At 71.6% G+C, this 57,671-nt stretch carries 38 protein-coding genes (1 of these 38 running past the window's edge); 23 read left to right on the top strand and 15 right to left on the bottom strand.

All coding sequences use genetic code 11. From position 1 onward, the window contains the following. Positions 1 to 2,356, top strand: the 3' portion of a protein-coding gene (locus AB0M28_RS06855; RefSeq protein ID WP_365399084.1) for an FtsX-like permease family protein. It extends 353 nt beyond the left edge of the window; 2,356 of the gene's 2,709 nt are visible here — the last part of the coding sequence; the start codon falls outside the window, past its left edge; the stop codon is at positions 2,354 to 2,356. Positions 2,357 to 2,454: 98 nt separating this feature from the next. Further along, positions 2,455 to 3,015, top strand: a complete 561-nt coding sequence (locus tag AB0M28_RS06850; RefSeq protein WP_365398911.1) for a bacterial proteasome activator family protein — start codon at positions 2,455 to 2,457, stop codon at positions 3,013 to 3,015. Between the two features lie 63 nt (positions 3,016 to 3,078). Here the strand turns inward: AB0M28_RS06850 and AB0M28_RS06845 are convergent, their stop codons facing one another. Next, a complete protein-coding gene (locus AB0M28_RS06845) occupies positions 3,079 to 4,716 on the bottom strand; it encodes a protein kinase (protein WP_365398908.1) in 1,638 nt (545 codons plus the stop codon). 825 nt (positions 4,717 to 5,541) lie between these two features. Between AB0M28_RS06845 and AB0M28_RS06840 the strand changes: the two genes are divergently transcribed. Beyond that, positions 5,542 to 7,098 (top strand): protein kinase, encoded by a 1,557-nt coding sequence (locus AB0M28_RS06840; RefSeq protein ID WP_365399081.1) that lies wholly within the window; start codon positions 5,542 to 5,544, stop codon positions 7,096 to 7,098. A 6-nt stretch (positions 7,099 to 7,104) separates the two neighbouring features. Here the strand turns inward: AB0M28_RS06840 and AB0M28_RS06835 are convergent, their stop codons facing one another. Further along, positions 7,105 to 7,767 (bottom strand): response regulator transcription factor, encoded by a 663-nt coding sequence (locus AB0M28_RS06835; RefSeq protein ID WP_365398905.1) that lies wholly within the window; start codon positions 7,765 to 7,767, stop codon positions 7,105 to 7,107. Positions 7,768 to 8,112: 345 nt separating this feature from the next. Here AB0M28_RS06835 and pdhA point away from each other — a divergent pair, with 345 nt between their 5' ends. The 7 genes from pdhA (at position 8,113) to AB0M28_RS06800 (ending at position 25,829) form a co-directional block, all read left to right on the top strand. Next, entirely contained in the window at positions 8,113 to 9,270 is a 1,158-nt protein-coding gene (gene pdhA / locus AB0M28_RS06830) for a pyruvate dehydrogenase (acetyl-transferring) E1 component subunit alpha (protein WP_365398903.1), read from the top strand. Positions 9,271 to 9,272: 2 nt separating this feature from the next. Beyond that, positions 9,273 to 10,253, top strand: a complete 981-nt coding sequence (locus AB0M28_RS06825; protein WP_365398901.1) for an alpha-ketoacid dehydrogenase subunit beta — start codon at positions 9,273 to 9,275, stop codon at positions 10,251 to 10,253. A gap of 19 nt (positions 10,254 to 10,272) precedes the next feature. Beyond that, positions 10,273 to 11,703, top strand: coding sequence for a dihydrolipoamide acetyltransferase family protein (locus AB0M28_RS06820; protein ID WP_365398898.1), 1,431 nt, complete (start codon positions 10,273 to 10,275; stop codon positions 11,701 to 11,703). Positions 11,704 to 12,060: 357 nt separating this feature from the next. After that, positions 12,061 to 17,427: a GEVED domain-containing protein gene (locus AB0M28_RS06815; RefSeq protein ID WP_365398896.1), complete on the top strand. Its 5,367-nt coding sequence runs from the start codon at positions 12,061 to 12,063 to the stop codon at positions 17,425 to 17,427. A 263-nt stretch (positions 17,428 to 17,690) separates the two neighbouring features. Continuing rightward, positions 17,691 to 23,744, top strand: coding sequence for a DUF5979 domain-containing protein (locus AB0M28_RS06810; RefSeq protein WP_365398893.1), 6,054 nt, complete (start codon positions 17,691 to 17,693; stop codon positions 23,742 to 23,744). Between the two features lie 133 nt (positions 23,745 to 23,877). After that, entirely contained in the window at positions 23,878 to 24,543 is a 666-nt protein-coding gene (locus AB0M28_RS06805; protein WP_365398890.1) for a GntR family transcriptional regulator, read from the top strand. Then, the gene (locus AB0M28_RS06800) at positions 24,540 to 25,829 is read left to right on the top strand and encodes an MFS transporter (protein WP_365398887.1); all 1,290 of its coding nucleotides are present in this window, start codon (positions 24,540 to 24,542) and stop codon (positions 25,827 to 25,829) included. The genes AB0M28_RS06805 and AB0M28_RS06800 overlap by 4 nt, the downstream gene beginning before the upstream one ends. Before the next feature lie 11 nt (positions 25,830 to 25,840). Here AB0M28_RS06800 and AB0M28_RS06795 read toward each other — a convergent pair whose 3' ends face one another. Together AB0M28_RS06795 and AB0M28_RS06790 are read right to left on the bottom strand one after the other, a co-directional pair. Further along, positions 25,841 to 26,923, bottom strand: coding sequence for a rod shape-determining protein (locus tag AB0M28_RS06795; RefSeq protein ID WP_365398884.1), 1,083 nt, complete (start codon positions 26,921 to 26,923; stop codon positions 25,841 to 25,843). 94 nt (positions 26,924 to 27,017) lie between these two features. Continuing rightward, the gene (locus AB0M28_RS06790) at positions 27,018 to 27,833 is read right to left on the bottom strand and encodes a maleylpyruvate isomerase family mycothiol-dependent enzyme (RefSeq protein ID WP_365398881.1); all 816 of its coding nucleotides are present in this window, start codon (positions 27,831 to 27,833) and stop codon (positions 27,018 to 27,020) included. Between the two features lie 141 nt (positions 27,834 to 27,974). On the opposite strand from AB0M28_RS06790, the gene AB0M28_RS06785 reads away from it, so the two are divergent. Genes AB0M28_RS06785 through AB0M28_RS06775 form a run of 3 tightly spaced genes read left to right on the top strand, consistent with a single transcriptional unit; the run spans position 27,975 to position 30,720 of the window. Next, entirely contained in the window at positions 27,975 to 28,772 is a 798-nt protein-coding gene (locus AB0M28_RS06785) for a carbon-nitrogen family hydrolase (RefSeq protein WP_365398878.1), read from the top strand. A 42-nt stretch (positions 28,773 to 28,814) separates the two neighbouring features. Then, on the top strand, positions 28,815 to 29,600 hold the full coding sequence (locus tag AB0M28_RS06780) for an RNA ligase family protein (protein ID WP_365398875.1): 786 nt from the start codon (positions 28,815 to 28,817) through the stop codon (positions 29,598 to 29,600). Then, a complete protein-coding gene (locus AB0M28_RS06775) occupies positions 29,587 to 30,720 on the top strand; it encodes an AAA family ATPase (RefSeq protein ID WP_365398872.1) in 1,134 nt (377 codons plus the stop codon). The genes AB0M28_RS06780 and AB0M28_RS06775 overlap by 14 nt, the downstream gene beginning before the upstream one ends. Positions 30,721 to 30,745: 25 nt before the next feature. On the opposite strand, the gene AB0M28_RS06770 is transcribed toward AB0M28_RS06775, so the two are convergent. Continuing rightward, positions 30,746 to 31,621 carry a hypothetical protein gene (locus AB0M28_RS06770; protein ID WP_365398869.1) on the bottom strand — a complete coding sequence of 292 codons (876 nt, stop codon included), beginning with the start codon at positions 31,619 to 31,621 and terminating at the stop codon, positions 30,746 to 30,748. A gap of 395 nt (positions 31,622 to 32,016) precedes the next feature. On the opposite strand from AB0M28_RS06770, the gene AB0M28_RS06765 reads away from it, so the two are divergent. The 4 genes from AB0M28_RS06765 (at position 32,017) to AB0M28_RS06750 (ending at position 38,004) form a co-directional block, all read left to right on the top strand. After that, on the top strand, positions 32,017 to 33,702 hold the full coding sequence (locus tag AB0M28_RS06765) for a glycosyltransferase family 39 protein (RefSeq protein ID WP_365398866.1): 1,686 nt from the start codon (positions 32,017 to 32,019) through the stop codon (positions 33,700 to 33,702). Positions 33,703 to 33,793: 91 nt separating this feature from the next. Next, a complete protein-coding gene (locus tag AB0M28_RS06760) occupies positions 33,794 to 35,599 on the top strand; it encodes a glycosyltransferase (protein WP_365398863.1) in 1,806 nt (601 codons plus the stop codon). 23 nt (positions 35,600 to 35,622) lie between these two features. Further along, entirely contained in the window at positions 35,623 to 36,645 is a 1,023-nt protein-coding gene (locus AB0M28_RS06755; RefSeq protein WP_365398860.1) for a glycosyl hydrolase, read from the top strand. A 48-nt stretch (positions 36,646 to 36,693) separates the two neighbouring features. Then, positions 36,694 to 38,004, top strand: coding sequence for a nucleotide sugar dehydrogenase (locus tag AB0M28_RS06750; RefSeq protein WP_365398857.1), 1,311 nt, complete (start codon positions 36,694 to 36,696; stop codon positions 38,002 to 38,004). A gap of 19 nt (positions 38,005 to 38,023) precedes the next feature. On the opposite strand, the gene AB0M28_RS06745 is transcribed toward AB0M28_RS06750, so the two are convergent. The 4 genes from AB0M28_RS06745 to AB0M28_RS06730 all read right to left on the bottom strand — a co-directional run bounded on the left by AB0M28_RS06745 (position 38,024) and on the right by AB0M28_RS06730 (position 40,828). Continuing rightward, the gene (locus AB0M28_RS06745) at positions 38,024 to 38,455 is read right to left on the bottom strand and encodes a VOC family protein (protein ID WP_365398854.1); all 432 of its coding nucleotides are present in this window, start codon (positions 38,453 to 38,455) and stop codon (positions 38,024 to 38,026) included. An 87-nt stretch (positions 38,456 to 38,542) separates the two neighbouring features. Further along, positions 38,543 to 39,574 (bottom strand): chitinase, encoded by a 1,032-nt coding sequence (locus tag AB0M28_RS06740; RefSeq protein ID WP_365398851.1) that lies wholly within the window; start codon positions 39,572 to 39,574, stop codon positions 38,543 to 38,545. A 193-nt stretch (positions 39,575 to 39,767) separates the two neighbouring features. Then, positions 39,768 to 40,271, bottom strand: a complete 504-nt coding sequence (locus AB0M28_RS06735; protein WP_365398849.1) for an LURP-one-related family protein — start codon at positions 40,269 to 40,271, stop codon at positions 39,768 to 39,770. Between the two features lie 47 nt (positions 40,272 to 40,318). Next, positions 40,319 to 40,828 (bottom strand): SseB family protein, encoded by a 510-nt coding sequence (locus tag AB0M28_RS06730; protein ID WP_365398846.1) that lies wholly within the window; start codon positions 40,826 to 40,828, stop codon positions 40,319 to 40,321. 227 nt (positions 40,829 to 41,055) lie between these two features. Between AB0M28_RS06730 and AB0M28_RS06725 the strand changes: the two genes are divergently transcribed. Then, the gene (locus AB0M28_RS06725) at positions 41,056 to 42,882 is read left to right on the top strand and encodes an acyl-CoA dehydrogenase (protein WP_365398844.1); all 1,827 of its coding nucleotides are present in this window, start codon (positions 41,056 to 41,058) and stop codon (positions 42,880 to 42,882) included. Positions 42,883 to 42,990: 108 nt separating this feature from the next. On the opposite strand, the gene AB0M28_RS06720 is transcribed toward AB0M28_RS06725, so the two are convergent. Further along, positions 42,991 to 45,180 (bottom strand): M12 family metallo-peptidase, encoded by a 2,190-nt coding sequence (locus AB0M28_RS06720; RefSeq protein ID WP_365398841.1) that lies wholly within the window; start codon positions 45,178 to 45,180, stop codon positions 42,991 to 42,993. Positions 45,181 to 45,397: 217 nt separating this feature from the next. On the opposite strand from AB0M28_RS06720, the gene AB0M28_RS06715 reads away from it, so the two are divergent. After that, entirely contained in the window at positions 45,398 to 46,702 is a 1,305-nt protein-coding gene (locus AB0M28_RS06715; RefSeq protein WP_365398838.1) for a M18 family aminopeptidase, read from the top strand. A gap of 81 nt (positions 46,703 to 46,783) precedes the next feature. Here AB0M28_RS06715 and AB0M28_RS06710 read toward each other — a convergent pair whose 3' ends face one another. Continuing rightward, complete coding sequence (locus tag AB0M28_RS06710) at positions 46,784 to 47,500, bottom strand: hypothetical protein (protein WP_365398835.1); 717 nt, start codon at positions 47,498 to 47,500, stop codon at positions 46,784 to 46,786. Positions 47,501 to 47,634: 134 nt separating this feature from the next. On the opposite strand from AB0M28_RS06710, the gene AB0M28_RS06705 reads away from it, so the two are divergent. Continuing rightward, on the top strand, positions 47,635 to 48,180 hold the full coding sequence (locus tag AB0M28_RS06705) for a helix-turn-helix domain-containing protein (RefSeq protein WP_365398832.1): 546 nt from the start codon (positions 47,635 to 47,637) through the stop codon (positions 48,178 to 48,180). A 70-nt stretch (positions 48,181 to 48,250) separates the two neighbouring features. Here the strand turns inward: AB0M28_RS06705 and AB0M28_RS06700 are convergent, their stop codons facing one another. Then, a complete protein-coding gene (locus AB0M28_RS06700; protein WP_365398829.1) occupies positions 48,251 to 50,095 on the bottom strand; it encodes an NHL domain-containing thioredoxin family protein in 1,845 nt (614 codons plus the stop codon). Between the two features lie 164 nt (positions 50,096 to 50,259). On the opposite strand from AB0M28_RS06700, the gene AB0M28_RS06695 reads away from it, so the two are divergent. Beyond that, positions 50,260 to 50,616, top strand: coding sequence for a cupin domain-containing protein (locus AB0M28_RS06695; RefSeq protein WP_365399078.1), 357 nt, complete (start codon positions 50,260 to 50,262; stop codon positions 50,614 to 50,616). Positions 50,617 to 50,712: 96 nt separating this feature from the next. Then, positions 50,713 to 51,690, top strand: a complete 978-nt coding sequence (locus tag AB0M28_RS06690; protein ID WP_365398826.1) for a pirin family protein — start codon at positions 50,713 to 50,715, stop codon at positions 51,688 to 51,690. Positions 51,691 to 51,719: 29 nt separating this feature from the next. Here the strand turns inward: AB0M28_RS06690 and AB0M28_RS06685 are convergent, their stop codons facing one another. The 3 genes from AB0M28_RS06685 to AB0M28_RS06675 form a co-directional block, all read right to left on the bottom strand. After that, positions 51,720 to 51,914: a hypothetical protein gene (locus AB0M28_RS06685; protein WP_365398823.1), complete on the bottom strand. Its 195-nt coding sequence runs from the start codon at positions 51,912 to 51,914 to the stop codon at positions 51,720 to 51,722. Between the two features lie 101 nt (positions 51,915 to 52,015). Then, positions 52,016 to 52,933, bottom strand: a complete 918-nt coding sequence (locus AB0M28_RS06680) for a LysR family transcriptional regulator (RefSeq protein ID WP_365398820.1) — start codon at positions 52,931 to 52,933, stop codon at positions 52,016 to 52,018. Between the two features lie 175 nt (positions 52,934 to 53,108). Then, positions 53,109 to 55,199, bottom strand: coding sequence for a SpoIIE family protein phosphatase (locus tag AB0M28_RS06675; RefSeq protein ID WP_365398818.1), 2,091 nt, complete (start codon positions 55,197 to 55,199; stop codon positions 53,109 to 53,111). Positions 55,200 to 55,824: 625 nt separating this feature from the next. Between AB0M28_RS06675 and aspS the strand changes: the two genes are divergently transcribed. Continuing rightward, entirely contained in the window at positions 55,825 to 57,588 is a 1,764-nt protein-coding gene (gene aspS, locus AB0M28_RS06670; RefSeq protein ID WP_365398815.1) for an aspartate--tRNA ligase, read from the top strand. Positions 57,589 to 57,671: the final 83 nt, after the last annotated feature.

Here is a 57,671-nt window from a genome sequence, read left to right as displayed (position 1 = left end):
CCTCACCAAGGGCATCGTGACCCGGCTGCGCGGCGAGTTCCCCGACGCACCCGACGAGGTCGCCGCCACCCAGCACTTCCTCGACGAGAGCGGGCTGTACGTCGGCTCCCGCGTCACCCTGCGCGGCGAGACGAACCGCACCTTCCGCATCACCGGCGCCTACGAGCTGCCGAGGGAGCTGAAGAACTCCGAACTCCTCGGCACCCCGGGCCATCTGCTCACCGACCCCGCGCAGTCCGAGGGCCCGGCGCCGGAGCGGGGCTACCTCGTCGCCCTGCCCAGCGGTGTCAGCTGGGACCAGGTCAAGCAGCTCAACACCAAGGGCCTGCAGGTGGTCTCCCGGTCCGTGCTGCTGAACCCGCCGCCGGACGACCAGGTGCCGTACTACACGACCGAGCAGGGCGGATGGAGCCGGCAGGGCGCGCAGGACGCCGACGCCGAGGTCCTGGTGGTCGCGGCCACCGTGGCGGGGCTCGCGATGCTGGAGATCTGCCTGCTGGCCGGGCCCGCCTTCGCCGTCGGCGCCCGCCGCTCGCGCCGCCAGCTGGGCCTGGTCGGCGCCAACGGCGGCAACCGCTCCCATATCAGGGCGATCGTGCTGGGCGGCGGACTGGTGCTGGGCGTGGCCGCCGCGGTGGCCGGGCTGGTGCTGGCCGTGGCCCTGACGCTGGCCTTCCGGCCGCTGCTGGAGGGCCTGGTGGGCCAGCGCTTCGGCGGGCTCCAGCTGCGGCCCGCCGAGCTGGGCGGGATCGCGCTGCTGGCCGTCGTCACCGGGCTGCTGGCGGCGATCGTGCCGGCCGTCACCGCCTCCCGGCAGACCGTGCTGGCCTCCCTCACCGGCCGCCGCGGGGTGCGGCGCACCGGACGCCTGCTGCCGACGCTCGGGCTGGCCGCCGTCGGCCTCGGGGCCGCGGTCGCGCTGTACGGGGCGACCCAGACGGACAGCTTCCTGCTGGTCGGGTTCGGCAGCGGCGTCGCCGAGCTGGGCGTGGTGGCGCTGACGCCGCTGCTGATCGGCGTGTTCGGGCGGATCGGCCGCTGGCTGCCGCTGTCGCCGCGGCTCGCGGTGCGCGACGCGGTGCGCAACCGGGGCCGTACGGCGCCCGCCGTCGCGGCGGTGCTGGCGGCGGTGGCCGGGACGGTGGCGGTGGCCACGTTCATGAGCAGCGACGAGCAGGGCCAGCGCGACCGTTACGAGGCGCGGCTGCCCGACGGGATGGTGTCGGTGACGGCGTACGCCGACCAGGGCGTCGACCGCGATCCGGTCGCCGCCGCGGTCGAACGGACCCTGCCGGTGGACCGGCGCGCCGACTTCGGCGTGGTCCTGGGGAAGGCCAGGGGGGCGGAGAGGGAGCAGACCGAGGTCCAGGTGATCGTGCCGGCGGCCAACCGGTGCCCGCTGGACGACAGGGAGGGCGAGGCGCTCCCGCCGCAGGAGAGGCTGCGGCTCGCCAAGGAGGACTGGCGCTGCGCCGGCTACGGCGGGGACGACTACTCCTACCGGCCCGCGGAGCTCATGGTCGGCGACGCCTCGCTGCTGGAGGTCTTCGGTCTGGACTCCCCCGAGGCCAAGGCGGCGCTCGCCGACGGCAAGGCGGTGGCGTTCGGCAGGAGGTACGTCGAGGACGGCCGGATCCGCATCGGCGCCTGGACCGAGGACGTCGAGGGCAAGGACGGCCCCGCCGAGGCCGGCTCCGTCCCGGCCGTGATCGTCGAGTCCGACGCGGGCGCCCGCTGGCTGGGCGCGGTGGTGCCGCCCGAGGTGGTGCGGGACGCGGGGCTGGCGGACCGGCCGCTCGGCGCGTACTTCACCACCGAGCGCCCGCCCACCAGCAAGGAGAAGCAGGCGTACGAGAAGGAGGAGGCCGATCTGGGCGCCGAGGCCGAGCTGTACGTCGAGCAGGGCTTCGTACCGGAGCGCGGCTTCGTCCAGCTCGGACTGCTCGGCTTCGCCGCCCTGGTGACGATCGGCGCCGCCGGCATCGCCACCGGCCTCGCGCAGGCCGACGCCGAGTCCGATCTGCGGACCCTCGCCGCGGTCGGCGCGGCGCCGCGGGTCCGGCGCACCCTGTCCGGCCTGCAGTGCGCCGCGGTCGCGGCGATGGGCGTGGTGCTGGGGTCGGCGGCGGGCGTGCTGCCGGCGGTCGGCCTGCGGCTCGCGGACGAGCGGATCGGGCTGAAGCACTACCGCGAGATGCTGGCGTCGGGGAACTGGACGTCCAAGCCGCACGTGCCGATCGTGCTCCCCTGGGACACGCTCGCGGTGCTGCTGGTCGCGGTCCCCCTCGGCGCGGGCCTGCTGGCGGCGCTGGTGACGCGCTCCAGGACCGCTCTGGCCCGCCGGGCCGAGGCGTAACGGGGGAACGGGGGGCGGTGCCCCCGTACCGGGCGGGTTCGGCCCGTCGGTACGGGGGCACAACCATGGCGGGCCGCCCGTACGGGACAATGGGACGTATGAATACTCCGAGCCACGAGCAGTCGCAGGACAACCAGCACATCCTGGTCGTCGGACCGGACGGGATGGCCATCGGCAACGCCCTCCCGGGCGGCGGGAACGGGGATGACGAGTCACGCGAGGTTCCGGTGACGGAGATGGTCGAACAGCCGGCGAAGGTCATGCGGATCGGCAGCATGATCAAGCAGCTGCTGGAGGAAGTGCGGGCGGCGCCTCTGGACGAGGCGAGCCGGGTGCGGCTGAAGGAGATCCACGCCAGCTCGGTGAAGGAGCTGGAGGACGGGCTCGCCCCCGACCTGATCGACGAACTGGAGCGCCTGTCGCTGCCGTTCACGGACGACGTGGTGCCGAGCGAGGCGGAGCTGCGGATCGCGCAGGCCCAGCTGGTGGGCTGGCTGGAGGGCCTCTTCCACGGCATCCAGACGACGCTGTTCGCCCAGCAGATGGCGGCCCGCGCCCAGCTGGAGCAGATGCGCCGCGCGCTGCCGCCCGGCTCGGGCGGCCTCGAGGAGGAGGCCGGGCCGCGGCAGGGCGGGGCGCGGTCGGGTCCGTACCTGTGAGGACTTCGGCGTGAGACGTGAGAGGGGCGGCCCGGGTGGCCGCCCCTTCGTCGTACGCGGTGCTCAGCCCTGCGGGTAGCCGGTGGCGATGACCAGCCTGAGGCGGTCCTTCTTCGGGTCGAAGCCGTCCAGCGAGCTGAAGTTCTGGTCGAGCACCGTGTCCTGCGGCCAGAGGCTGTCGTCCCGCTTGGTGACGTCGTAGGTCCAGCCCGCGGCCGTCAGGCAGTCGCGGACCGAGTGCCAGTCCTTGTACGTGAAGTCCGGCACGCTGAGCTTGGTCTTGTCGTCGTAGTCCGGCCGGGCCTCGGTGCAGCGGCTCGCGTCGATCGTGCGCGAGCGGTCAGGCTCCCGGAAGCCCTGCTTGGCGTCCGCGGTGCTCTGCGGGCTGGTGCCCTGGGTGGCCGTCGTGCTGCCGCCGGCGCCCGGGTCGCCGTTCTTGTCGTCACCCTGGAGCGCGATCACGAGGACCACCGCGGCGACCGCGGCGATCGCGGCCATCGCCGAGGCGACGATCAGCGCCGTGTTGCGCTTGCGGCCGGGCTGCCCGGCCGGCGGGTGCGGGGTGAGGGAGTACGGCGGGGGCGTGGCGTAACCGCCCGCCGGCGGGGTCGGCGGGGCCTGGCCGAAGCCGGCGATTGGGGTCTCCCCTGCTCGAGCGAAGCCGAGAGCTTGGGGAAGGCTGAGGGGTTGGTAGCCCTGCGGGGCGCCCGGGGGCGGTGAGTGGTACGGGCCGGCCGCCGGGTTCACGGGCGGGAACACCGCGGAGGCCACGCCGGCGCCCGACTGGTGGTGCGGGGCGGCGACGACCGCGGGCATCGCGCCGGGCGGGGTCATACCGCCCGCGCGGCGCGCCTCGGTGTTCATCTCCCGGGCGGTGGGGAAGCGTTCGTTCGGGTTCTTCGCCAGCGCGCGGCCCACGAGCGTGTCGACGACGGGCGGCACGGCGCGGTTGAAGGCGGAGGGTGCCGGGGGCGCCTCCTGGACGTGGGCGTACGCGATCGCCAGCGGGGAGTCCGCGTCGAACGGGATCCGCCCCGTCAGCAGCTCGAAGAGCAGGATGCCCACGGAGTAGACGTCGGAGCGGGCGTCGACGCCGCGCCCCAGCGCCTGCTCGGGGGAGAGGTACTGGGGCGTGCCCACGACCATGCCGGTCTGGGTCATGCTCGTGACACCGGACTGCATGGCGCGGGCGATGCCGAAGTCCATCACCTTGACCAGGCCGCGCTTGTCGATCATCACGTTCGCGGGCTTGATGTCGCGGTGCACGATGCCGTGCTCGTGGCTGGCCTCCAGGGCGGCGAGCACGTCCGCGGTGATCCGCAGCGCCTTGTCGGCGGGCATCGCGCCGTACGCGGCGATGTCGGCGTCCAGTACGTCGCGCAACGGGCTGCCCTCGACGTACTCCATCACGATGTACGGGGTGAGGGCGCCGTCGAGGTGGTCCTCGCCGGTGTCGAAGACGGACACGACGTTCGGGTGCGACAGCCTGGCCACGGCCTGTGCCTCGCGGCGGAAGCGCTGGCGGAAGGACTCCTCGCGGCCGAGCTCGCCGTGCAGCGTCTTGATCGCCACGGGGCGGTCGAGGAACGTGTCGTGTGCGAGGTGCACGGAGGCCATGCCTCCGGCACCGAGCAGCTGCTGCAGCTGATAGCGGCCGCCGGCCAGCGATCGCCCCCCACGGTCCCCGTGCGGCTCGCCCATGATCGGATGCCCCCCAGTGCGGTAATCGCCAACGCAAGGCAAGTCTGCCCGCCCGTGCAGGCACGTCAAGCCGCTTGTCCGTTCCGTAACGGTGCCGTGGCGCCGGCGCCGCCCCGCGCCTCCGGCGCGGGGATTGCCCCCACCCACACACCACCCGTCACCGTCCGCCTTACCTGACGCCGGCGCCTGGGGACACGGCGACACCCCAGCCCAGCCCGGCGCTACGGCGAAACGGGACCGGGGTGCGTCCTCAGCCCGGCCGGCGTTTGAGGCCGAGGCGCGTAGCGCCGATAGCTCCGGTGCCCCGGTGTGCGGGGCCGGACCGCGATCCCAGCCCGGCCGGCGTTTGAGGCCGAGGCGCGTAGCGCCGACAGTTCCGGTGCCCCGGTGTGCGGGGCCGGACCGCGATCCCAGCCCGGCCGGCGTTTGAGGCCGAGGCGCGTAGCGCCGATAGCTCCGGTGCCCCGGTGTGCGGGGCGGCACCGCGATCCCAGCCCGGCCGGCGTCTGAGGCCGAGGCGCGCAGCGCCGACCGCGCAGGGGCGTGAGCGCGGCGCGCGCGACGGACCGCGACGCACAAGCGCCACGTATCACACTTCCTTGACCTGCCCACGCAAATCCGCCTGCGGATTTGCCACGCACGGCAGAGACCCGGTTGCATGGTCCGTTCACGACAGTGGCAGCCGGACGGGAAGAAACGCGCTGATCGCGCGGTACCGTGCAGCCAGAGGCGATGGACCACGGGCGAGGACTGATGGCGCAGACGGACAATCCGCACGAGCCGTCCGGAGCGGGCGCTACCGGCGGGCCCACGGGCCAGCGCGGTATGCCCGACTCGCCCGAGGCCTGGGGCAACGGCGGGCTCGTCGGCGACGGCCGCTACCGCCTGACCCGGCGGATCGGCCGCGGCGGTATGGCCGAGGTGTTCGCCGCCGAGGACGTCCGCCTGGGCCGCGAGGTCGCCGTGAAGCTGCTGCGCGCGGACCTCGCCGAGGACCCGACGTCCAAGGCCCGCTTCACCCGCGAGGCCCAGTCCGTGGCCGGCCTGAACCACCACGCGATCGTCGCGGTCTACGACTCCGGCGAGGACGAGGTGAACGGCAACTCCGTGCCGTACATCGTGATGGAGCTCGTCGAGGGCAAGACCATCCGCGAGCTGCTCGTCGACGCCGAAGCCCCGCCCGTGGACCAGGCGCTGCTGATCATCTCCGGTGTGCTGGAGGCCCTGGCCTACAGCCACACGCACGGCATCGTGCACCGCGACATCAAGCCCGCGAACGTCATCATCACCAGCACCGGCGCGGTGAAGGTGATGGACTTCGGCATCGCCCGCGCCATGCACGCGGCGGCCTCCACCATGACCCAGACCGGCATGGTCATGGGCACGCCCCAGTACCTCTCCCCCGAGCAGGCGCTGGGCAAGACCATCGACACCCGCTCCGATCTGTACGCCGTGGGCTGCCTGCTGTACGAGCTGCTGGCCCTGCGGCCCCCGTTCGTCGGCGAGACCCCGTTGTCCGTGGTCTACCAGCACGTCCAGGACATGCCGCTGCCCCCGTCCGCGCACAGCGACACCGTGCCGCCGGAGCTGGACGGCCTGGTGATGCGCTCGCTGGCCAAGGAGCCGGACGACCGGTTCCAGACGGCCGAGGAGATGCGGGGCGTCGTGGAGTACGCCCTGCGGATGTACCGCGAGGTCGGCGGGCACACCGGCGCCTGGAACACCGGCGCGGTGCCGATGGCGGGTCACACCCCGCCCATGGGCTCGCCGACGGCGACCACCGTGCTGGGCGGCGGCGCCGCGGGCCGGGACACCCCGCCGCGGCTGCTGCGCCAGAGCGGGCCGGACGACGGCGGCTTCGACCCGGGTCCGCGCGAGGAGAGCGGGGGCCGGGGCAAGTGGTGGCTGCTGGCGGCGCTGGCCGTGGTGGCGGTCGTCGCGGGCGTGGCCTTCGCCCTCAGCCAGTCCGACCCGGGCGACGGGCAGGAGAACAAGCAGACGCCCACACCGACGCTGGAGCAGACGCCGTCGGAGGAGCAGTCGCAGCCCGAGGAGTCGGACGAGCCGACCGAGGACGAGCCGACGTTCGACGAGACCGAGCACACCACGCCCTCGCAGGAGCCGTCACAGACGCCCTCGGAAGAGCCGTCGCAGTCGCCCTCGCAGTCCCCGTCGGGCGACGGCGGTACGACGACGGACGGCGGTACGACGACGGACGGCGGCACCACCACGGACGGCGGCACGACGACCGACGGCGGCACGACGACGGACGGCGGCACCACCACGGACGGCGGCACGACGACCGACGGCGGTACGACGACGGACGGCGGCACCACCACGGACGGCGGCGCCACCAACGACGGCGGCGCCACGGCGGGCTGATCCGCCCTACTCGCCCCGGGAAGCCTGCTTGCGCGCCACGTACGCCGCCGCCTGCGACCTGCGCTCCATGCCCAGCTTCGACAGCAGCGACGAGACGTAGTTCTTGATCGTCTTCTCGGCGAGATGGAGCTCCTCGCCGATCGCGCGGTTCGTCATGCCCTCGCCGATCAGGTCGAGGATCTTGCGCTCCTGCTCGGTGAGGGAGGCGAGCTTGTCGTCGCCCTTGTCCTTGCCGCCGTCGCGCAGCCGCTCCAGTACGGCGGCGGTGGCCACGGGGTCGAGCAGCGACTTGCCGGCCGCCACGTCGCGTACGGCGGTCAGCAGCTCGTTGCCCCGGATGGCCTTCAGCACATAGCCGGAGGCGCCGGCCATGATCGCGTCGAAGAGCGCCTCGTCGTCGGCGAAGGACGTGAGCATCAGGCACTTGATGTCGGGGTTGTTCGAGCGGATCTCCCGGCAGACCTCCACGCCGCTGCCGTCGGGCAGGCGTACGTCGAGGACGGCCACGTCCGGCTGCACGGCCGGGATCCGGACCAGGGCGTCCGCGGCGGTTCCGGCCTCGCCGACGACCTCGATGTCGGACTCGACCGCGAGCATCTCGTGCACCCCGCGGCGTACCACTTCGTGGTCATCGAGTAGGAATACGGTGATTTTTCCGTTTTCGGGCACGATGCCAGTCTCACATATTGGGCCTTCCCCTGCCGCCGGGCTCCGAGTTAACGTGCTAGCGTCCCGGCCGCCAGCGGGCCCGTGACCAGTGGTTGGATCGCCGAATCCGCGATTTACTTGGAAATCCAAGGAAAGTCGCAGGTCAGGAGCGGTTCGCACGCGCAGCGTTCACTGGGTAACGTGCCTGCCGAGGTAGTCGCCGGGCGCCTGTCACATCCGGTCCGTACGCAGGCGCACACACCCCGTGCGCCCGCCAGGGACTCGGGTGAGCCGCCTCCCGGCCGCCGGTCGGGAGTCCTAAGGCCCCGGCGACCCCGGGGGCCGGAGAAACGTCAGGAGCACACCGTGACCGTGGAGAGCACCGCCGCGCGCAAACCGCCGCGTCGCAGCGGCAGCAAGCGCACGAGCAGCGCTGCGGCCAAGAAGACCAGCCAGGAGCCCGAGCTCGTACAGCTGCTGACCCCCGAGGGCGAGCGCGTCGAGCACCCGGACTACTCCATCGACCTCAGCCCCGACCAGCTGCGCGCGCTGTACCGCGACATGGTGCTGACCCGCCGCTTCGACGCCGAGGCCGTCACCCTGCAGCGCCAGGGCGAGCTGGGTCTGTGGCCGTCGCTGCTGGGCCAGGAGGCCGCCCAGATCGGCTCCGGCCGCGCGCTGCGCGACGACGACTACGTCTTCCCGACCTACCGCGAGCACGGCGTGGCCTGGTGCCGCGGGGTCCCGCCCGAGTCGCTGCTGGGCATGTTCCGCGGCGTGAACAACGGCGGCTGGGACCCGAACAGCAACAACTTCCACCTGTACACGATCGTCATCGGCTCGCAGGCGCTGCACGCCACGGGCTACGCGATGGGCATCGCGAAGGACGGGGCGGACTCCGCGGTCATCGCGTACTTCGGCGACGGCGCCTCCTCCCAGGGCGACGTGAACGAGGCGTTCACCTTTTCGGCCGTGTACAACGCGCCGGTCGTGTTCTTCTGCCAGAACAACCAGTGGGCGATCTCCGAGCCCACCGAGAAGCAGTCCCGGGTGCCGATCTACCAGCGCGCGCTGGGCTTCGGCTTCCCGGGCGTGCGCGTGGACGGCAACGACGTCCTCGCCGTGCTGGCCGTGACCCGGGCCGCCCTGGAGCACGCCCGCTCCGGCCAGGGCCCGATGCTCGTCGAGGCGTTCACGTACCGGATGGGCGCCCACACCACCTCCGACGACCCGACGCGCTACCGCAGCGACGACGAGCGCAAGTCGTGGGAGGCCAAGGACCCGATCCTGCGGCTGCGCACGTATCTGGAGAAGGAGGGGCTGGCGGACGCCGCCTTCTTTACGGAGCTGGAGACCGAGTCGGAGACGACCGGCAAGCGGGTGCGTGAGGCCATCCGGAACATGACCGACCCCGACGACATGGCCATGTTCGAGAACATCTACGCCGACGGCCACGCGCTCGTGGACGAGGAGCGCGCGCAGTACGCCGCCTACCAGGCGAGCTTCGCCGAGGAGGGCAACTGATCATGGCTGTTGAGAAGATGGCACTCGGGAAGGCGATCAACGCCTCCCTGCGCAAGGCCATGGAGGACGACGCGAAGGTCCTCGTCATGGGCGAGGACGTCGGCAAGCTCGGCGGCGTCTTCCGGATCACCGACGGTCTGCAGAAGGACTTCGGCGAGGACCGCGTCATCGACACCCCGCTGGCCGAGTCCGGCATCGTGGGTACGGCCATCGGCCTGGCGCTGCGCGGCTACCGGCCCGTGGTGGAGATCCAGTTCGACGGCTTCGTCTTCCCGGCGTACGACCAGATCGTCACCCAGCTGGCCAAGATGCACGCCCGGGCGCTCGGCAAGGTCAAGCTGCCCGTCGTCATCCGCATCCCCTACGGCGGCGGCATCGGCGCGGTCGAGCACCACAGCGAGTCCCCCGAGGCGCTCTTCGCGCACGTCGCGGGTCTGAAGTGCGTCTCGCCGTCGAACCCGGCCGACGCCTACTGGATGATGCAGCAGGCCATCGCGTCCGACGACCCGGTGATCTACTTCGAGCCCAAGCGCCGCTACTGGGACAAGGGCGACGTCGACACCACCGCCATCCCCGCGCCGCTGCACACGGCCCGCGTGGTGCGCGAGGGCACGGACCTGACGCTCGTCGCGTACGGACCGATGGTGAAGACCTGCCTGGAGGTCGCGGCCGCCGCGGCCGAGGAGGGCAAGAGCCTCGAGGTCCTCGACCTGCGTTCGGTCTCCCCGCTCGACTTCGACACGGTCCAGGCGTCCGTCGAGAAGACCCGCCGGCTGGTCGTCGTGCACGAGGCGCCGACCTTCTTCGGCTCCGGTGCCGAGATCGCCGCGCGGATCACGGAGCGCTGCTTCTACCATCTGGAAGCCCCGGTGCTGCGTGTGGGAGCCTTCCACGCGCCGTACCCGCCGGCCCGGCTCGAGGAGGAGTACCTCCCGAACCTGGACCGCGTGCTCGACGCCGTCGACCGCGCGCTCGCGTACTGAGGAAGGGGAGCACCGCACAATGACGCGCTTCCGCGAATTCAAGATGCCGGACGTGGGCGAGGGGCTCACCGAGGCAGAGATCCTCAAGTGGTACGTCCAGCCCGGCGACGAGGTGCACGACGGCATGGTCGTGTGCGAGGTCGAGACGGCGAAGGCGGCCGTGGAGCTGCCGATCCCGTTCGACGGCGTGGTGCACGAGCTGCGCTTCGAGGAGGGCGCCACGGTGGACGTCGGCACGGCGATCATCGCCGTGGACACCCAGCCGGGCGCCGGTGAGGCAGCCCCGGAGGCTCCCGCCGCCGCTGCCGCGCCCGCCGCTCCGGCCGCCGCGCCCGCTCCCGCCAAGCGCGAGCCCGTGCTCGTCGGCTACGGCGTGGCCGAGGGCTCCACCAAGCGCCGCGCCCGCAAGGCGCCCGGCGGGGCCTCCCCGGCCACCGCCGCGGTGCAGGCCGAGATGAACGGCACCGCCGCCCCGGCGGACGCCGCCATCGGCATCGCCCCGGTGGCCCCGGCCGCCCCGGCGATCCCGGCGCCCGTGCCGGGCGAGGACCGTCCGCTGGCCAAGCCGCCGGTACGCAAGCTGGCGAAGGACCTCGGCGTGGACCTCGCGACCGTCGTCGCGACCGGCGCGGGCGGCATCGTCACCCGCGAGGACGTCCACGCGGCCGTGGCCGCCCGGCAGGCACCGGCCCCGGTCGAGGAGCCGGTGGCCGTCGCGGCCCCCGCGCCCGTCGCGGTGACCGCCGGCGCCCGCGAGACGCGGATCCCGGTCAAGGGCGTACGCAAGATGACCGCCCAGGCCATGGTCGGCAGCGCCTTCACCGCCCCGCACGTCACGGAGTTCATCACCGTCGACGTGACGCGGACGATGAAGCTGGTCCAGGACCTGAAGGCCGACAAGGACATGGCGGGCCTGCGGGTCAACCCGCTCCTCCTCGTCGCCAAGGCGCTCCTCATCGCCATCAGGCGGAACCCGGACGTGAACGCGTCCTGGGACGAGGAGAACCAGGAGATCGTCCTCAAGCACTACGTGAACCTGGGCATCGCCGCGGCCACCCCGCGCGGGCTCATCGTGCCGAACATCAAGGACGCCGACGCCAGGACGCTGCCCGAGCTGGCGGCGTCCCTGGGCGAGCTGGTGGCGACGGCCCGCGAGGGCAGGACCACCCCGGCGGACATGTCGGGCGGCACGGTGACCATCACGAACGTCGGCGTCTTCGGCGTCGACACCGGCACGCCGATCCTCAACCCCGGCGAGTCGGCGATCCTGGCCTTCGGCGCGATCAGGCTGCAGCCGTGGGTCCACAAGGGCAAGGTCAAGCCGCGCCACGTCACGACGCTGGCGCTGTCGTTCGACCACCGCCTGGTGGACGGCGAGCTGGGCTCGAAGGTCCTCGCGGACATCGCGGCGGTGCTGGAGAACCCGAAGAAGCTCATCACCTGGGGCTGACCCCCGCCTCATCGGCCGTACGGGCCCGGTCCGCGCCTCCTTCCCGGAGCGCGGGCCGGGCCCGCTCGCGGTTGCACGCCCGGGCCCTCTGTGCCTTACCGGCGGGGCTGGTATCACCCCTGCTGAAGGGGCGGAGCGCGGTGCTCCGGCCCTGTCCGGACGGTTGATTTCCGTACCGAATGAGGCCGATCGTGAACCTCTATCCGGGTGAAAAGCTGAAAAAGGGTCGATATGTAAGCAGGGTGGGAGCAGCCGGAGCTTAGACCCTTCCTTATGCGCGAAGGAAGATGGACGAAGCGAAGGCCGTGGCGGAGACGGGGTGTCGAGAGCCTTGTCGCCGCTCTGGCCTCGGGCCTCATGGTGGCGCCGCTCGCACCCGCCGTGGCGGTTGGGCCCGCGGCGGTCGCGGCGCCGGCGAAGGCGGCGGCGCAGCCCGGTGTCCCGGAGGATCCGGTCGAGCTGTACGCGGAGGACTTCGAGAACGTCACGGGCGATCCCGTCCTCCTGACGAGTTACACCGGGGCGGCGCCGCAGGCCATGACCTACACGGCGAACGCGGGCTGGCTGACGGGCTGCAACGGGTGGGTCCTCGACAAGGCGGACTCGGCGTCGTTCACCCCGGGTACGGACGACTGCGGAACGTGGTGGAGTCCGCTGCGCGACCTCGTCGACGGCCTGGGCCGGCTCAACGGGTCCGCGGACTCCACGAAGAACCACGGGGTCGCGGCGTTCACCATCTCCGCGCCGGCGGCCAACTCGGTGCAGTTCGAGACCCAGCGGCCGATCCCGGTCTCCCCGGGAAGGTTCCTCACCTTCTCCGTCTCCTCGGCCGCCATGAACTGCAACGTCTCCGGCCCCCAGCTGAAGTTCTTCCTGATGGACGGCGCGACCGCGGTCCCCGCGTCGAACGGGGCGATCAACCCCTGCACCGACACCTCGGCGACGACCTACTCGATCGGCGGGAGGTCCGTCAAAGCGGTCCACGCGGCCAGTGACGCGCCCGTACTGTTCTCCGGCAGTGAGCTGGGGATCCGGATGGTGAACGCCAACGGCAGCCCGTCCGGCAACGACGCCGCTTTCGACGACATCGAGGTACTCGACGTCACGCCCCGGGTGGACAAGGCCTTCAGCCCGGGCGTCGCACCGTCGGGCAGTACGTCGACGCTGACGTTCACCGTCACGAACACCTCCGACCTGCTGCAGAAGAAGGGCTGGTCGTTCACCGACGACCTGCCCGTCGGGCTGACGGTGGCCGACCCGGCCGGTGTCTCGACGACGTGCACGAACGGCTCGGTCGCCGCGACCCCCGGCGGGACGTCGGTGCAGCTCGTCGGCGACCTCGACGCCGGCCAGGCGTCCTGCACGCTGAGCGTGGACGTCACGGCGTCGAAGGGCGAGTACCAGAACTGCCCCGTGAACCTGACCGCCCTCGTCGGTATCGACGCACCGACGGAGTGTGCGGCCGTCACGTTCGACGACCCCGCTTACCAGATCGTCAAGACGTCCTCCCCGGTCGCCGGAACCACGGTCTCCGCGGGGAGCGAGGTCGGCTACACCGTGACCGTGACCAACACCGGCACGGTCCCCGTCACCGCTCCGGTGACGGACGACCTGACCGAGGTGCTGGACGACGCGACGTACAACGGTGACGCGGAGGCCGGCACCGGCACACCGGCCTACACCGCGCCGGAGATCACCTGGTCGAGCACGCTGGCGCCGGGGGCGTCGGCCACGATGACCTACTCGGTGACGCTGAACAACGCGCTGACCGGCGACGGCACCGTCACGAACGCGGTCACCGGCTCCTCGCAGTCCAACTGCGTCACGGGTGCGGAAGCCGGGTGCACCACGACGGTGACGGTGAAGCAGCCGCAGATCGGGGACTTCTGCTCCGACGTCGCCTACCTCTACCAGCTGGTGAACGGCGAGAGCGATCTGTACGAGCTGGACCTCTCCGCGGGTACCCAGACCATGGCGGACACGGACACCATGGGCCCGTCCATCGGGTACAGCCGGCTGGACGGCGCGGTGGTCGGCATCGCCGCCAACGGAACGCTCAGCAGATGGGATCCGTCGACCGGGGAGACCGTGTACATCAAGGTCTCCGGCTGGCCGACCGGGCAGCTGTCGGGCCTGAACTCGGCGGCCAACTCGGTGGACGGCACACTGCTGTACACCCGCGACTACGGCACCTCCCGGCTCTTCACCATCGACATCGACCCCACCAGTCCGACGTACGGCTCGGTCGTCGCCACCGTCGCGACCACCGACGTCGGCAACGTCGCGGACTGGGCGGTCAACCCCGTGGACGGCTATCTGTACGGCGTCCTCAACGACGGCTCGCTGCGCCGGCTCAACCCGGCCACCGGCGCGATCACCAACCTGGGCGTGAAGGTGCCCGCCGCGCAGGGCTACGGCGGCGTCTACTTCGACGACCTGGGGAACTTCTTCGCGGTCAACAACCCCACCGGTGTCATCTACCAGTTCGACCTGACGACCTCCACGGCGGCCGACCCCATCACGGCGGCCGAGGTGAAGACCCCGCAGCGGGCCGGGCAGACCAACCCCACCACGGGCAACGACGCCGCCGGCTGCCTGCGCCCGTACGACTTCGGCGACGCGCCGGACTCGTACGGCACCTCGAAGGCCGCTGACGGCGCACGGTTCGTGGCGGACAACGACCTCACGCTGGGAGCGGGGGTCACGGCGGAGCGCGATGCCTGGACCCCGCTCGACGGCACCTCGGACGCCGACGACGCGCTGACGACCGTGCCCGGCCCGGCCGACGGGGTGGGCACCTATCAGCTGACGGTCCCGGTCAACAACGCCACCGGCCGGGCCGCGACACTGGCCGGCTGGGTCGACTTCGACCGCGACGGGACGTTCGACGCCGGCGAGCGCGCGCTGGTGCCGGTGCCCGCCGGGGCGACCTCGGTGGACCTCGCCTGGACCGGTCTGACCGGCGGGGTCGCCGGGGACTCCTATGTGCGGCTGCGGCTGTACGAGGGTACGGTCGCCGATCCGCAGCCGAGCGGGTTCGTCGCCACGGCAGGTGAGGTCGAGGACTACCAGGTCAAGATCCTCAGCCTGTCGGTGACGGTCGCCAAGACGGCCGACAAGGCGGACGCGGTGCCGGGAGCCACCGTCACGTACACGGTCCTGGTGACCAACACCGGCGAGGCCGACTACCCCGGTGCGACGTTCTCCGACGACCTCTCGGGCGTGCTGGACGACGCCGTCTACAACGGCGACGCCTCGGCCACCATCGGGGAGACGGAGTACGCGGCGCCGACGCTGACCTGGACCGGCGACGTGCCGGCGGCCGGGACGGCGGAGATCACGTACTCGGTGACGGTCAAGGATCCGGCGACCGGTGACAAGAAGCTCACCAACGCCGTGGTCGGCGGCACCAACTGCCCGGCGGGTTCAACGGATCCGGCGTGCAGGCCGGTCGTCCCGGTGAAGTCCCTGGACGTGGTGAAGACCGCGGACAGGACGGACGCGGTACCGGGTGACACGGTGAACTACACGATCACGGTCACGAACACGGGCGAGGCCGCGTATCCGGGTGCGGTGGTGACGGACGACTTGTCGGGTGTGATCGATGATGCGACGTACAACGGTGACGCGTCGGCCACGACCGGTGAGGCGGTGTATGCGGCGCCGACGCTGACGTGGACCGGGAGCGTCCCGGTGGACGGCGTGGTGACGATCACCTACTCGGTGAGGGTGAACGACCCGGTGACGGGTGACGGGAAGCTGGCCAACGTGGTGGTCGGTCCGCCCGGCACCAACTGCCCGGCGGGCTCGACCGACCCGAAGTGCACGCCGGTCGTCCCGGTGAAGTCCCTGGAGGTCGTGAAGACGGCGGACAGGGCGGACGCCCTGCCGGGTGACACGGTGAACTACACGATCACGGTCACGAACACGGGCGAGGCCGCGTATCCGGACGCGGTGGTGACGGACGACTTGTCGGGTGTGATCGACGATGCGACGTACAACGGTGACGCGTCGGCCACGACCGGTGAGGCGGTGTATGCGGCTCCGACGCTGACGTGGACCGGGAGCGTCCCGGTGGACGGCGTGGTGACGATCACCTACTCGGTGAAGGTGAACGACCCGGTGACGGGTGACGGGAAGCTGGCCAACGTGGTGGTCGGTCCGCCCGGCACCAACTGCCCGGCGGGCTCGACCGACCCGAAGTGCACGCCGGTCGTCCCGGTCAAGTCGCTCGTCATCGTCAAGAAGGCGACCCCGAACAAACCGGGCCCCGGTGACACGGTGAGCTACACCATCGAGATCACCAACACCGGCCAGGCCGACTACTCGGCCACCACCCTGACCGACGATCTCACCCGGGTGCTGGACGACGCGACGTACAACGACGACGCCTCCGCCACCTCCGGGCTGGTGACGTACGCCGAGCCGATCCTCACCTGGACCGGGGGCATCCCGGTGGACGGCACGGTGACCATCACCTACACGATGCGGATGGCCGCGGTGCCGGCCGGGGACGACCGGCTGGTGAACACCGTCGTCGGCCCGCCCGGGTCCAACTGCCCGGAGGGCTCGACCGATCCGCGCTGCTCGAAGACGCTGCCGGCGCCGCCGTACGACTTCGGCGACGCACCGGACAGCTACCAGACCCGACTCGCCTCCGACGGCCCCTACCACGAGATCGTTCCCGGTCTGCGGATCGGCGGCGGGGTCGAGGCCGACATGGACGGCATGCCGGGCAGGGCCGCCCGCGGTGATGCCGACGAGGAGGGCGTGACCGTCCTGCCGGTGATCTACCAGGACCAGGAGAAGGCCGTCCTCACCGTCCCCGTGACCAACACCACCGGCCGGGCCGCGGTACTCGCCGGCTGGATCGACTTCGACATCAACGGCGTCTTCGACGAGGGCGAGTTGGCCACGGCCGACGTACCCGACCGTGCCACCAAGGCCGTGCTGACCTGGAGCGGCACGAAGAACCCGGTGACCGGCACCACCTATCTGCGGCTCCGCCTCTACGGCGACCCCCGCGAGGCGGCGCGCGCGCTGCGGCAGCAGACGCCGCAGCCGTACGGCTACGGCGGACCCGGGGAGGTCGAGGACCACGTCGGCGAGGTCGTGCCGGTGCCCGACCCGAAGGCCGACCTGGAGATGAGGAAGACGGCTCTGGCGGACGTCGTCCGCCCGGGTGTGCCGTTCGACTACGAGCTGGAGGTGGTGAACCACGGTCCCGCGGCCGCGGAGGACGTGGTGATCACCGACCTGCTTCCCGGCCCGATCGGCTTCGTGTCCTCGGAGGACGGCTGCACCGCCAAGGGCCAACTGGTGACCTGTCCGCCGATCGCCACCCTCGCGAGCGGCGCGACGGCCTCGGTCCGGATCACGGTCATGCTCCGCCAGGGCTACACCGGCGACGGCTCGGACCTGGTCAACACGGGGACGGCCACGTCCGGTACGTCCGATCCGAACCCGGAGAACAACCAGGACAAGGTCAAGGTCCCCGTCGACACCTGCGACAAGAAGTCGGGCGCGGGCTGCGGCAAGGACAAGGACGGGAGCAAGGGCAGGAGCAAGGACGGGAACCAGGGCACGGAGGACCGCGCCATGAGCGTGGGTCCGATGGCCGGCACCGGCTCCCCGGGCGCCCTGCTGGGCCTGGCGGCCCTGCTGGCCGTCACGGCCGGCGTCGCACTGGTGCGCATCGGACGCGGAGGCCGCTCCATCCGGTAGCAGCACCGCACAGCAGGACCGACAACAGAACACACCGGAGGCCGCGCCCACCAGGCGCGGCCTCCGCGCTTTCCCGCGCAGCTCAAGGGCATCGGGGCCGATACGCCACACGGAGGTTTCTGCGATCACATTAACTTCGGGTCCGCCCGTCTTTCATCCAGTTAATGGCATTTGCCGAATTACGTTGCTTTGGTCTTGATCAGTTAAGTCCGATGGCCTGATTCACGCACGCTGACCTGCACGGAATGCGGAGGCACACATCCATGTACCGACGTCTGATGGGCGCCCTGCGGCTGCCGCTTTCGGCGGTGGTGGCGCTGGGAGTCCTGATGGGGCCCGCCGCCGGGGCCGGCGTGCCGGCCCAGCCCGAGCAGAGTGCGGTCACCATCAACAAGACCAACGACCTGGGCGGTGAGACCCTCAAGCCCGGCAACGAGTTCATCTACGAGATCTCCGGCACCTGCTCCGGACTCACCGTGGACTGCGTCAACTTCACCGTCACCGACACCCTGCCCGAGGGGCTGGAGGTGACGAGCCTGCCGCAGACCACCTCGACGCGCATCGTCACCTACGACGAGACCACCCGGGAGCTGACGGTCCTCTACCAGGTACCGCTGTCGAACCCGCAGGGTGAACTGGGCCTGAAGGCCGGTGCCTCCGGCGCGATCGAGATCGGCATGCGGCTGCCGACGGACACCCAGCTGACCGACGGCACGGTCCTCCCCAACACCGCGACCGCCGACGCCGACAACGCCGACCCGCAGAGCAGCGAGAGCGACGTCACCGTCGAGGTGCCCCGCGTGGTGCGGCCGAACGTGACGAAGACCTGGACGGACGGTTCCGCCGTCGCCGGCACCGGCGAGGAGAGCACCGTCACCCTCAACGTCACCAACACCTCGTCGTCCTCCGCCGAGGTGACCGAGCTGTCGGTGTCCGACCAGGACGCGGACACGTTCGAGAACTTCGACTTCACCGGCGCCACCGTCACCCGCTTCCCGGACGGCGCGGACACCGCCGTGCTGGTGGTGACGACCTCCGGCGGGCAGACGCTCACCGGCGACCCGATCACGAGTCCCGGTGAGCTGCCGCTGCCGGCGGGTGTCGACCCGGCCGACGTGGTCGGCGTCGAGGTGGTGTTCAGCAACAGCTCCGGCGACCCGCTGCCGTACGACCCGACCGGCGGCACCGTCGAGATCGGGCTGAAGCTGCGCGACACCAAACGCTCCGACGGCAGTCCGCTGCGGCCCACGGACAAGGTGACGGTCGCCAACTGCGCCACCCCCGCGGCCGTGGACACCGTGCAGGGAGAGGTGACCGGCCCCGAGGGCTGCGCGAACTACGACATCCTGCCGGACATCCTCGTGCTGAACGGCACCAAGAGCTTCTACCCCGACACCGACGGCGACTTCCAGCAGGAGACCGGCGAGCACGCCGTACTCGGCGAGAACTCCCCGGTGTCCGCGGGCGTGGACGTCACCAACAACTCGCCGTTCCCGGTCAAGACGATGACGATCACCGAGCCCGACCCGGACACCACGTCGGAGTTCACGAAGATCGACGTCCAGACCGTACGGCTGCGCTTCCCGCAGGGCGCGACCTCCGCGACCCTGACCGTGACGTACGCCGACAGCACCAGCACCTCCACCACCTACACCGAGAACACCACCGTCGACGTGGCCAAGACCGGCACCACCGTCACCAAGGTCGAGGTCGTCTACACCGGCGTCGACGCCGACGGCAACCCGACCATCACCGAGGACGCCACCGCCGGGCTCGACCTGCACGGCACCCTCACCGACGACGTCACCGCCGACGACCTGCCCTCGGGCAGCAGCCCCGGGGTCTCCAACTGCGCGGGTTTCGCGGGTGACGCGGGCCGCGCGGACGGCAGCGGCACCGCCGCCGGCACCGCCTGCAAGGACCTCCCGATCGAGGAGCCCAACACCGACGGCAGCGGCGACAAGACCGCCGGGCAGACCAGCGTGCCGATGGGCCAGCCCATCCCGTTCGATCTGACGCTCACCAACAACGGCAACAAGCCGCTGGTGAACCCCGTGATCAGCGACCCGCGCACCGACGCGAGCGGCGCGCCCGACCCGGCGTACCCCAACCCGTTCGACACCCTGCGCATCACCGACGTCTACGTCACGCCGTCCGGCCTGGACGTGACCATCGAGCTGTACGACCCGGACGCCGGCGCCTGGGTGCCGTACGACGAGTCGGACGCCGCCCTGCTGGAGCGGGCGACCGGGGTGCGCGCCGGCCTCAACGGCGATCTGCCGCCGCAGTCCAGCATGACCCTGCACATCGTCACCACGCGCCGCGACGGCTCCCCCGACGACGTCACCATCCTCGACTGCTTCTCCATCGACGCGGGCGGCGACTACGTGCCCGGCGACCCGGCCTGCGCGCCGGAGATCCAGACCGGGCCCGTCGACGACTCCGCCTCGCTGAACAAGAACATCACGCCCGGGACGCTGCCCGAGTACGTGCCGGGGCTGCCGCAGCAGTACGCCGACGCCACGCTCACCATCCGCAACACGGGCAACATGTCGGCCAAGTTCCTCGAGATGACCGACAACGACACGGACTTCTTCGACGCGGTCGACTTCGTCTCCATCAAGTCCGACCAGCTGCCCAAGGGGGCCGACCGGGTCCAGATCGACGCCTACGTGGGCGGCGCCTGGGTCGACGGCACCCCCGCGACGGGCGCGGCGCTCCCCGCGGGCGTGAGCGCCGCCGACGTGCAGGGCATCCGGGTCACGTACCTGTCGACGAGCACCGACAACGAGGGCTACACCATCGTCCCGTGTGCGGAGGACAGCTGCTCCGGCAAGCTGGTGTTCACGGTCAGCCCCCGGCAGACGCTGCGCAGCAACGGTGAACCGGTGCCCTCGCATCTGGAGGACACCGTCTCGGGCGAGTTCCTGACGATGATCCAGGACCCGTCCACGCCCAAGGCCATCGACCCGGACTCCGCGACCCTCGACCTGGTCAAGGGCGATCCGCAGCTGGCCGTGGAGAAGACACCGGACACCGCTCTCGCACCCGGTGAGGACGCGCCGTTCTATCTGAAGGTCACCAACACCGGGACCGCGAACATCCCCGGACTGGTGGTCAAGGACCTGCTGCCGCCGGGTATCGGCTTCGTCGACACGTTCGCGGGCGACAACGGGGAGCCGTACAAGATCATCGATGTCCAGGTGCCCGACGGTACCCCGCCCGTCCCCACCCCGGTGTTCACCCCGACCATCGACGGCAGCCGCTACAGCGCCCTGCAGTGGGACTTCAGCGAGAACGCGGACGGCAGCCCCTGGGTGCTGGCGCCCGGCGCCACGTTCACCATCGAGATCCATGTGACCCTGGAGGCCGGAGTCACCGCCGGCCAGGTCATCACCAACACCATGGGCGCCACCTCCTCCGACCCGGACTTCGACTGCGCGGGCACCTCGCAGACCGACGGCGACTTCGGCTCCGGGCTGTACTGCACCGACCCGGCGAACCTCACCGCCGAGTCCGGTGCGGCGTTCCACGCCCGCAAGTGGGTGGCCGGCAATCCAGACCTCGGCTGGTACAACACCAGCAGCGAGGAGTACGTGCCGCTCGGCGACAGCTCCTGCCTGCAACGCACCGGCCCGGACGGCACCACCCTCTACACGCACTATCCGTGCATCGCCCTGGTCAACCCGGGCGACCAGTACCACTACCTGATGCGGATCCAGAACGCCGGCACCGAGCCCGGCACCAACATGCGGATCGTCGACCGGCTGCCGGTCCAGGGCGACAAGGGCGTCGTCGTGGACGCCGACCGCGGCACCGAATGGGACCAGCGCCCCACGCTGGCCTCCGAGCCGGTGCTCACGGGTCCGGGCACGATGACCACCTCGTACTCGAACGAGGAGCCCCTGTGCACCGACGACCTGAACATGGGCGGCGCCGGATCCGGTGCCACCCAGTGCCCGGCGTCCGCCTGGGACGACCCGTTCGGGCCGGCGGTGCTGGGCCTGAAGATGGACCTGGCCTTCGACCCGTCGATGGCGCCGGGTGACACGGTGCAGATCACCTTCGACATGGACACTCCGCTGGACGTGACCCAGGTGAGCAACCCCACCATCGCCTGGAACTCCTACGGCCACGCGGAGACCACCGACCGGGACGGCTCCCCGCACGTACTGCAGCCCGCCGAGCCGGTGCAGGTCGGCGTGGGCCTCAGCTACGGCAGCCTGGTGCTGCAGAAGGCGATCGGGCGAAACCCGGCCGGACTGCCGCTGGACGACGAGACGTTCACCTTCCACGCGACCTGCGTGATCAACCCGGTGGGCGGTGATCCCCGGACCGTCCTCGACCAGGACTACCAGGTGTCCGCCAACCAGCCGGTGACGGTGCCGGGCCTGCCTGCCGGCGCCGAGTGCCGGGTGTGGGAGACGGACGCCGAGGGCGGTACCGCCGACCATCCGGAAAGCGATCCGGTGGTGGTGGAGATCGACCCGGGCTCGGAGGGCACCACCGTCCAGACCGCCGAGATCACCAACGACTTCCCCGAGACGTACATCACCCTCGACAAGCAGATCACCGGCGCCGCGGCCGGGTACGCCGCCGACAGCTACCCGGTGGAGCTCACCTGCACCTACGGCGGCACCCCCATCGAGGGCTACGACCCGAGAGAGCTGACCCTGGTGCCCGGCAACCCGCGGCGGATCCCCGTCCCCGCCGGTTCCACCTGCACCATGACCGAGACCGACCCGGGCGGCGCCACCACCGTGGTCTACGACCCGGCCGGCCCGACCAGCGGCACCTCGGGCGAGGTCCCCTCGCAGGCCGGCGACCCCGGTGAGATCACGGTCACCAACGACTACGCGGCCGGCAGCCTGGTCGTCAGCAAGGAGGCCACCGGCTACGGCGCCCCCGAACTGGCGCAGGGCCCTTACGAGTTCTCCGTCGACTGCTCGTTCAACGGCGTCGACCACGCGGTCCAGGAGACCATCGTGATCCCCGCCGGTGACGGCGAGCAGACCTCCTTCACCTCCGACCCGCTGACCGGCCTGCCCGCCGGCGCCGTCTGCACCGTCACCGAGACCGGCAACGGCGGCGCCGACACGACCCCGCCGCCCGTCACCGTCACCATCGTGGCCGACGAGACGGTCACCGCCGGGTTCACCGGCGACAGCGCCAACCCCTTCTCCGCCGGCACCATCGGCCTGACCAAGACCCTCGACGGCGAGGGCGCCGACCAGCCGTACGCCACCTCGGCCGTCTTCACCATCCGGGTGGTCTGTGAGAAGGAGGCCGAGGACGGCACCCGCACCACCGTCTTCTCCCGCCCGGTGCGGATCAAGGGCGGCGAGACCATCGACCCGGTCAGGCACCCCGACGGCGACCCGGTCAAGATCCCCGTCGGAAGCCACTGCTACGGGGTCGAGACCGGCGACGGCGGCGCCTCCGCGGTGGAGATCAACGCGGACTCGTACGAGAACGGCGTCGTGGTCCGCAGGGCGGTGAACCCCGACCAGCCCCGCTACATCGACATCGACGTGGTCAACACCTTCGACCTCGGCTCGATCGAGCTCACCAAGGAGCTGACCGGCGACGCGGCCCGGTACGTCGGCGACCGGCCGTTCACCGTCGAGGTCAGCTGCGTGCTGCCGCAGGGCGGCGGGAAGCCGACGCCGATCATCACCGGCCAGGAGTACACACTGACCGCCGGTGAGACCGTCACCATCGACGACCTGCCGGTCGGGGCGCGCTGCTGGGCGGTGGAGACGGACTCCGGCGGCGCCGCCGAGGTGACCGTGGACCACGGTTCGCAGCCGGACGCGCTGGTGGTGGCCGACGGCTCCACCGGGGTCATCACGGTCACCAACGAATTCCCCGCCGGGGAGCTGACGGTGTCCAAGACGGTGGTGAACGGCGACGCCGGTCCGTACCCCTTCGAGGTGTCCTGCACCACCGGGGACGGTCCGGTCGATCTGGACGACGCGGACGCCGCGTTCGACCTGAGCGACGGCGAGGACCGCACGATCACCGTCCCGCTCGGTGCCGACTGCACCGTCGAGGAGACGGACGTGGCGGCGGACGACACGGTCACCTACGAGGGCTCGGACGGTGACGCGGACGGCGTCATCGCGGTGGACGGCGTGGCGTCGGTGCGGGTCACCAACACCTTCCCCGACGACCCGGGCTCGCTGCCCGACACCGGCGGCAGCCGGCCGGACCGGGGCCGGCCGCTGGGCACGGTGCTGGCCGCGGTGGCCGCGCTGCTGGCGCTGTCGGTGGGGCTGACGCTGGTCATGGCGCGCAGGAGGCGCTCGGTGCGGTGACACGCCGCTGACGGCGCGACACGGAGCCCGCCCCCGGTCCGGGGGCGGGCTCCGGCGTTCCCCGCGCTGGCGCGCGGGTCCACATCCCGGACCGCCCCTCCTCACGCATCCCTGTTGTATCTATGCTGTGCGCATGTCGTCCCCGCCCGCCGCCGCCCCCGCCAAGCCGCCGCCCGCCGCCGAGCGGGTCTACGTCCACGTCAAGGAGGCCGTCCTCGACCGCCGTTACGAGGGCGGGATGCTGCTCACCGAGGGCGAACTGGCCGAGGCCGTCGGCGTCTCGCGCACCCCCGTACGGGAGGCGCTGCTGCGGCTGGAGGTGGAGGGGCTGATCAAGCTCTACCCCAAGAAGGGCGCCCTGGTGCTGCCCGTCTCCGCCCAGGAGATCGCGGACGTCGTCGAGACGCGGCTGCTGGTCGAGGAGCACGCCACGCGCAAGGCGGTGCCCGCCCCGCCGGCCCTCCTCGGCCGGCTCGGGGAACTGCTGGAGCGGCAGAAGGAGCACGTCGCCTCCGGCGATCTGCGGGAGGCCGCCCGGCTCGACCGGTGCTTCCACGCGGAGATCGTCCGCAACGCCGGCAACGAGATCCTGGTGCGGCTGTACGACCAGCTCCGGGACCGGCAGCTGCGGATGGGGGTCGCGATCCTGCAGGCGCACCCCGACCGCCTGCAGCGGAACATCGTGGAGCACACGGAGATCCTCGAGGCCCTGCGCGGCGGCGACGCGGACGCCGCCGTCGCCGCGGTGCACGGACATGTGGCGTCGGTGCGCGGCCTCCTGCGCGGAGAGCTGCGATGAGCGCGAGCCGCCTCGGCGACCCACCGGGCGGCCGGCGGGCCGTGGCGATGTGGGGGATCGGGTGCGCGGTGTACTTCGCCGCGATCATCTACCGGACCAGCCTCGGCGTCGCCGGACTCGACGCGGCCGAGCGGTTCCACATCAACGCCTCCGCGCTCTCCGCCTTCTCCATCCTCCAGCTGCTCGTCTACGCCGGCATGCAGATACCTGTCGGCCTGCTCGTCGACCGGTTCGGTCCGCGGAAGGTGCTGCTGCTGGGGACGGTGCTGTTCACCCTCGGGCAGTTCGGCTTCGCGTTCTCCGAGTCGTACGGCACGGCGCTCGCCGCCCGCGCGCTGCTCGGCTGCGGTGACGCGATGACGTTCATCAGCGTGCTGCGGCTGGGCGCCCACTGGTTCCCCGCCCACCGCGGCCCCCTGATAGCCCAGACCGCCGCCCTGTTCGGCATGGCCGGCAACCTCGTCTCCACGCTGCTGCTCTCGCGGGCCCTGCAGTCGTACGGCTGGGTCCCGGCCTTCGCCGGCAGCGCGGCGGCGGGAGCGCTCGTGCTGCTGCTGGTGGCGCTGTTCCTGCGGGACAGCCCGGGACCGTCGTACCGGGACAAGCCCCCGAAGCAGCACCGCGGTATCCGCACCCAGCTCGCCGCCACCTGGGCGGAGCCGGGGACGAAGCTGGGCTTCTGGGTGCACTTCACCACCCAGTTCCCCGCCATGGTCTTCCTGCTGCTGTGGGGGCTGCCGTACCTCGTCGAGGCGCAGGGCCTCAGCCGCGCCCAGGCGGGCGAACTCCTCACCCTGGTCGTGCTCTCCAACATGGCGATCGGCCTGGTCTACGGCCAGATCATCGCCCGGCACAACGCCGCCCGGCTCCCCCTGGCCCTCGGCACGGTGTCCGTGACCGCCCTGACCTGGGCCGCCGCGATCGCCTGGCCCACGGACACCGCCCCCATCTGGCTGCTGGTCGTCCTCGCCACCGTGCTGGGCGCCTGCGGACCCGCCTCCATGATCGGCTTCGACTTCGCCCGCCCGGCGAACCCGCCGGAGCGCCTGGGCACGGCGTCCGGCATCGTCAACATCGGCGGCTTCTCGGCCTCGATCACGACCCTGCTGGCCGTGGGCCTGCTGCTGGACGCCACCGGCGACGACTACCGGATCGCCTTCTCCTGCGTGTTCGTACTCCAGCTGCTGGGCGTCACCCAGATCCTGCGGCTGAAGAGCCGCGCCGGGCGCCGCGAACGCGAACGGCTCGTCGCCAGCCGGGTCGAGACGGTGCACGTCCCGGCGTAGCGGCGCCCGTGCTACGTCCCCGCCTGGACGCCGTCCTCCTCCGGTACGGACTCGGCGGCGCCCTGCGCCGGCGGTGCCGCCCCGTACACCGGGACCTGGCGCTTCTCCATCAGCGAGCCGAGTCCCAGGATCGCCGCGATATCCGGCCGCTGCGCGATGTGCACCTGCAGGTCCACCGACCGCCGCAGCATCGCCTCGAAGCCCGGCATCGCCGCGTTGCCGCCGGCCAGCATGATGCCGCGCTCGCCGATGTCGGCGACCAGGTCCGGCGGGCAGCGCCGCAGCACCGACCGGATGCCGTCGAGCACCGCCAGCATGGGCAGGTCCGCGGCCGCCTGGGCGTCGGCCGCGTCGACCTCGACCTCGCGCACCTCGCCCGTCACCGCGTCCCAGCCGCGCACCTTGGCCTGCCCGGCCTCGCCCGACACGGCCGCCGCGACCGCCTGGTGGACCTGGCGTACGCCCTGGCTGGGCACCACCAGCTCGTGCCGGTTGCGCAGATGCTCGGCCAGCGCCCGGTGCACGGCGGAGCCGCCGACCATGACCTTCTCGGCGGCGACCACGTTGCCCAGGGACAGCACCGCGATCTGCGTCATCGCCGCCCCGCACACCACGATCAGCATCCCCTCGGCCTCCGACACCGGCAGCCCGCAGCCCACGCCGGCGGCGATCAGGGTGTCGACGAGCAGCACCTTGCGGGCGCCGAGCCCGGCGAGGGTGTCGATGACGGCCCGCTGCACCAGCGGCTCCGACTCGTGCGGCACGCACGCCGCGGCCCGCAGATTGGGGTGGAAGCGCCAGGCGCGGCGCACCCGGTTGTCGACGAGATGGCGCAGCAGCCGCTGGGCCATCTCGATATCGGTGATGCCGCCCGCACCGACGGGCCGGACCACCCGGATATGGGCGGGGGTGCGCCCCGCCATCTGCTCGACCGTGTTGCCGACGGCGACGAGCGCGCCCGTACGGGTGTTGACCGCGGCGGCGCTCGCCTCGTCCACGACGAGGCCGACGTCCTTCAGATAGACACGGGTCCGCGAGGCGCCCATGTCGATGGCTACGCTGCAGCGCTGGAGCTGTTCAAGGCTGATGGTCACACGTTCAGCCTGCGGCGGCGGACCCCGGACCGCTTCCCGGACCCCGCCGCATGGCTGAACCCCTGCCGCCGGGCGGGTGACCGGAGGCCGCGCCTTACGGCGTGACGGCGAAGCCGCGCAGTATCGCCTGGCCGAGTTCGAGGTCCCCGTCGACCTTGACCCCGTCGTAGAGCCGGGTCCGGCCGCAGGCCAGCCGGTAGTACGTCTCCCAGTCGGTGGTCAGCGTCACCGTCGGCGCCAGCGACACCCGTCCGTCGACGGTGCCGTTGCCCTGCGCGTCGATCCGGACGGTCCGCATGAAGTCCACCGGGCCCGTCACGTCCACCACGACCACCGTCTCCGGCGGCGCGGCCACGTCCTTGGCGACCACCTTCGGCAGCCGCTCGATCAGCACGTCCCGGGCGATGTACGCGCCCGCGGTGTCCAGCGAGCCGGGCTGCCCCAGCGCCCGCCGGATGTCCTGCTCGTGCACCCACACGTCGAACGCGCGGTCCCGCAGCAGCGCCTCCAGCGTGGTCTCCCGTCCCAGCGCCCCGCGGATGACGGCCTCGGGCGCGCGCTTCTCGTTGCGCAGCTGCCGGCGCCGGCGGATCAGGGTGTACTCCAGCTCGGACGTGATCTCCGGCGGGGTGTGGTGGCGCCGTATGTCGACCTGGACCTCGGTGTAGCGGCCCCAGTCGGTCTTCACGTGGTAGAGGTCCACGGGCAGGGTGTGGATGGGCCGCGGATCGCCGAGCGCCTCGCACTCGGCCCCGATCACATGCGACACCAGGTCCTTGATGGACCATCCGGGCAGCCCGCTGGGCCTGTGCCACTCGCCGTCCGTCAGCGGGGAGACGAGATCGGATATCGCGTCGGTGGATTGGGCCCAGGCATCGATGTAAGGCTGCAGACTCGGATGGACGGTCACGGGACCCCTCGTACGGACTCGTTCATTGACGGGGAAGGAGAAGAGGTCTCTAAGTTACGCTGCCCGAACAGGCACCGGCACTGCTTTCGGGCGACGATCGCCGGTCCGTAATCAGGGATTGACTCAGCGGGTGGTGGTACTGTGCGCGTCTCGCTCCTCCAGATCGGGGTAGACCCGGATGAATCCCCCGATTCGCGCCGGTTGACCGCGGCGTCGCTCGTCCGCGGCGCGCGGGACGCGGATCTGGTCGTACTGCCCGAGCTGTGGCCCGTGGGGGCGTTCTCCTTCGACAGCTTCGCGCCCGAGGCGGAGCCGCTGTACGGCCCCACCGCCGAGGCGATGTCGCGGGCCGCGCGGGACGCGGGGGTGTGGCTGCACGCGGGGTCGATCGTGGAGCGCGCTGCATCCGACAGCGGCTCCGCCGCGGGCGACGGCCCCCTCTACAACACCTCCCTCCTCTTCGCCCCGGACGGCGAACTGGCCGCCACCTACCGGAAGATCCACCGCTTCGGCTTCGACCGCGGCGAGGCGGTGCTGATGGCGCCCGGCGAGGCGGTCGTCGCCGTGCCCGCGGCGGGCACCGTGCTGGGCCTCGCGACCTGCTACGACCTGCGCTTCCCCGAGCTGTTCCGGCTGCTGGCGGCCGACGGCGCCCAGGTGCTCGTCATCCCCGCCGGCTGGCCCGCCAAGCGCGGCGCGCACTGGCGGGCGCTCGCGATCGCCCGCGCCATCGAGAACCAGGCTTTCGTCCTGGCCTGCGGCACCGCGGGCACCCACGCGGACGTGGAGCAGAACGGCCGCTCGCTGGTCATCGCCCCGGACGGGGAGGTGCTCGCGGAGGCGGGCGCGGGCGAGGAGGTCCTCACCGCGGAGCTGGACCTGGCCGCGGTGGCGAAGTACCGGGAGGCGTTCCCGGTGTTGAAGGACCGGCGGCTGTAATTCGTTTGTACGGGCCGCGCCCGGGCCCGTACACATGAAGGCATGCTGCGCAAATACCCCCGCACCCCGCATCTGCAGGGATCGCGCCTGCAGCCGGGCGACGAGGACCTGGCGCAGGTGCCGTTCGCCCGGATAGCCGGACGCCGTCTCGTCGTGGAGGAGAAGCTCGACGGCGCCAACGCCGCGGTCAGCTTCGGCCCCGGCGGCGAGCTGCGCCTGCAGTCGCGCGGGCACTACCTCACCGGCGGCCCGCGCGAGAAGCAGTTCGCCCGGTTCAAGGCCTGGGCCGCGGCCGTCGCCCCGCAGCTGTACGAGCGGCTCGGCGAGCGGTACGTGCTGTACGGCGAGTGGCTCTACGCCAAGCACACCGTCTTCTACGACGCCCTGCCGCACTACTTCTGCGAGTTCGACGTCCTCGACCGCGAGGACGCCACCTTCCTGGACACCCCGCGCCGCCGCGAGCTGCTCGCCGGCACGCCCGTGTGCTCCGTGCCCGTCCTGCACGAGGGCCCCCTGCGCACGCTCGCCGAACTCACCGCGCTCGTCGGCCCGTCCACGGTCCGTACGCCGCGCTGGCGCGAGGCGCTGCGGGAGGCGGCGGTGGCGCAGGGCCTCGACCCGGAGCGGACCGCGGCCGAGACGGACGCCTCCGACGATATGGAGGGCCTGTACCTGAAGGTCGAGGAGGGCGGACTGACCACCGGCCGGCTGAAGTGGGTGCGGTCCGGCTTCCTCACCGCGGTGCTGGACTCCGGCTCCCACTGGCAGGACCGCCCGGTCCTGCCCAACGGCCTCGCGGACCCGGCGGTGATGTATGGAGTCGTTTGACCGGCTCTGTCCGGACGGGCCCGCCTGGCACGTCGACTGGACGGGCGTCACGCACGCGTTCCCCTGGGTCCGCCGGCTGGCCGGCGTGCCCCAGGACGCGGTCCACCACGCCGAGGGCGACGTCGCCGTCCACACCCGGATGGCCGCCGAGGCGCTCGCCGCCCTGCCCGAGTGGCGGGCGCGCCCCCGCGCCGACCGGGTCCGCCTGTTCGCCGCCGTGCTGCTGCACGACGCCGCCAAGCCGTACTGCACGCAGACCGGCGCGGACGGCCGGATCACCGCGCACGGCCACTCCCGCCGCGGCGATCTGCTGGTCCGCCGCATCCTCTGGGAGGCGGGTGCGCCGATCGCCTGGCGCGAGCACGTGGCGGCGCTGGTCCGCCACCACCAGGTGCCGTTCTGGGGCCTGGAGCGCCCGCTGGACGAGCTGCGCCGGATCGCGTACCGGGTGAGCCTGCTGGCGTCCAACGAGGACCTGGCGGTGCTGGCGACGGCCGACATCCTGGGCCGGATCTGCTCGGACGCGCCGGAGGTACGGGAGAACATCGCCCTGTACCGCGAGTTCTGTGCGGCGGAGCAATGCCTCACCGCACCCCGCGAGTTCCCCTCCGCGCACGCCCGCTTCCAGTTCTTCCGCACCCCGGGCCGCGACCCGTCGTACGCCGCCTACGACGACACGCGGATGACGGTGACGGTGCTGTCGGGCCTGCCGGGCGCGGGCAAGGACAGCTGGATCGCCGCCCATCGCCCGGAGCTGCCGGTGGTGAGCCTGGACGCGATCCGCCGCGAGCGGGGCGTCGACCCGGGCGCCCCGCAGGGCGCGGTGGTCGCGGCGGCGCAGGAGGCGGCGCGGGCGCGACTGCGCCAGGGGGAGCCGTTCGTCTGGAACGCGACGAACGTCAGCCGCCAACTGCGCGACCAGTGCACGGGCCTGATCGCGGCGTACCGCGGCCGCGTCGAGCTGATCGCCCTGGAGGCCCCGCCGGCGGTCCTGCACCACCGCAACACGTCCCGCGAGCACGCGGTCCCGCGCTCGGCGGTGGAGCGCATGCTGCGGCGGTGGGAGGCGCCGGATCCGACGGAGGGGCATGAGGTGCGGTGGGTGGACACGGCGGACTGACCCGGCGCCGGCCGGGAGAGCCGGGTCAGCCCAGCTCCGTCAGCCGCGACAGGGTGTAGGCCTCGACCTTGTGGCCGGCGACGATCGCGTTGGCGTCCTTGGCGCCCGCCTTGCCGTTGTTCGGCCCCGCGATCGTCGTGTACAGGTACTTGCCCTTGACCGCGTGGGTGACGGCGCACTCCACCTGCTTGCAGAACGCGGGTCCGCCCTCGGCGGGCATGGGCTTGACGGTCCCCTTGAAGGCGTCGTTCACGGCCTTGGCATCCGCTTCGCTGGGGAAGACCAGGACGGCGACGGTGACGGACGCCTTCGCGGACGAGTAGGTGGCCAGCACCGCGTTGGAGCACTTCGCCAGCAGCGGGCCCAGACCGGCCTGGGTGGCCTTCCAGCACGGCATTGCGTGTGCCGTCTTCTTCCGGGCGAGCGTCTGGCCGTCGGCCGGCAGGCTGGTGGCGGTGAAGAGGTCGCTGCCCCGCAGCGCCGGGGACTGCGAGGCCTTCGGGCTGGACGCCTTCGGGCTGGGCGCGGCCGACGCCGACTCCTTCTTGTCCGTGGCCTGGCCCGATTTGTCATCGTCCTTGCCGGTCAGGGTGAACACCGCGGCGCCGGCGCCGATGACGACGACCGCGACGATCGCGAACACGATCCCGAGCATCTTCTTGCGGCGGCTGCGGGCTTCGTAGTCCTCGGCCATCGCGGACCAGTCGGGCTGGGGCGAGACCGGCTGTATGTAGGGCTGCCCCGGCTGGGTGGGTGCCGAGGAGGTGTACTGCTGTGCCGACTGAGCGGTGGCGGGGGGAACATGTGGCTGCTGCGCCGGCTGCTGGGGGACACCAGGCCGGATCTGGTAGGTGTTGTCGTTCGGCAGCCGGGGGTCCTGGGGTCCCTGCGGAGTGCTCATGGCCTGAGATACGCCCTTTCCCTCACTGGTCGGTTGTTCTGGTCTTGCCGCCGCGGCCGGCCGTCGCCGTGCCGGGCGCCCCGTGCGAGTGCCGCTCGCGGACTCTACTTCGAGCCTTCACCGGCCACGGTACGAGGTCGAGGGGCCGCAGGAGCGAGGGCAATGTAACGGACGCGTCTGACTGGGCGCTTGTTACCGAACGGTTGCAATTCGCACATTTGATCACTGATCTCGTAGCTTATGATTGGCTGGCTTTTGTTCAACGTCAAATAGGACCGAGCGGGCTTGGCAGGGATGGTCGGCCATCCGGTCACGTGGACCTGGGGGAGCGTGCCCGTGCTCAACCCCCGCGATACGAGCGGAGCGTGCTGGTCATGCCCTCGGTGAGGTCGACCATGACGCAGCAGCCGTACGACGAGAACGGTTCGGAAGACCAGCAGGTGATCGAGGCGGACTCCGCGGGCGAGGACTACTTCGAAGCGGACATCGAGTCGACGCTCACGATGCCGCGCGTACCCGCGGACATCCGCTCGATGGAGGCCGCCGAGGCGCAGTCCGCCGGGCCCGGGGCGGACGACGACGCGAAGCGCACCAGGCTGCGCCCGCCCGACTGGCGGCTCCTGCTGATCCTCGCGGCGCAGATCGCCCTGGCTGTGCGGCTGCTGTCGAGCAACGGCGCCGGCCTCCACGAGGCGGCCTTCCTCACCACCGGGCATGCGGAACTGGCTCACTGGCTGCACGGTGCCCCGCGACCCGACTACGGGTCCCAGTTCTTCGGCATACCCGCCGTCTCCCCGGCCCTGGCCGCTGCCGCGGACCACTTCGGCGGACTGACCGGCGCACGCCTCCTCTCCGTCGCCTACATGCTGCTGGCCACGATGTTCCTGTGGGGGACCGCGCGGCGCCTGCACGGTGAGGTCGCCGCCTTCGCCGCCGGCGCCGCCTTCGTCGCCCTCGGCAGTACGCAGTCTCTCGGGGGAGCGGTGACCAGCGACGCCATGGGGCTGGCGCTGCTGGCCGCCGCCGCGTATCTGGCGGTGCGTACCGCGCAGTCCGAGCGCCGGTGGCCGCTGTGGCTGATCCCCTGCGCCGTAGCCCTGGTCCTCGCCGATGTGGTGAGTCCGTCCACCGCGCTCTGGAACCCCTTCATCGGCCTGCTCCTCTTCGCCGCCGCCATCGGATACGGACTGAGGTGGGCCGCGCTGCTGCGCCCGTTCTGTCTGGCCGTCCTCTGCGCGGCGCTGATCGGTGGCGGCAACCTCCTCCGCGGAAAGCCCGGCTGGGCCGGTCTGACCGACCTCAGGCAGTCGATCGCCTTCGGCAGACCCGGCGACGCGCTCGTGGACGATCTGAAGAGCTGGATCGGCTGGGTCCTGCTGCTCGCCGCGGTCGGCGTGCTCGCCGCGGTGCTGCGCAGCGAATGGAGCAACGCCCTCGTGGGGTTGGTCTGCCTCGCCGCCGCGGTCGCCGCCCCCGCCGCCCAGTTCCGGATCGAAACGCTGCCCTCGCTGGTCAGGCAGACCGGCTTCGGTGCCTGGTTCGCCTGCATCGCACTGGGCTACCTCATCCACGTCCTGGCCCACGAGATGATCACCGCCAAGGAGGCGAGGGTCGTCGGGATCATCATGACCTGCGCCGTGCTGCTGCTGTACGCCGGCGCCGCGATGACCCAGTCCAGGCAGTTCATGCAGTCCTGGCCCGACACCCGCGGTGTGGCGGCCACCATCGGCCCCTACGTGCACCGCGGCCCGGACCGGTATCTGGTGGAAGGGAACAGCGCCTTGCCGTACGACCTGCGCAAGAGCTCCTCCCCGGGTCAGTGGCACGACACCCGGGGGCTGAGGTTCTACGACCCCAAGCTCCGCAAGTACGTCACCGGGGAGCGGGCCTACGCGGCGGCGGTCCGCGACCAGCACTTCTCCGTCATCGTCCTCAACGGCCAGATCACGCAGGCCGTCGACGCCAAGATCGTGGAAACCATCACCTTGTGCAAGAACTCCTGCGGCTACCGGATGGCCGCGAGCCTGCCGTACCACGGCGGGCACTACACGGTCTGGCTCCATCAGGGGGCGACGCGGTGATCCTCCTCGGCTGTGTGTTCCTGACGACGGTCCTCGGTGCCGTCGTGGTCCGGTTCGGCTACCGGCGCAACAGGAAGATCGGAGACCCGTCGTGACGAACGCGCGCAGCGCGTCCCCGCCCTCCCGACGGGCTGCGGGCGGCGGAGTCCGGGCCCGGCGAAAGATCACGGCCTATCACCGGTCCGTCGACCAGCTGATCAGCGCTGTCACGGCGATCGCCCTGGCCGGCTGGGGCTACACGCACTGGCGGGCGTTGCAGCGGGTCGACCTGATGACCTCGCCGTTGGAGGCGACGTACGTCTTCGCCTACCTGATCCTGGTGTGGCAGCTGCTTCTGCTGGTCGTACACCCGAGGTTCCGCCCCAACGGCGAGCAGCGGGCCAAGCTCCGGGATCTGCGGGTGCTGATCCCGGTTCCGGTGCACAACGAGGACCCGATGATCCTGCGCCGTGCCCTGGCATCGCTCATCGACCAGGACCGGCTGCCTGACATCATCCACGTGGTCGACAACGGCTCCGACGACCCGGAGGCCGACTACACCCAGGTCGAGGCCTGGTTCCTGCAGGAGACCGAGCGGGTCGGAATCCTGGGCGTGTGGGAGCGGGTCGAGTGGAAGGGCAAGCGGCTGGTGCACGGGCACTGCGCCCTGCGCTGGACCGGCCATGCCGAGATCTTCCTCACCGTCGACTCGGACGGCGTGCTCCAGCGCAACGCCGTCCGCGAACTGGTGGCGCCGTTCGCCAACGACCGGGTGCAGTCCGTGGCGGGCCTGATCCTGGCCGAGAACGACGAGGCCAACGTCATGGCCCGGATCCTCAACCTCTGGTACACCACCTCGCAGCTGGTCGGCCGTGCCTCGCAGAGCACCCTCGGCGGCGTCACGGTGAACTCCGGTGCGCTGGGCGCCTACCGCTTCGACGTGGTCCGCGACAACGTCGACGGCTACCTGGCGGAGTCCTTCATGGGACGCGACGTCCACTTCAGCGACGACTCCCTGCTCACGCTGTACGCGCTCGAGCGGGGTCGCGCCGTGCAGAACCCCCGCGCCGTCGTCCTGGTCGCCATGCCGGAGAACTGGTCGCACCACCAGCGCCAGTACATGCGCTGGATGCGCGGCTCGACCATCCGGACACTGTGGCGTTTCCGGTACCTGCCCCTGCGCAGCTACGCGTACTGGGTCAATCTCCTGAGCTGGACGCAGGTCCTCGCCTCCCTCGCCGTACTGACGCACATCTTCGTCCTGGGGCCGCTGCGCGACCAGCCCGTCCCGTGGCGCTCCAGCGCGCAGATCATGTGCATGGTCGGGTACCTCATCACCGCGCGCTATCTGGCGGTGCGCCGGCACGACCAGGAACTCTCGTCCCAGATACTGACCTGGCTCCTCGCCCCGATCGCGGTCCTGTGGGCCCTTGTCATCCTCCGCTTCATGCGCTGGTACGGCATGCTGACGTGCTACAAGACCGGCTGGGGGACGCGCGCCCGCGTCGAGGTGTTCTATTCGGGGCCGGCGGAGAACATGCCGGACGAAACGAATCCCGAAGGTCTGCCGGGCCAGGCGGCTCGCGAGCAGCGCCTCCCGGCCGATCTGCCGGCCGGCCTGCCCGCGGACGGCATGACCGGCGGCGGCAGGGCGAGTGAGCGGGCAGCCGAAGCGGACCGCCGCGCCCGGATCGACCGCGAGCAGCGGGCCGCCGCCCGGGAGTACGAGCGGCAGCAGCACGCGTACGCCGCGGCGGGCGGGCGTCTGCGAGGCGGCGCCCCGCACGGAGGGCAGGATCCGCAGTCCTGGCGGCGTCCCTCCTGGGCGGTCGACTCCGAGCGGAGCCGGCAGGGCGAGGAACGTCCCACGGTCCAGCTCATGCGGGTGGTTGCCTCTGAGGGAGGCGGTAGGAAGTGAAGACCCGATACACCACGGGTACCGTGGCGATCGCAGTCGCCGGAATCATGGGAAGCCTCTTCCTGTGGCATCCGTCGCCCGCCGAGCCGCCCACGCCCTCGTCCGTCGGTGCCGACGTACTGGCGGACGCGGTCCCCGACCGGACCACGGCCACCGAGGGGAGCCCGGGCGCCCAGGCGAAACCGGACCTTCCCAAGGCGAGCGACTTCATCCACCCCTCGTCCGGCAAGTACCTCGGGGTCTCGCTCCCCAACGGGGCGGCCGGGCTGTCCGCCTACAACAAGAAGACCCGGACTCCGGCCAACCTCTCCCTGGAGTTCGTGGACTTCGGTGAGCGGCCCCCCGTCGGGCACATGCGGGACGCCTACGAGCAGCATGCGCTGACCGTGCTGAACTGGCAGCCGATGGAGGCCTCCATCGCCTCCATCGTCGCCGGGGACCAGGACGCGTACATCTCGGCCTTCGCCGCCGACCTGGCCCAGACCGGCCTCCCGGTCGGTGTCGTGTTCGCATCCGAGTTCAACACCGACTGGCAACCGTGGGGGACTCAGGCCACCAGCGCGGAGCAGTACGTCGCGGCGTGGCGGCGGATCCACAACCTCGCCACCGCCGCGGGCGCCACCAACGTGATCTGGATCTGGGCGCCGAACGTCATCAACCCGGTACGCAAGACCCCGCTGAAGCCTTTCTGGCCCGGCGAGAAGTACGTGGACTGGGTCGGTCTGGCGGCGTACTGGACGCCCAATCTCCAGGAGGACTCCTGGGAGACCCTGATCGTGCCGACCAAGAAGCGGATCCGGACCTTCACCGACCTCCCGATCGTGATCACCGAGACCGGAGTGATGCAGGGCCCGAGGAAGATCGAGTGGATCCGCGCCATGTTCGAAGGGCTGGCCACGGACCGGGACGTACTCGGCATGATCTATCTCCACGCGGGCTTCGCGGAGGGCAAGCGGGGCGAGTGGAAGGTCACCAAGAACCCGGAGCACCTCGCGGCCTGGCGGGCGGGTGCGAAGAAGATCGAGACCGTGCCGGTCAACAAGTAGGGGCAGAACCTGCCCGTGTTCCCAAAAATCGCCTGATGAAAGCAAGCTATGACCGCCCAGAACGACATATCCCAGTCTGACCGGCATGCCCAGGGGGGCGAGGGTACCGATCTCGTCGTCATCGGCCTCGGGTACGTCGGTCTGCCGCTTGTCCGGGCCGCCGCCGTGGCCGGGCTCCGGGTCGTCGGCCTCGACCTCGACCAGAGCGTCGTGGACGGACTGAACGCCGGGCGCTCGCACGTCGACGACCTGTCGGACGCGCAGATCGCGGCGATACGGGCGCGGGGTTTCACCGCCACCACCGACGCCTCCGTGATCAGCCGGGCCAAGTCCGTGGTGATCTGCGTTCCCACACCCCTGACCGAGCACGGCGCGCCCGACCTCGCCGCGGTCGAGGGCGCGGTGGCCTCGGTGGCCGCGCACCTGCACCCGGGCATGCTGGTGGTACTGGAGTCGACCACGTACCCGGGCACCACCGACGAGGTGGTCCGCCCGGCGCTGGAAGCCGGCGGTCTGGTCGCCGGAACCGACTTCCACCTGGCGTTCTCGCCCGAGCGGATAGACCCGGGCAATCCCGTCTACGGCCTGGAGAACACCCCGAAGGTCGTCGGCGGACACACGCCGGCCTGCACCAAGGCCGCCCGCAAGCTGTACGAGGGCTTCGTCGGGGAGGTCGTCGAGGCCAAGGGCACGCGCGAGGCCGAGATGGCGAAGCTGCTCGAGAACACCTACCGGCATGTCAACATCGCCCTCGTCAACGAGATGGCCATGTTCTGCCGCGAGATCGACGTCGACCTGTGGGACGCCATCAACTGCGCCGCCACCAAGCCGTTCGGTTTCGCCGCCTTCTACCCCGGCCCCGGCGTCGGCGGGCACTGCATTCCCATCGACCCGAACTACCTGTCCTACAAGGTCAGGTCGCTGGGCATCCCCTTCCGCTTCGTGGAGCTCGCCCAGGAGATCAACCAGCGGATGCCGGTATACGTCGTCCAGCGGGCCATGGAGCTGCTCAACGAAGCCGGTCTGGCGCTGCGCGGCTCCCGGGTGCTGCTCACCGGTATCACCTACAAGCCGGACATCGCGGACCAGCGTGAGACGCCGGTCATCGCGGTGCTGCGCGAGCTGCGCCGTTTCGGGGCCCAGGTCGTCTACTTCGACCCGCACATCGACGAGTGGCGCGTCGACGACGAGTCGGTGGAGCGCACCACTGATCTCCTGGCCACGGCCGCGGACGCCGATCTCACCATCCTGCTGCAGGCCCACAGCTCCATCGACACGGTTCAGCTGGCCGACACGGCGACGCGGATGCTCGACACCCGCGGCACCACGCGCGGACACCGCAACGCCGTACAGCTCTGACACCGCCCGGACGGGCGCATCAGGTGAGGCAGAACTCGTTGCCCTCGATGTCCTGCATCGTGATGCACGACTCGTTGACGCCATCGGCGCGCTGCGTCAGCACGTGTTTCGCGCCGAGCGCCATCAGCCGTGCGCATTCGGCCTCGAGGGTGGCCAGGCGCTCCTCACCCACGAGCCCGGTGCCGGCCCGCACATCGAGATGCACCCGGTTCTTGACGACCTTGCCTTCGGGAACTCGCTGGAAGAGCAGGCGCGGGGCCATACCCGAGGGATCAGTGCACCCGAAGTAGATCTCGTCCTCGGGCGGCAGCGTGCGGTGGTACTCGTCCCACGTGGCAAAGCCCTCCGGGACCGCCGGTACGACGTACCCCAGCACCTCGCACCAGAAGGCGGCCAGGCGCGCGGGCTCCGCGCAGTCGAAGGTCACCTGGAACTGTTTGATCGTAGACATCGGCGCACGATAGCAGGGGCCCGGCTCATCTCCCCAGGTCGGGAGGTCCGCACGGGGTCGGGAGGAGGCGCCTGCCACCCGCTGCCTCTAGCGGGCTGCCGCCCACTTCGCGAAATCGGTGCTGTACCGGGTGAACGCGTAGGCGCTCTGGGCTATCGAGCTGCACTCGGTCGAGAGCTGCATGTTGTTGTCCGCCGGAGTGCACTGGCGGTCCCGGTTCAGCGACCAGAAGGTGAACCGCGCCATGTGGTGCGACTTCGCGAAGATCAGATTGCTCGCGAAGTCCACCTCGGAGAAGTACTCGCCGAGATCTGTCAGGCCGTTCATCTGTGAGATTCCCGTATGCCGCCAGGCCTCTTCGGCGCTCCATCCGAAGAGCGTCCGCAGCTGGCGGTTGAAGCCCTTCAGCGCCGCCTGCTGTGCGGCTGCCCCGCGGAACTCGCCGTCGAAGGGCATGAGCGTGTAGGCGGCGACCTCGAGCCCTTCGTCCCTGGCCCGAGTGAGGGTGCGCTCACCGAGGGCGTCGACCCCGGTGGCGGTGCCGGGGACGGTGAGCGTGACCACGAGGCCGGGGTTCTCCCGCTGGAGAATCCGCGCGGCCCCGATCTCGTTGGCGACCGCCGCGGGGTTCTGGCTCACCGTCCGCTCGATGTCGAGGTCGACCACCTGGATCCCGTACTTGTCCAGGACCGTCTGGTACGCGTCGGCGGTGGCCTGCGGGCTGTCGCACTCCAGGCCGAGCGCGGTTCCCGCGCCGCCGCCGAACGAGACGGCCACATCGCCGCCGTGGGCGCGCAACTCGCGGATGACCGCGGCCACCCGGGTGTCCTTGCTCACCGGATCGGTGCCGCCCCAGGTGGGCGTGCACCCTCCCGAGGCGGGAGCGCGAACGAAGGCCAGGGTGAAGGCCTTCTGCCCCGTGGCCTCCAACACCTCGACGAGATCAGGGGTCTTGGGATCGGTGACGAAAACGTAGGGTGCCGACGTGTGCCAGGCCGCGAGCTGGGGCGTGTCCTCGGTGGCCAGGGTTGTCGAGGACCCGGAGGTGGAGGACGCGGACTCCCACGGGTCGAAGGCGACCACACACAGGCCGATCACCACCGTCAGCGCCGCCAGCACGATGGCTCCAGGTCTCGCATGGAGCGATATGCCGCTACTCCGGTTCACGTGGATGTCGCCCTCTGCGTAGGAGCCTGTGGGGTGCCCATACTGCCTTATAAATGCTGAGCTGGGCGAATGCCGGACGCCTGGGGCAGGGATGCCACTCGTACGCATCCGTCCCCATGCCGGGCGGAGTTGACCCGGGACGCCCTCACCCGTCCGCGGCCTTCGCCATGAGTCTGGCCTCCAGTCGGTCCACCGCGATCGCGACGCCCAGGAGCATCGCCGCGTCCGCGTCCTCGCGTTCGATGTCGACGGCGTAGGTGTCCCGCAGGCGGAACCACTTGCGGGAGACGCGGGCGAGGCGTTCGCCCTCGTACTCGATGTCGAACTCCTTGTCGATGATGTTGCCGTAGACGTCGAGCTTCTCGCCGGTGGCCAGTTCGGCCCAGTAGCGCTCGCGCAGGAGCTTCAGGCGCTTCTTGCTGATCGTGCAGACCGTCTCGCCGTCGCGCTCCAGGGTCATCGACGGGCGCAGGGCGACGAGCTTCTGCTTGACGGTCAGGAGGACCTGGCCGGACGCGTCCTTCAGCTGGAAGGTGTCGCGCACGCGCAGCACCTTGCCGTCGAGGTAGAAGGCGCGGTCGCCGTTCTCGTCCTCGATCCAGGAGTCGTCGCCGATGTCGAGGTACTTCTCGCGTACGAGGTATTTCATACGGCGAGTCTCACGGGTTCGAGGCCGACCCGCACGCCCAGTCGGGGCTAGCCGTACATCCGCCGCATGGCGAAGTCGACCATCTCCTCGACCGCCTTCGCGTCCACCACCATCCGGTGCTCGCCCTCCATGTCCAGCACGAAGCCGTAGCCCGTCGGCAGCAGGTCCAGCACCTCCGCGCCCGTCACCGTGAAGTGCTTCGACTCGCGGCCGGCGTAGCGGCGCAGCTCCTTCAGGGAGGTGAACAGGGGGATGACCGGCTGCTGGGTGTTGTGCAGGGCGAGGAAGCCGGGGTTGTCGCCGCGGGGGCAGTAGATCTTGGAGGTGGCGAAGATCTGCTGGAAGTCCTCGGCGGTGAGGGATCCGGCCGTGAACGCCTTCACGGCCTCGGCGAGCGAGGGCGGCGAGGGCTCCGGGTACAGCGGCGCCTGGGCATAGCCGCCGGGGTCGCCGGGCGCGGCGTGGGCGCCCGGGTACGGCGGCGGCTGCGGGGTCGCGTACCCCGGGTGCCCCCCGTGGGGCTGGCCGAGGCCCGCGTTCTGGTCGTAGCCGTACATGCCTTAGAGCGTACCGGGGGTACCGAGGCAGGGGGGTCGGGGCGTGGGCGGGACCCGGCGGCGGGGCGGCGGAGGGCCGGAGCGTGGGCCGGGGCGTGGGACGGAGCGTGGGACGGATCACCCCAAGCGGAGCAATGTCATCGCTGTCAAGGGTTGCGGTTTGTTACCAGCGGGTAGCATCATGGATGGTCGCTGATCCCTTTTTGCCTGATGCAGGAGCTGCCGGAATGGGCCACTACAAGTCGAATCTCCGGGACATCGAGTTCAACCTCTTCGAGGTGCTGGGCCGCGACAGCCTGTACGGCACGGGCCCCTTCGAGGAGATGGACGTCGAGACCGCCAGGAGCGTGCTCTCGGAGATCGCCCGCCTCGCCGAGAACGACCTCGCCGAGTCCTTCGCCGACGCCGACCGCAACCCGCCGGTCTTCGACCCCGAGACGAACACCGCGCCGGTCCCGGCATCCTTCAAGAAGAGCTACCAGGCCTTCATGGACTCCGAGTACTGGCGCCTCGGCCTGCCCGAGGAGATCGGCGGCACCACCGCCCCGCCGTCCCTGATCTGGTCGTACGCGGAGCTGATCCTCGGCTCGAACCCGGCGATCTGGATGTACTCCTCCGGCCCCGCCTTCGCCCGCATCCTGCACGAGGAGGGCACCGAGCAGCAGCGGCACATCGCGACCGTCGCCGTCGAGAAGCGCTGGGGCTCCACCATGGTCCTCACCGAGCCGGACGCCGGCTCGGACGTGGGCGCCGGCCGTACCAAGGCGGTCCACCAGGAGGACGGCTCGTGGCACATCGAGGGCGTGAAGCGCTTCATCACGTCCGGTGAGCACGACATGGAGGAGAACATCCTCCACTACGTCCTCGCCCGCCCCGAGGGCGCCGGCCCCGGCACCAAGGGCCTGTCCCTCTTCCTGGTCCCGAAGTTCCTCTTCGACTTCGAGACCGGCGAGCTGGGCGAGCGCAACGGCGTCTACGCCACGAACGTCGAGCACAAGATGGGCCTGAAGGCGTCCAACACCTGCGAGATGACCTTCGGCGACCGCCACCCCGCCAAGGGCTGGCTGATCGGCGACCGGCACGACGGCATCCGGCAGATGTTCCGGATCATCGAGTTCGCCCGGATGATGGTCGGTACGAAGGCCATCGCCACCCTGTCCACGGGCTACCTCAACGCCCTGGAGTACGCCAAGGAGCGCGTGCAGGGCCCGGACCTGGCCCAGTTCACGGACAAGGCCGCGCCGCGGGTGTCGATCACCCACCACCCGGACGTCCGCCGCGAGCTGATGCAGCAGAAGGCGTACGTCGAGGGCATGCGCGCCCTGGTGCTGCACACCGCGTCGGTGCAGGACGCGATCGCCGCCAAGGAGGCCGCCGGCGAGGACGCCTCCGCCGAGCACGCGCTGAACGACCTGCTGCTCCCCATCGTCAAGGGCTACGGCTCGGAGAAGTCGTACGAGCAGCTGGCCCGCTCCCTGCAGACCTTCGGCGGCTCCGGCTATCTGCAGGAGTACCCGGTCGAGCAGTACATCCGGGACGCCAAGATCGACACGCTGTACGAGGGCACCACCGCCATCCAGGGCCAGGACTTCTTCTTCCGGAAGATCGTCCGCAACCAGGGGCAGGCGCTCACCGCCGTCAGCGAGGAGATCAAGAAGTTCCTGGCGCTCGGGGTGGGCGGCGAGGAGCTGTCCGGCGCCCGCGACCAGCTGGCCAAGGCGGCCGTGGAGCTGGAGGCCATCGTCGGCCTGATGCTGACCGACCTCGCGGCCACCGAGCAGGACGTCAAGAGCATCTACAAGGTGGGCCTGAACACCACCCGGCTGCTCATGGCCTCCGGTGACGTCGTCGTCGGCTACCTGCTGCTCAAGGGCGCGGCCGTGGCCGCCGAGAAGCTGCCGCACGCCTCCGCCAAGGACGTGCCGTTCTACCAGGGCAAGATCGCGGCGGCGCGGTTCTTCGCGGACAACGTCCTGCCGGGCGTCGCCACCCAGCGCGCCATCGCCGAGGGCGTGGGCCTGGACCTGATGGAGCTGGACGAGGCGGCGTTCTGATCCGCCCGTCGCGCCCGGAACGCCTGGCGCGCGGACACCACTGACACACCGGGGCCCGCCCACCGACGATCGGTGGGCGGGCCCCGGTGCGTACAGGCCGCGGTGCGCTCAGCGTCTGCCGAAGACCGCGGACACCTTGTGCGCCTTGTCCATCGTCACGGTGACCGACGTGTTCCTTGTCTTCAGCGACTTCCCGTCGAGCTTCCAGCCGATGATCCGGTACCCCGTCGCCGGCCTGGCCGTCACCTTGATCTTCGTGCCCTTCGCGTACGGGCCCGCCTTGGCCGGTACGACCCTGCCCCCCTTGACCGGCCAGACCGAGGTGGTCAGCTTCACCTTGACCGGCGGCTTCGCGAACACCGCCTGGACGTGGTGGGCCGCGTTCATCACCAGGCTGAGACTGGTGCCGGTGCCCGCCGCCTTGCGGTCCACCAGCCAGTTCCTGAAGACGTAGCCCTTGGCGGGTGTGGCCGTCATCGTGATCCTGGTGCCCTTGGCGAAGGTGCTCCCCGCCGGGACCAGCCGCAGCGCACCGGAACGGGCCGGCGTGACCGGGCCCACCGTCAGCTTGTACCGGGGGGTGGGCGACACGGTGAAGCGGGCCTCGAGCGTGTGGTCCGCCGCCATCCGCACCGTGAACCGCGGATCGCGGACCGGCTGCGCGACCCCGTCCAGCGACCAGCCGGCGAACACGTACCCCGCGGCGGGCACGGCACGCACCGTGACCTCGGTGTCCTCGGCGTACGGGCCGAACGTCCCCGGCTCGAGCCGGCCGCCCGCCGTCGGCGACGCCAGCAGCTGCAGCGCGTACGTCGTGGGGTCGGCCGGCCGGACCCGGTAGTCGGCGATGTAGGGAAGGGCGCGGAGCAGCTCGGGCACCTGGTTGTTGTTCGCGTCGCCCAGGGGGCGGCCCAGATAGCTGTGCGCGGGGTCGGCGTACTGGTTGACCGCCGAGCAGGTCAGCGGCCTGCAGGAGGTGGAGTAGGCCATGGTCGTGAAGTACTGCTTGTCCGTCGTGATCCAGCCGGTCTTCAGCGGGGGCTGGTACTGCGGCGGGATCCCCTGGTTGGCCAGGGTGGCGCGGTCGTGCCAGAGGCCGAAGTTGTGGCCCAGCTCGTGGTTCCAGTTGTTCCACCACGTGGTGGTGCGGATGTCCGTGGCCGACCAGGCGTACTCGGAGGTCTGCGCCGACGCGCCGGAGACCGGCAGGCTGCCCTGACCGCTGCTGTAGCCGTCCGGGACCCGGATGAGCAGGGCGACCAGATCGGCGGCGTACTTGTCGCGCAGCTGGGCGGCCTGTCTGCCCAGGGTGGGGTCGGCGGGGTTCTGGACCTTGCTGAGCATGGCCGAGGCGATCTCGTCGCCGGTGTACGCGAAGGCGTAGCTGTGGACGATGTCGACGCTGGCGGGGACGCCGGTGGCGGCCAGCCCCTGGTTCATCCGCGACTCGATGAGCGCGAGCCGGGACTGCATCCCCTCCTGGCCGCCGACCTCGGCGAGGGCCTTGGGGCTGTAGCCGACGACGACGTCGATGACGGCGGGGGAGTTGGGCTCCAGCCTCCTCGAAGCGGCGCGCGTGGCGGGGGACGCGTGTGCGGTGGCCGGGATGACGCAGACGGGCCGGCCGGGCGGGAGGCCGGGGGGAGGGGGCGTGGGGAGGTTGTCGCAGGCGGGCGGGGTGAACGCGGAGGGCTGCCCGGGTTCCGCCGGTCCCCCCGGCTCCGTCCCGCCCGCGGGATCCGTCGTCTCGCCCTCGCCGTCGGGCGGTACGTAGGTGTCCTCCGGCGGCGGGCTGGTGTTGCCCTCGAACGGGTCCAGGACCGGCTTCGGCAGCAGCTCCGGGTCGACCTCGTCGATCCGCAGGGTGTCCGGCTCCGGCGAGCTCAGCTCGTACCACCGGTCGGGCAGCGTCACATGTCCGTCGACCGACACCGGGCCGCTGTCGCAGGCGCCGCTGACGGCCAGGGTCACCCGGTCGTCGCGCCGTTCGACGCCCTCCCCGCTCCACAGGATCGTGTCCCCGTCGGGCCCCTCCGCGCTGAGCTGGGTCTGCTCGGCCGTGACGAGCACATCCGGGGGGAAGAGGGCGAAGGTGTGCCGGCGGGGCGTCCCCGGATCACGGTTCTCACAGAGCCAGTCGTAGTCGGCGTCCGTGATCTCGAGGGTGCGGCTGCGCAGCACCCAGGGTTTGTCCGGATCGGGGGGCTGGGAGGCGGCAGCGGCGGCCGCGGACAACGGGACGACGGCCATCAGTGTGGCCGTTGCCGCGATGCCCGCCGGGAGGGTGAATCGGCGCATGGGGACGGGCTCCTTCGAAGCGCATCGACGACCGGGACCCGCGCGGGGCGGGCCCGGCTTCCGAAGATCAGATAGCCACAGAAGGAACGTGTCGCCCCATAACCCACGCCCGCCCGATACGCAAGTTCAGCCCGGCGGCCGACTTGCCCGGTAAGTCCGGTGGCCAGTGCACGGGGGGCGGGCGCCGTTGCCCCCGGCGCTCCATATGCTGGAGTCCATGAGCCCTCACCCCCCCGGCCGCCGCTTCGATCGTGGCCACACCGACGACCTGATGTCCTTCCTGGCCGCGAGCCCCTCGCCGTACCACGCGGTGGTGGGTGCCGCCGAGCGGCTGGAGAAGGCCGGTTTCCGGCAGGTCGAGGAGACGGACGCCTGGGACGGCACCGCTGGGGGGCGGTACGTGACCCGCGGCGGGGCGATCATCGCGTGGTACGTGCCCGAGGGCGCCACCCCTGCCACGCCGTACCGGATCGTGGGCGCGCACACCGACTCCCCCAACCTCCGGGTCAAGCCCCACCCGGACACCGGGTCGCACGGCTGGCGGCAGATCGCCGTCGAGATCTACGGCGGGACGCTGCTCAACACCTGGCTGGACCGCGACCTCGGCCTCAGCGGCCGGCTCACGCTGCGGGACGGGTCGACGAAGCTGGTCTGCGTCGACCGGCCGCTGCTGCGGGTGCCGCAGCTGGCCGTGCATCTGGACCGGTCGGTCAACATGGACGGGCTCAAGCTCGACAAGCAGCGCCACATGACGCCCGTGTGGGGGCTGGGCGAGGTCGCCGAGGGTGATCTGATCGCGTTCGTCGCCGCGGAGGCCGGGGTGCCGGCCGCGGACGTCGTGGGCTGGGACCTGATGGTGCACAGCGTGGAGGCACCCGCGTATCTGGGCCGCGACCGCGAGCTGGTCGTCGGCCCGCGGATGGACAACCTGTTGTCCGTGCACGCCGGCACGGTCGCGCTGGCCACGGTCGCCACCGGCGACGAGCCGCTGGACTGCATCCCCGTCCTCGCGGCCTTCGACCACGAGGAGAACGGCAGCCAGTCCGACACGGGCGCGGAGGGGCCGCTGCTGGGCAACGTGCTGCAGCGCTCCGCCCTCGCCCGCGGCGGGACCTTCGAGGACGCCGCCCGGGCGCTGGCCGGCTCGGTCTGCCTCTCCTCGGACACGGGCCACGCCGTCCACCCCAACTACGCCGAGCGGCACGAGCCGGGCCACCATCCGGTGCCGAACGGCGGCCCCATCCTGAAGGTCAACGTCAACCAGCGCTACGCCACCGACGGCGCCGGACGCGCGGTCTTCGCGGCCGCGTGCGAGCGTGCCGGCGTGCCCTGGCAGAGCTTCGTATCCAACAACGCCATGCCCTGCGGGACGACCATCGGCCCGATCACGGCCGCGCGCCACGGGATCGCGACGGTCGACATCGGCGTCGCCATCCTGTCCATGCACTCCGCCCGGGAGATGTGCGGCGCGGACGACCCGGCGTACCTCACGGACGCGCTGGTGGCCTTCATGGAGGGCTGACCCGCGGGGGCGGCGGGCGGCCCGCGGGCCGGCCCACGCCCCGTGTGCCCCTACCGGGCGTAGGGCCGGATGCCTCCCCCGTTACCGGGCGTAGGGCCGGATGCCCACCGTCGCCGACAGCTCCAGCGCGTTCGAGCCGGACGGCGCCGGCAGGCCCAGCGCGGCGTCCAGCGCCGGGGTGAGGCGGCCGCAGTCCGTCGTCCCCGGCGCCGCGAACGCCGTGTCCGCGGCGGCGAACGTGACCGTGAGCGGGTTCGTGGATATGACGCGGGTGGGTGCCGTGTCCTTGAGCGTGAAGAGGATGCCCCCGTCCGGGGCCCCTATCGCGCACCCCGCGGGAAGCAGCGAGCCGGCGCGCAGGCCGAAGGACACGGCCAGTTCGCCGCGCCGCTCGTCGTTCCCCTGGAAGTCGGAGTACCCCGCGTACCGCGGGGTGAGCGTCAGTGGCGCGCCGTCCACCCGTATCGGCGGGGACGAGAGCCGCCCGAAGACCTGACGGAACTCGCCGTTCACCCGGCCCTCCGCGAAGACCACCTCCATCGGCTCCGAGATCCGGGCCGTGACCCGGCCGATCCGCAGCTGGCCCGTGGCGTGCATGACCTCGCAGCGCCAGGTGCCCGGATCGGCGTCCGCGGGCAGTTCGGCGAGGGCGGGGCAGGCGTCGAAGTCGAACTCCGGGGACTCCGCGGCCGCCGCGGGGGCGGCGCCCAGGGTCAGGGCGGCCAGCAGCGCCGCGCCCGTGGCGGCCGTCGCCTGCCGCCACGCGGCCCGTACCCGTACGCGTCGTCGCTGATTCATGTCACTCACACCTCTCCTTGCCGGGAACTCGCCGAACTCCCCGGAACTCCCTGGGCCGGACTCCATCATTGCAGAGATTTCTCTGCAGAGGAAGCTCTGCAGAGAAATCTCTGCCGCTCGGCTAGAATGAGCCCATGACGCAGGAACGGCGTACGGTCACCAGCCCCGAGGCACTCAAGGCCCTGGCGCATCCCCTCCGGCTGCGCATCGTGCGCCATCTCGGCGTACACGGCCCGGCGACATCGACGACCCTGGCCTCGGCCCTGGGGGAGAACACGGGCACGCTCAGCTACCACCTGCGCATGCTGGAGCGCGGCGGCCTGATCGAGGACATCCCCGAGCGCTCGGCCGGCCGCGAGCGCTGGTGGCGCGGCGTACGGGGGCTGGACATCCGGCGGCCGCCGGAGGAGGAGATGACGCCCGCCGAGCAGGCCGTCGCCGACGAGCTGGGCCGGATGCGGCTGGAGGAGGACATCCAGCTGGCGCGGCGCTTCACCGAGCAGGGAGAGCCCGGCTGGATGCGCGGCTCACGCGGACTCAGCCATCTCACCAAGGAGCAGCTGGACGCCTTCCACGACGACTATCTGGAGCTGCTGGCCCGCTACGCGTACGGCCCGGAGGACGCGGAGCCGGGAGCGCGGCCGGTGCTGCTGCGGTGGTTCGGACTGCCGGCGGACTGACCCGCCGACACGCGCCCGGTCACACGCGCCCAGTCACGCCCCCGTCACGCCCCCCGTCACGCGCCCCCCGTCACCCCTCATCCATCCCCGCCAGCACCAGCCCCAGCCGCCCCGTCCCCCCGGCCACCACGGACACCGGCACCCCCCAGTCCTGCTGGTGCACATGGCACGCCGGGTACTCCACCGACGGGTCGTCGTCGCACGACGCCGCCATCGCCGACACGTGCAGCACGCCCTCCGTCACCCCGTCCGCCAGCACCAGGTCCCGGAAGAGGTCCGTGCCCGTGCCCGCGCCGGAGGCCAGCAGCTCCGGCGGCGTCGAGCTGACGAGCAGGCGCGTCGACGGCCCGTAGCGCTCGTCGAGCTTCTGCCCCGCCGGGGCCTGGAACACCACGTCCAGCCGCAGCCCGCCCGGCGCCACCTCGGTCGCCGCCCGCTGCGTGCGGTGCGCCACCGACTCCACGCGTACGGCCGACTCCGGCAGCCGCAGCCGGGTCAGCCGGTGCCGGGCCGACTCGACGACCACCACGTGGTCCCCGACGAGCACCGCGTCCGACGGCTCCCGCAGATCGGTGGCCAGCGTCGTGACCTCGCCCGAGGCGGGGTCGTACCGGCGCAGCGCGTGGTTGTACGTGTCGCAGACGGCGACCGAGCCGTCGGGCAGCGCCGTCACCCCCAGCGGATGCTGCAGCAGCGCCTGCTCCGCGGCGCCGTCCCGGTGGCCGAAGTCGAACAGGCCCGTGCCCACGGCCGTGTGCACCACGCCGTCCAGGTCCAGCCAGCGCACGGCGGAGGTCTCGGAGTCCGCGATCCACAGCCGGTCGCCGGCCGCCGCCAGCCCGGACGGCTGGGCGAACCACGCCTCGGCCGCCGGGCCGTCGACCAGGCCCTCGTTGGTGGTGCCGGCCGCCGCCTCGACGACCCCGGCCCGCGGGTCGTACGTCCACAGCTGGTGGACGCCGGCCATCGCGATCCACACCCTGCCGTCGAACCACGCCACGTCCCACGGCGACGACAGGTCCACCTCGCGCGCCGGACCGGACACCGGCGACCCCTGCCACCACTGCCGACCGGTGCCCGCGACCGTCGTCACCTCGCCGGTCGCCAGGTCCAGCCGGCGCAGCGCGTGGTTCACGGTGTCCGCGACGACGACCGCGCCGTCCGGCAGCAGGGCCAGCCCCTGCGGCTCGCTGAACTGGGGCCGTACCCCGTCCACCAGCCCGCGCGCGCCGGTGCCGATCCGGCGTACGACCGTCTCGCCGTCCGCCGCGAACTCCACCAGCTGGTGCCGGGTGGTGTCGGAGACCAGCAGGTTGCCCGACGGCAGCAGCAGCGCCTTGCCCGGGAAGCGCAGGTCGGTGGCCTGCGGCTCCGGCGGTACGTACGGGCCGTCGCCCCGGCGCAGCGTGCCCTTCGCCTCGTGCTCGGCCTCCAGCTCCCCGACCAGCGCCTCGATGGCGTGCGCGTGGCCCTCGCCGGCGTGCTGGGCGACGACGTAGCCCTCGGGGTCGATGACCACGAGCGTGGGCCAGGCCCGTACGGCGTACTGCTTCCAGGTCGCCAGCTCCGGGTCGTCCAGCACCGGGTGCTCCACGCCGTACCGCTCCACGGCGTCGACCACGGCCTGGTGCTCGGCCTCGTGCACGAACTTCGGCGAGTGCACGCCGACGATCACCACGGTGTCGCGGTGCTTCTCCTCGAGCTCGCGGAGCTCGTCGAGGACGTGCAGGCAGTTGATGCAGCAGAAGGTCCAGAAATCGAGAACCGCGATCTTGCCCCGCAGGTCGGCGAGGGTGAGCTCCTTGCCTCCCGTGTTGAGCCAGCCGCCCTTGCCGACCAGCTCGGGAGCGCGGACACGGGCACGGCGGGAGGCGGGCGCGGGGGTGGGCACGGGCGCCGGGGCGGCATCGTTCATGCCCTCAAGCTTGCCATCCGCCCCGGATCACCGGAGTCCGGGCTTACGACGGGGTAACGAGCTGCGATATCCGTAACCGAGAGCAGCCATTGCCACGGATTTCGTGCTCTTGGTTGAATGTGAGCGACGGATTCATCGGTACGACGCACCACGAGAGGTTCGCCATGACCACCGCCCCCGCCTCCTTCGCCCTGCATGTTCCCGACGCGGAGCTGGAGCCGGAGCCGCTCGACCCCGGGCAGATCGTGTCGGGGAGTCCCGAGGTCACCGGGAAGGTGGTCTGGGAGTCGGCGGACGGCCGGCAGATACGCGGGGTCTGGCAGATCACGCCCGGGGTGGTCACCGACACGGAGGCCGACGAGCTGTTCGTCGTGGTCAGCGGGCGGGCCACCGTCGAGGTCGAGGGGGGCGGGGTGCTCGAGGTGGGGCCCGGTGACGCGGCCGTGCTGCGGGCCGGGGACCGGACGACCTGGACGGTGCACGAGACGCTGCGCAAGGCGTACCACATCAATCTCGGCTGACCGGCGTTAGAGCAGGTCAGGCGGGGCGGGAATGGGCCCCGATTGCAGGTTGTTGTGAGTTCAACTAACCTGGTTGGAGAACCCGAGGAGGTCCCCATGCCTGCTGTAACCGTCGAGAACCCGCTGCACCTGCCCAAGGTGGTCGCGGCCGCGGACGCCGTGGCCCGGCCCGTGCTGGCCGTGACGACCGCGCCGAGCGGCTTCGAGGGCGAGGGCTTCCCCGTCCGGCGGGCGTTCGCCGGGATCAACTACCGCTATCTGGACCCGTTCATCATGATGGACCAGATGGGAGAGGTGGACTACGCGCCCGGTGAGCCCAAGGGCACCCCCTGGCACCCCCACCGCGGCTTCGAGACCGTCACGTACATCATCGACGGCATCTTCGACCACCAGGACTCCAACGGCGGTGGCGGCACCATCACCAACGGCGACACCCAGTGGATGACGGCCGGCTCCGGCCTGCTGCACATCGAGGCGCCGCCGGAGCACCTGGTGGTGTCCGGCGGTCTCTTCCACGGGCTCCAGCTGTGGGTGAACCTGCCCGCCAAGGACAAGATGATGGCCCCGCGCTACCAGGACATCCGCGGCGGTACGGTCCAGCTGCTGACGTCCCCCGACGGCGGCGCGCTGCTCCGGGTCATCGCCGGCGAGCTGGACGGCCACCAGGGCCCCGGCATCACGCACACGCCGATCACGATGATCCACGCCACGCTGGCGCCGGGCGCGGAGCTGACCCTGCCGTGGCGCGAGGACTTCAACGCCCTCGCGTACGTGCTGGCCGGGCGCGGCTCCGTCGGTACGGACCGGCGGCCGGTCCAGGTGGGGCAGACGGCCGTCTTCGGTACGGGCTCCTCGCTGACCGTGCGCGCGGACGAGAAGCAGGACTCGCACACCCCGGACCTGGAGGTCGTCCTCCTCGGCGGGCAGCCGATCCGGGAGCCGATGGCGCACTACGGGCCGTTCGTGATGAACACCCGCGAGGAGCTCCAGCAGGCGTTCGACGACTTCCAGAAGGGCCGGCTCGGCACGATCCCGGCCGTGCACGGGATGACCGAGGCGGGTCCGGAGGACTGAGCGCCCGCCGAACGCCGCGACGCGGGCCGTCACACCGGCAGGAAGCGCGCGATCGCATGGGCCACCAGGGCCGCCAGCCCCTGGCGGCCCATCGCGTACGCCGGCGAGGCGAAGTGCCAGGTGTACGCGGCGGTGAGCGCGACGGCCGCCGGCAGCGACCGGGCCAGGGCGAGTGCGCGCCGGGCCCGGGGCGGCGTGGCCGGGTCCGCGTGGGTCGAGGGCATGGCTCCGTCCTGTCCGCCGGGTGCGCGGGCGGTCCGGCCCGACCCGACCAGGATCTTCGCGGGGCGGCAGGCGCGGCAATGACGAACTGGGAAAGGGCCGTTCAGCCGGGCTTAACGACGTCGTCGAGGCGGGCGGTGCCGAACTCCTCGGCGGTCCGGGCGAAGGCGCGGACCAGCTCCGACTCCCGGTCCGCGGGCCACACCAGCGCCAGTTCGTCCTCGGGGGCACCGGTCACCGGCACGAAGGCGACGCCCGGCCGCTGGAAGTAGCGCGAGATCTGGTCGACCGCGATGCCGATCCCCTTGCCCGCCGCGATCAGGGCCAGACCCGCCTGGAAGGTGGCCACGCGATGGGCGACCCGGACGGGCCGGCCGGACGGCGTCCGGTCCGGGATCCAGTGCGCGAGCCAGTAGTCGGGGACGGCGCTGCCCGCCACGACCACGTCCTCCCCCGCCAGGTCCTCCACCGTCACCGACTCCCGGGACGCCAGCGGATGGGCCGCGGGCACCACCATGCACCGCGACTCGCGCATGAGCACCGGCCCGACCTTCAGATCCGGCTCGCGTACGGGCAGATGGATGGCCATCATGTCGACCCGGCCGTCGCGCAGCGGCCGCAGCGGGTCGCCGATCTCGGCCTCCAGGACCAGCCGCGCCTCGGCCTCGGGGTGGCGGGCGTGGAAGGTGTCCGCGAGCGTCACCAGCAGCTGGCCCGTGGCCGGGCCGAGGAACGCCAGCCGCAGCGCGCCGCTGACGCCGCGGCCGGCGTCGACCGCCCGCCGGACGGCGGCCTCGATGGCCTCGTGGTGCGGCCGCAGCTCGTCGCCGAGCCGCCGGCCGAGGTCGGTCAGCGCCACCGCGCGGCTGGTGCGGGTGAACAGGGGTGCCCCGAAGCGGCGTTCCAGCTTCTGGACGATCTGGGTCACCCGGGCCGGGGACAGCCGCAGCCGCTGCGCGGTGCGGCCGAAGTGCAGCTCCTCGCTGAGGGTGAGGAACGTCTCGATCTCGTGCCGCTCCACGGCCCCTCCCCTCCCGTACGACCTGCGCCGTGCGCCGTGCGGCCGGTCCGCGTCGGGTGACGCGGCCGGCCTGCCCCGCCCCGGCATTCAGTCTCGCTTAACGATCATTCAGCGCTTCGGCCTTGATGATTGTCGACCGCCCCGGATTTGTCGAACACGGGCCCGGGATGCCCGCTCAGCCGGGGCCCTGCTCCTCGTACACCTCGAACCAGATCGACTTCCCGTCCCCCTGCGGCTCCACCCCCCACGCCCCGGACAGCGCCTCCAGCAGCAGTACGCCGCGGCCGGAGGAGGCCAGTTCGCCGGGGTGGCGGCGGTGCGGGAGCTCGTCGTCGCCGTCGGCGACCTCGACCCGCAGCGTGCGGCCGCCCGCGGGGCCGGAGGTATCGGCGCGGACGCGGGCGTCGCCCTCGGTGTGCACCAGGACGTTCGCGATCAGCTCGGAGAGCACCAGCTCGGCCGAGTCGACCTGGTCCGGCGCGGTCCAGTCGTGCAGCAGCGACCGCAGCTCGTGGCGGGCGTCGGCGACCCGCTGCTGCTCGGCCTGCGACACCGTGAGGTGCATGTGCCGGCCGCCGAGCTCCTCGACGGGGACCGCCAGGGCGCCGTCGCGGGCGAGCAGGATCAGCGCGATGTCGTCCTCGCGGCGCTCGGCGTGCGGGCCGGGGATCTCGTGGGCGTGTACGCCGCTCACCGCGTCGATCATGGCGTCGGCGATGTTCTCCAGGTCCGTGTTCGCGTGGGCGGCGAAGACGTCCCGGATCCGGTCGCGGCCGGTGTCGATGTCGTGGCCGCCGGTCTCGATCAGGCCGTCCGAGCACAGCAGCAGGGTCTCCCCGTACTCCAGCTGCAGCTCGGTGACCGGATAGTCGGGGTCCGGGACGATGCCCAGCGGCAGCCCGCCGTCGGTCGGCCGGATCACCATGGTGCCGTCGCCGAGCCCGGTCGCCGGGTCGAGGTGGCCGGCCCGGGCGATGGTGAGCCTGCCGTCCGCCGGGTCGGCCTCCAGATACAGGCAGGTGGCGAACCGGCCGTCGTCGTCCTCGGCGTCGTTCTGGTTGATGCCGTACAGGAAGCGCGAGGCCCGGGCCAGCACCGCGTCCGGGTGGTGGCCCTCGGCGGCGTACGCGCGCACCGCGATCCGCAGCTGGCTCATCAGGCCCGCGGCCCGTACGTCGTGGCCCTGGACGTCGCCGATGACCAGGGCCGTGTTCCCGCTGGGCAGGGCGATCACGTCGTACCAGTCGCCGCCGATGTCCAGGCCGCCGCCCGTGGGCACATAGCGGGCGGCCACCTCCAGGCCCGGGATGTCGGGGGTGGTGGCGGGCATCATCGTGCGCTGCAGGCCGGCCGACAGCTCGCGCTCCGACTCGTGGACATGCGCGCGGGAGAGCGCGGCGGCCAGCATGCGCGCCACGGTGGTGAGCACGGAGCGCTCGTACGGCGTGAAGGGCGCCGCATGGGAGAACGCCGCCATCCAGGCGCCGGTCGTCTTCCCGCCGACGGTCAGCGGGAGGTACGCCCAGGAGCGCCGGCCCAGCTGGCTCGCCAGCCGCCACGCCTCGGGGAAGCGGCGCTCGTACTCCGCGGGGCTCGGGATGTAGATGGCGCGGCCGGTGCGGATGGCGACGGCGCCCGGGTAGTCGGAGTCCAGGGGGATACGGAGGAACGGCTGCTCGTCGTCCTTGCTGTAGCCGTGGTGGCCGATCACGCTCAGGCTGTCGCCCTCCACCCCGAAGACCGCCATCCCGTCGGGGGAGAAACCGGGCATCGCCAGCGACGCGGCCACGCGCAGCACCTCGTCGGTGGACCTCGCCTCCGCCAGCGCGCGGCCGGCGTCGAGCAGGAACGCCTCGCGGGACAGCCGCCAGTCGCTGGTCAGCGGGGACGGCGGGGACGTTCCGGCGACGGCGCCGGGCAGCGGTTCGACCAGCTGCTGCACGGTGCCGAGGAGGATCCGGGGGTCGGCGGGGGAGGGACGCATCCGGCTGCGGACGCTGCGCAGCACGGTTCCCTGGGGGTCCACGACGCGCAGGACGGCCTCCGCGAGGGTGCCCTCGCTGAGGGTGAGCTCCATCAGGCCCCTGAGTTCGACGTAGTCGATGCCGTGGAAGCGGGAGCGCACATCCGAGGAGGTCGTGGTGGTCCGGTCGGGCGGCAGCCCGATCAGGCGCGCCGCCTCCTGGTCCAGGCGGACCTCGCCGGAGCCGGTGTCCCACCGCCAGACACCGGTGCCGACGGTTTTGAGGATGTCCTCGATGCGCACTGGCATATTTTAGGACGGTTTGCGCGTGGTGGCCGGTTTGCGCCTCGTGGCCGGCGCCCCACCCACGTGGTGGTCGGTTTGCGCCTGTGTCCGGCGCCGGGCTTGCCGCGCCTCCGGCGCGGGGGATCTCCCCCCCACACACCACCCGTCACCGACTGCCGCGGAACGGCCCGGCGCCTGGGGCCGCAGGCGGGCCTATGGCCCGCGGCCAGGGGCCCCGCCTGCGCGCCCGCATGCCTCTGGCCGTGCTGGGTCCGAGGGGCTCCCCCCGGGGCCCGGCCCCGAGGGGCTCCCCCCGGGGCCGGGCCGTGCCCGCCTGGCGGGGCCAACCCCGGCGGGCACAGCCGGTGGGGGCGGGGGCGTACCCCAGGCGCCGGGGGTGACCAGGCGACGCGGTGACGGGTGGTGTGCGGGTGGGGGCGATCCCCGCGCCGGAGGCGCGGGGCGGCGCCGGGCGCGGCGAGCGGGCCGCCCATCCCGTACCCCGGGCGCAGCCCGAGGCGAGCCCGACCCGTCGAATCGGGGCGAGGTCCCGCGACCGGTACGCTTGACGGCTGGCGGGCCTGCCGGTGAGGCGCGGCGCGCCTCATCCCCTATCCCGTCTCGATGATCAGGATGACGCAAGATGCACCGTTACCGGTCCCACAGCTGTGGTGAACTGCGCGCAAGCGACGTCGGCGCCGACGTCCGCCTCTCCGGCTGGCTGCACAACCGGCGCGACCTCGGCGGCATCCTGTTCATCGATATCCGCGACCACTACGGCATCACGCAGCTGGTCGCCCGCCCCGGCAGCGCCGCGAACGAGGCCCTGGCGAAGCTCACCAAGGAGACCGTCGTCCGCGTCGACGGCAAGGTCGCCTCCCGCGGCGCCGAGAACGTCAACCCCGACCTGCCCACCGGCGAGGTCGAGGTCGAGGTCACCGACGTCGAGGTGCTGGGCGCCGCCGACCAGATCCCGTTCACGATCAACGCCGACGACGGCGTCAACGAGGAGAAGCGGCTCGAGTACCGCTTCCTCGACCTGCGCCGCGAGCGGATGCACCGCAACATCATGCTGCGCACCGCCGTGATCCGCGCGATCCGCGAGAAGATGACGTCCCTCGGCTTCAACGAGCTGGCGACCCCGATCCTGTCGGCCACCTCCCCCGAGGGCGCCCGCGACTTCCTCGTCCCCTCCCGCCTGCACGCCGGCAAGTTCTACGCCCTGCCGCAGGCCCCGCAGCAGTTCAAGCAGCTGCTGATGATCGCGGGCTTCGACCGCTACTTCCAGATCGCCCCCTGCTTCCGCGACGAGGACGCCCGCGCCGACCGCTCGCCGGGCGAGTTCTACCAGCTCGACATGGAGATGTCCTTCGTCGAGCAGGAGGACGTCTTCCAGGTCATCGAGAAGGTCATGACGGACCTCTTCGAGGAGTTCGGCAACGGCCGCCACGTCACCTCCCCCTTCCCGCGGATCCCGTTCCGCGAGGCGATGCTGAAGTACGGCTCGGACAAGCCGGACCTGCGCGCGCAGCTCGAGCTCGTCGACATCACCGACGTCTTCGAGGGTTCGGAGTTCAAGGCGTTCGCCGGCAAGCACGTACGGGCCCTCGCGGTGCCGTCCGTCCAGGACCAGCCGCGCAAGTTCTTCGACGGTCTCGGCGACTACGCCGTGGAGCAGGGCGCCAAGGGCCTGGCCTGGGTCCGCGTCGGCGAGGACGGCGGGCTGACGGGCCCGATCGCCAAGTTCCTCACCGAGGAGAACGTCAAGGTCCTCACCGAGCGCCTGGGCCTGAAGCCCGGCCACGCGGTCTTCTTCGGCGCCGGCGAGTTCGACGAGGTCTCCAAGATCATGGGCGCCGTCCGGGTCGAGGCCGCCAAGCGCGCGGGCCAGTTCGAGGAGGACGTCTTCCGGTTCTGCTGGATCGTCGACTTCCCGATGTTCGAGAAGAACGAGGACACCGGCGCGATCGAGTTCTCGCACAACCCGTTCTCCATGCCGCAGGGCGGCCTGGAGGCGCTGAACTCCAAGGACCCGCTCGACATCCTCGCCTGGCAGTACGACATCGTCTGCAACGGCACCGAGCTGTCCTCCGGCGCGATCCGCAACCACGAGCCGGACGTCATGTACCGCGCCTTCGAGATCGCGGGCTACTCCAACGAGGACGTGGAGCGCGAGTTCGGCGGCATGCTGCGCGCGTTCAAGTTCGGCGCCCCGCCGCACGGCGGCATCGCGCCGGGCATCGACCGCATCGTGATGCTGCTGGCCGACGAGCCCTCCATCCGCGAGACGATCGCCTTCCCGCTCAACGGCAACGCGCAGGACCTGCTGATGGGCGCGCCGAGCGAGGTCGACGAGACCCGGCTGCGCGAGCTGCACCTCACCATCCGCAAGCCGCAGCCGAAGTAGCGCCTCCCGGCGCCACGGCTCACAGGCGGCGCCCGCCCGGTACACACCGGGCGGGCCCCGGCCCCGGCGGGCCGCGGGTGGGG

Source organism: Streptomyces sp. NPDC051940 (assembly GCF_040680895.1).
In the GTDB taxonomy this organism is placed as follows: domain Bacteria; phylum Actinomycetota; class Actinomycetes; order Streptomycetales; family Streptomycetaceae; genus Streptomyces.
Note: the sequence above shows the minus strand (reverse complement) of the source record. Positions and strands in the feature narration are given on the sequence as shown.

Coding starts and splice junctions, on each gene's coding strand:
- AB0M28_RS06700 (WP_365398829.1), bottom strand. CDS start 50,095: ATGAACGATGCCGCCCCGGCGCCCGTGCCCACCCCCGCGCCCGCCTCC.
- AB0M28_RS06695 (WP_365399078.1), top strand. CDS start 50,260: ATGACCACCGCCCCCGCCTCCTTCGCCCTGCATGTTCCCGACGCGGAG.
- AB0M28_RS06805 (WP_365398890.1), top strand. CDS start 23,878: ATGTCGTCCCCGCCCGCCGCCGCCCCCGCCAAGCCGCCGCCCGCCGCC.
- AB0M28_RS06725 (WP_365398844.1), top strand. CDS start 41,056: ATGGGCCACTACAAGTCGAATCTCCGGGACATCGAGTTCAACCTCTTC.
- AB0M28_RS06850 (WP_365398911.1), top strand. CDS start 2,455: ATGAATACTCCGAGCCACGAGCAGTCGCAGGACAACCAGCACATCCTG.
- AB0M28_RS06800 (WP_365398887.1), top strand. CDS start 24,540: ATGAGCGCGAGCCGCCTCGGCGACCCACCGGGCGGCCGGCGGGCCGTG.
- AB0M28_RS06720 (WP_365398841.1), bottom strand. CDS start 45,180: ATGCGCCGATTCACCCTCCCGGCGGGCATCGCGGCAACGGCCACACTG.
- AB0M28_RS06815 (WP_365398896.1), top strand. CDS start 12,061: ATGGTGGCGCCGCTCGCACCCGCCGTGGCGGTTGGGCCCGCGGCGGTC.
- AB0M28_RS06710 (WP_365398835.1), bottom strand. CDS start 47,500: ATGAATCAGCGACGACGCGTACGGGTACGGGCCGCGTGGCGGCAGGCG.
- AB0M28_RS06770 (WP_365398869.1), bottom strand. CDS start 31,621: ATGAGCACTCCGCAGGGACCCCAGGACCCCCGGCTGCCGAACGACAAC.
- AB0M28_RS06810 (WP_365398893.1), top strand. CDS start 17,691: ATGTACCGACGTCTGATGGGCGCCCTGCGGCTGCCGCTTTCGGCGGTG.
- AB0M28_RS06690 (WP_365398826.1), top strand. CDS start 50,713: ATGCCTGCTGTAACCGTCGAGAACCCGCTGCACCTGCCCAAGGTGGTC.
- AB0M28_RS06730 (WP_365398846.1), bottom strand. CDS start 40,828: ATGTACGGCTACGACCAGAACGCGGGCCTCGGCCAGCCCCACGGGGGG.
- AB0M28_RS06775 (WP_365398872.1), top strand. CDS start 29,587: ATGGAGTCGTTTGACCGGCTCTGTCCGGACGGGCCCGCCTGGCACGTC.
- AB0M28_RS06750 (WP_365398857.1), top strand. CDS start 36,694: ATGACCGCCCAGAACGACATATCCCAGTCTGACCGGCATGCCCAGGGG.
- aspS (WP_365398815.1), top strand. CDS start 55,825: ATGCACCGTTACCGGTCCCACAGCTGTGGTGAACTGCGCGCAAGCGAC.
- AB0M28_RS06715 (WP_365398838.1), top strand. CDS start 45,398: ATGAGCCCTCACCCCCCCGGCCGCCGCTTCGATCGTGGCCACACCGAC.
- AB0M28_RS06745 (WP_365398854.1), bottom strand. CDS start 38,455: ATGTCTACGATCAAACAGTTCCAGGTGACCTTCGACTGCGCGGAGCCC.
- AB0M28_RS06765 (WP_365398866.1), top strand. CDS start 32,017: ATGACGCAGCAGCCGTACGACGAGAACGGTTCGGAAGACCAGCAGGTG.
- AB0M28_RS06780 (WP_365398875.1), top strand. CDS start 28,815: ATGCTGCGCAAATACCCCCGCACCCCGCATCTGCAGGGATCGCGCCTG.
- AB0M28_RS06825 (WP_365398901.1), top strand. CDS start 9,273: ATGGCTGTTGAGAAGATGGCACTCGGGAAGGCGATCAACGCCTCCCTG.
- AB0M28_RS06840 (WP_365399081.1), top strand. CDS start 5,542: ATGCCCGACTCGCCCGAGGCCTGGGGCAACGGCGGGCTCGTCGGCGAC.
- AB0M28_RS06685 (WP_365398823.1), bottom strand. CDS start 51,914: ATGCCCTCGACCCACGCGGACCCGGCCACGCCGCCCCGGGCCCGGCGC.
- AB0M28_RS06820 (WP_365398898.1), top strand. CDS start 10,273: ATGACGCGCTTCCGCGAATTCAAGATGCCGGACGTGGGCGAGGGGCTC.
- AB0M28_RS06735 (WP_365398849.1), bottom strand. CDS start 40,271: ATGAAATACCTCGTACGCGAGAAGTACCTCGACATCGGCGACGACTCC.
- AB0M28_RS06705 (WP_365398832.1), top strand. CDS start 47,635: ATGACGCAGGAACGGCGTACGGTCACCAGCCCCGAGGCACTCAAGGCC.
- AB0M28_RS06845 (WP_365398908.1), bottom strand. CDS start 4,716: ATGGGCGAGCCGCACGGGGACCGTGGGGGGCGATCGCTGGCCGGCGGC.